Source organism: Rhodococcus sp. NPDC049939 (genome assembly GCF_040656415.1).
In the GTDB taxonomy this organism is placed as follows: domain Bacteria; phylum Actinomycetota; class Actinomycetes; order Mycobacteriales; family Mycobacteriaceae; genus Rhodococcus_F.
On sequence record NZ_JBFAMC010000008.1, the window covers coordinates 1 to 57671 of the forward strand.

Annotated in this window: 24 protein-coding genes and 1 tRNA gene (1 of these 25 running past the window's edge); 13 read left to right on the forward strand and 12 right to left on the reverse strand. The window is 64.5% G+C overall.

Translation table 11 applies throughout. From position 1 onward, the window contains the following. The 6 genes from AB0I57_RS19575 to AB0I57_RS19600 form a co-directional block, all read right to left on the reverse strand. A partial coding sequence (locus tag AB0I57_RS19575) for an amino acid adenylation domain-containing protein (protein WP_358339082.1) occupies positions 1 to 6455 on the reverse strand: 6455 nt, incomplete at its 3' end. Between the two features lie 923 nt (positions 6456 to 7378). Beyond that, complete coding sequence (locus AB0I57_RS19580; protein ID WP_358339277.1) at positions 7379 to 7606, reverse strand: family 16 glycosylhydrolase; 228 nt, start codon at positions 7604 to 7606, stop codon at positions 7379 to 7381. After that, positions 7540 to 7992, reverse strand: a complete 453-nt coding sequence (locus AB0I57_RS19585) for a family 16 glycosylhydrolase (protein WP_358339085.1) — start codon at positions 7990 to 7992, stop codon at positions 7540 to 7542. The genes AB0I57_RS19580 and AB0I57_RS19585 overlap by 67 nt, the downstream gene beginning before the upstream one ends. Positions 7993 to 8003: 11 nt before the next feature. Beyond that, positions 8004 to 32063: a non-ribosomal peptide synthase/polyketide synthase gene (locus tag AB0I57_RS19590; RefSeq protein ID WP_358339088.1), complete on the reverse strand. Its 24060-nt coding sequence runs from the start codon at positions 32061 to 32063 to the stop codon at positions 8004 to 8006. Between the two features lie 1123 nt (positions 32064 to 33186). Beyond that, positions 33187 to 34065 (reverse strand): glycoside hydrolase family 16 protein, encoded by an 879-nt coding sequence (locus AB0I57_RS19595; protein WP_358339091.1) that lies wholly within the window; start codon positions 34063 to 34065, stop codon positions 33187 to 33189. Between the two features lie 692 nt (positions 34066 to 34757). Beyond that, positions 34758 to 35222: a peroxiredoxin gene (locus tag AB0I57_RS19600; RefSeq protein WP_358339094.1), complete on the reverse strand. Its 465-nt coding sequence runs from the start codon at positions 35220 to 35222 to the stop codon at positions 34758 to 34760. A 59-nt stretch (positions 35223 to 35281) separates the two neighbouring features. Here AB0I57_RS19600 and AB0I57_RS19605 point away from each other — a divergent pair, with 59 nt between their 5' ends. The 12 genes from AB0I57_RS19605 to AB0I57_RS19660 all read left to right on the forward strand — a co-directional run bounded on the left by AB0I57_RS19605 (position 35282) and on the right by AB0I57_RS19660 (position 53191). Then, positions 35282 to 36868 carry an anthranilate synthase component I gene (locus AB0I57_RS19605; protein WP_358339280.1) on the forward strand — a complete coding sequence of 529 codons (1587 nt, stop codon included), beginning with the start codon at positions 35282 to 35284 and terminating at the stop codon, positions 36866 to 36868. Beyond that, entirely contained in the window at positions 36865 to 37581 is a 717-nt protein-coding gene (locus AB0I57_RS19610) for a TIGR02234 family membrane protein (protein ID WP_358339096.1), read from the forward strand. The genes AB0I57_RS19605 and AB0I57_RS19610 overlap by 4 nt, the downstream gene beginning before the upstream one ends. Positions 37582 to 37667: 86 nt before the next feature. Continuing rightward, complete coding sequence (gene trpC, locus AB0I57_RS19615) at positions 37668 to 38477, forward strand: indole-3-glycerol phosphate synthase TrpC (RefSeq protein ID WP_358339099.1); 810 nt, start codon at positions 37668 to 37670, stop codon at positions 38475 to 38477. A gap of 58 nt (positions 38478 to 38535) precedes the next feature. Further along, positions 38536 to 39855 (forward strand): tryptophan synthase subunit beta, encoded by a 1320-nt coding sequence (gene trpB / locus AB0I57_RS19620; protein WP_358339102.1) that lies wholly within the window; start codon positions 38536 to 38538, stop codon positions 39853 to 39855. Then, complete coding sequence (trpA, locus tag AB0I57_RS19625; protein ID WP_358339105.1) at positions 39852 to 40655, forward strand: tryptophan synthase subunit alpha; 804 nt, start codon at positions 39852 to 39854, stop codon at positions 40653 to 40655. Before trpB ends, trpA begins: the two co-directional genes overlap by 4 nt. Further along, a complete protein-coding gene (lgt, locus tag AB0I57_RS19630; RefSeq protein WP_358339108.1) occupies positions 40652 to 41704 on the forward strand; it encodes a prolipoprotein diacylglyceryl transferase in 1053 nt (350 codons plus the stop codon). Before trpA ends, lgt begins: the two co-directional genes overlap by 4 nt. After that, positions 41697 to 42578 carry a hypothetical protein gene (locus AB0I57_RS19635; protein ID WP_358339111.1) on the forward strand — a complete coding sequence of 294 codons (882 nt, stop codon included), beginning with the start codon at positions 41697 to 41699 and terminating at the stop codon, positions 42576 to 42578. The genes lgt and AB0I57_RS19635 overlap by 8 nt, the downstream gene beginning before the upstream one ends. Positions 42579 to 42854: 276 nt before the next feature. Next, entirely contained in the window at positions 42855 to 47438 is a 4584-nt protein-coding gene (gltB, locus tag AB0I57_RS19640; protein ID WP_358339114.1) for a glutamate synthase large subunit, read from the forward strand. Then, complete coding sequence (locus AB0I57_RS19645) at positions 47431 to 48933, forward strand: glutamate synthase subunit beta (RefSeq protein WP_358339117.1); 1503 nt, start codon at positions 47431 to 47433, stop codon at positions 48931 to 48933. Before gltB ends, AB0I57_RS19645 begins: the two co-directional genes overlap by 8 nt. Positions 48934 to 48971: 38 nt before the next feature. Continuing rightward, on the forward strand, positions 48972 to 50390 hold the full coding sequence (pyk, locus tag AB0I57_RS19650) for a pyruvate kinase (protein ID WP_358339120.1): 1419 nt from the start codon (positions 48972 to 48974) through the stop codon (positions 50388 to 50390). 1 nt (position 50391) lies between these two features. Beyond that, complete coding sequence (locus AB0I57_RS19655) at positions 50392 to 51312, forward strand: acyl-CoA thioesterase II (RefSeq protein ID WP_358339122.1); 921 nt, start codon at positions 50392 to 50394, stop codon at positions 51310 to 51312. Between the two features lie 91 nt (positions 51313 to 51403). Continuing rightward, positions 51404 to 53191 carry an ABC transporter ATP-binding protein/permease gene (locus AB0I57_RS19660; protein WP_358339124.1) on the forward strand — a complete coding sequence of 596 codons (1788 nt, stop codon included), beginning with the start codon at positions 51404 to 51406 and terminating at the stop codon, positions 53189 to 53191. 20 nt (positions 53192 to 53211) lie between these two features. Here AB0I57_RS19660 and AB0I57_RS19665 read toward each other — a convergent pair whose 3' ends face one another. The 6 genes from AB0I57_RS19665 to AB0I57_RS19690 all read right to left on the reverse strand — a co-directional run bounded on the left by AB0I57_RS19665 (position 53212) and on the right by AB0I57_RS19690 (position 57012). Beyond that, a complete protein-coding gene (locus tag AB0I57_RS19665; protein ID WP_358339127.1) occupies positions 53212 to 53715 on the reverse strand; it encodes an SRPBCC domain-containing protein in 504 nt (167 codons plus the stop codon). 90 nt (positions 53716 to 53805) lie between these two features. Further along, positions 53806 to 54060 (reverse strand): hypothetical protein, encoded by a 255-nt coding sequence (locus AB0I57_RS19670; RefSeq protein WP_358339129.1) that lies wholly within the window; start codon positions 54058 to 54060, stop codon positions 53806 to 53808. Continuing rightward, the gene (locus AB0I57_RS19675) at positions 54057 to 54947 is read right to left on the reverse strand and encodes a metal ABC transporter permease (protein ID WP_358339132.1); all 891 of its coding nucleotides are present in this window, start codon (positions 54945 to 54947) and stop codon (positions 54057 to 54059) included. The genes AB0I57_RS19670 and AB0I57_RS19675 overlap by 4 nt, the downstream gene beginning before the upstream one ends. Continuing rightward, entirely contained in the window at positions 54944 to 55687 is a 744-nt protein-coding gene (locus tag AB0I57_RS19680; protein ID WP_358339134.1) for a metal ABC transporter ATP-binding protein, read from the reverse strand. Before AB0I57_RS19680 ends, AB0I57_RS19675 begins: the two co-directional genes overlap by 4 nt. Next, on the reverse strand, positions 55684 to 56625 hold the full coding sequence (locus AB0I57_RS19685) for a metal ABC transporter substrate-binding protein (RefSeq protein WP_358339137.1): 942 nt from the start codon (positions 56623 to 56625) through the stop codon (positions 55684 to 55686). Before AB0I57_RS19685 ends, AB0I57_RS19680 begins: the two co-directional genes overlap by 4 nt. Before the next feature lie 310 nt (positions 56626 to 56935). After that, a tRNA-Leu gene (locus AB0I57_RS19690) sits at positions 56936 to 57012 on the reverse strand. A 109-nt stretch (positions 57013 to 57121) separates the two neighbouring features. On the opposite strand from AB0I57_RS19690, the gene AB0I57_RS19695 reads away from it, so the two are divergent. Next, positions 57122 to 57671: the 5' portion of a response regulator gene (locus tag AB0I57_RS19695; protein WP_358339140.1), read on the forward strand. It continues 68 nt past the right edge of the window; the window shows 550 of its 618 coding nt (coding positions 1–550); the start codon lies at positions 57122 to 57124; its stop codon lies off the right edge, out of view.

The window sequence follows — 57671 nt, forward strand, 5'->3', positions numbered from 1 at the left end:
CGCAGGTGGACCCGGTCGGTCCAGGGGGCGTGGTGGTTGGTGAGCCGGGTGCGGAGGGTGTCGATGGTGGTGGCGGAAAAGTCGGTGCCCCAGTAGGACTCGCAGTCGGGGGCAAGTTGGGACAGTAGCAGTCCGGTGCCGACACCGATCTCGAGGATGCGGGTGGGGGACAGTTGTCGGATCCGGGCCACCGTGCCCGCACGCCAGTGCCGCATCTGGTCGATCGGGATGGGCTGGCCGGTGTAGCTGCTGGTCCAGCCACGGAAGTCGTCCCCGAACCCGGTCTCGTCGGGGGCGGCATCGTCACCGGTGTAGAGGTCGTCGTAGACGCGTTGCCACCCGGTGACCAGTTCGGTTTCCTGGGCCCGGTCGTGGGTCAGGGAGGTTTCGGGGTCGAGGACGACGTACCCGATCAACTGCTTGTCGCTTTGGCCCGCACGCCCGTCGGACGCAGTGGGGGTGTCGCCGATCGCGTGGGTGAGGCGGGTGATGACGGTGGCGTGGGTGACGGTGGGGTGGGTGGTGAGGGCGGCTTCGATCTCGCCGGGTTCGATCCGGAATCCGCGGATCTTGACCTGCTGATCGGTGCGTCCGAGGTAGTCGAGGACACCGTCCGCGGTCCAGCGCACGAGGTCTCCGGTGCGGTACATGCGTCCACCGACGGCGGTGCCGGTGGCGTAGGGGTTGGGCAGGAACCGCCCAGCGGTGAGGGCGGGGTGTCGGTGGTAGCCGCGGGCGACTTGTTCTCCGGCGATGTACAGCTCGCCGGGTACTCCGGCCGGGACCGGGCGCAGCCCGGTATCGAGGACGTAGGCCTGCACGGTGGCCGCGGGTTCCCCGATCGGCACCCCGGCCGCGGCACCGGGTGCGAGGTCGGCGTCGGCCACTCGGTGCAAGGTCACGTCCACGGCGGTTTCGGTGGGTCCGTACAGGTTGTGCAGTTGCGCCGACGGCAGGGCGGTGCGGCAGTGGCGGGCGAGATCGGCGGAGAGGGCTTCGCCGGAGGCGACGAGGTGTTGCACTGAGGTGCACCGGGCGAAGTCCGGGTGGTCGATCACCGCGGCCAGTGCGGAGGGCACGAAGTGGACCACGGTCACGTTGTGCTGCCGGATTACGCGGAGGATCTGGGTCGGGTCGCGGCCGGCGTCGGGGGGTGCGATCACCAGTCGGGCGCCGACCTGCAGTGGCCAGAACAGTTCCCAGACCGACACGTCGAACGAGATGGAGGTTTTCTGCAGTACGGCGTCGCCGGGGGTCAGGGGGTAGCAGCGTTGCATCCAGTCCAGCCGGTTCGCTATCGCGGTGTGGGGGACGGCGACGCCTTTGGGGGTGCCGGTGGATCCGGAGGTGTAGATCAGGTAGGCCGGGTGGCCGGGGTGTAGGGGGGTGGTGCGGTCGGTGTCCGTGGGGTTGTGGGTGGGCTGCTTCTCAGTGTCGGTGGTGTCGGTGTGGATCTGCCGGATGGGGGTGGTCGGGAGGCCGGTGGCGGTGGTGGTGTCGGTGATCAGCAGGTGCGGGTGGGCGTCGTGGAGGATGTGCCCGGTGCGTGCGCTGGGGTAGTTCGGGTCGAGGGGGAGGTAGGCGGCCCCGGTTTTCAGGATCGCCAGTAGCACGGTGATCAGCTCGGCGGACCTCGGGAGGGCGACGGCGATCACGGTGTCGGGGCCGGCGCCGGTGTGGATGAGGTGGTGGGCCCACCGGTTGGCGTGCTCGTTGAGCCGGGTGTAGGTCAGGTGCTCGCCTGCGCAGGCCACGGCGATTGCGTCCGGGGACAGGCGCACCTGGTGCTCGACCATGTCCGGCAACGTTCCGGCTGGTGTCGGCACCTGAATGTGGGTGTGGTTCCAGTCGTGGAGGATGCGGTGGCGTTCGGCCTGGTCGAGGATCTCGAGGTCGGATAGGTGTTGGTGGGGGTTGGTGGCGATGGTGTCGAGGACGGTCAGGTAGCGGTGGGTGAGGGTATCGATGGTGGTGCGGCCGAACAGGTCGGTGGCGTACTCGATGGTGGCGGGGATGTCCCGGTCGGGGTCACTGGGGTCGAACAGGTGCATCGAGAGGTCGAATTTCGCGGTGCCGGTGGGGGCGGGCAGCACGGTGGCCTGTAGGTCGGGGAAGTCGATGTCGGGCAGGGTGTTGTTCTGCCAGGCCAATTCGACTTGGAACAGGGGGTGGTAGGCGGTGGTGCGGGTGGGGTTGAGTAGTTCGACGAGCAGTTCGAACGGGATGTCTTGGTGGGTGTAGGCGTGCAGGGCTTTGCCGCGGACCTGGTCGAGGATCTGGTCGAAGCGGGGGTGGTGGCTCAGGTCCACGCGTAGTACCCAGGTGTTGACGAAGAAGCCGATCAGGTCGGTCAGGGCGATGTCGGTGCGGCCGGCGATCGGGCCGCCGATGGTCAGGTCGTCGCCGGCGCCGTGTTTGTGGAGTAGGACGGCGAGGGCGGATTGGGTGAGCATCGACATGGTCACCCCGTGGGTGCGGGCGAGTTGGTCGAGGCGGTGGTGCAGGTGTGCGGGGATGGTGAAGATGGTGGTGTCGCCGCGGTAGCTGGCGGTTTTGGGGCGGGGCCGGTCGGTCGGTAGTGGGGTCAGATCCGGTGCCCCGCCGAGTTCGTGGTGCCAGTACCGGTATTGGGTGGCGATCAGGCTGTCGGGGTCGGTGATCTCGCCGAGGAGGTGGTGTTGCCAGAGGGTGTAGTCGGCGTACTGGACCGGCAGCGGCTGCCAGTGTGGTTCCTCACCGTCGCGACGGGCGGTGTAGGCGTGGGTCAGGTCCTCGATCAGGGGGGCCATCGACCAGCCGTCGCCGGCGATGTGGTGGAGCACCAGTACCAGCACGTGCTCGTCGGGCCGGCACCGCAATATGGTTGCCCGCAGCGGGATCTCGGTGGACAGGTCGAAGCAGTGTCGGGCGGCCTCGGCTACCGCCTCGGCTACCTGACTCGGGTCGAGGTCGGTGAGATGTGTTGGGGCGGTGGCCTGATCGGGGGGAAGGATGTGCTGGAAGGGCTCGCCCCTGGTGGTGTCGAAGAGGGTGCGTAGGGGTTCGTGGCGGGCGATGACATCACCGAGGGCGGCGGTCAGCGCATTGGTGTTCAGGGGTCCGGTCAACCGGAGGGCGAGGGGGATGTTGTAGGTGGCCGACGGGCCCTCGAATTGGTGCAGGAACCACAGTCGTTGCTGGGCGTGTGACAACGGGACCCGGGCCGGTCGTGCCGTCGGTTCCAATGGGGGACGCACCGGTTGGTTCCCGCCGAGGTGGGGGGCGAGTGCGGCGATGGTGGGGGCGTCGAACAGGACCCGGATGGGGAGTTCGACGCCGCGCGTGGTGCGGATCCGGCTGATCAGGCGGGTGGCGAGCAGCGAGTGGCCGCCCAAATCGAAGAAGGAGTCGTCGATCCCGACCCGGGGGACACCGAGGATCTCGGCGTACAGGTCGGTGAGGAGTTGTTCGTCGGGGGTGCGGGGGGCCCGGTAGCGGCCGAGGCCGAAGTCGGGGGCGGGCAGGGCTTTACGGTCGAGTTTGCCGTTCGCGGTCACCGGCAGTGAATCCAAGATGACGATCGCGGCGGGGACCATGTATTCGGGCAGCCGGCCGGCCACATATGCCCGTATCTCGGGGACGAGTGCGGATTCCCTGTCCCCGGGTTCGCCCGCGTGGGTGTGCAGGTCGAGGACGATGTAGCCGATCAACTGTTTGTCGGCGGTCTGACCGAGCGCCTCGTCGTCGGTGGCGGGTTCGCCGCTGCCGATCGGACGGGTGGGGCGGGTGATGACCGCGGCCTGGGTGACGGCCGGGTGTGAGGTGAGGGTGGCTTCGATCTCGCCGGGTTCGATCCGGAATCCGCGGATCTTGACCTGATCGTCGGTGCGTCCGAGGTAGTCGAGGATCCCGTCTGCGGTCCAGCGGACCAGGTCCCCGGTGCGGTACATGCGGGTCCCGTCGGTGCCGAAGGGGTTGGGCAGGAACCGCCCCGCGGTCAGGGCCGGGCGGTGGTGGTAGCCGCGGGCGACTTGTTCTCCGGCGATGTACAGCTCGCCGATCACCCCGGTGGGGACCGGGCGCAGTCCGGTATCGAGGACGTAGACCTGGACGGTGGTGAGTGGTGCGCCGATCGGCACCCCGGCCGCAGCACCGGGTGCGACGTCACCGGTTGACACGGTGTGGGCGGTGGCGCAGATCGTGGTCTCGGTAGGGCCGTAGGCGTTGGCCAGTGTGACGTGTGGGTGGTGCGCGTTGAAGTATGCGGCTACGTCGGTTCTGAGGACGTCTCCGGCTGCCACGATGCGGGTGAGGTGGGTGCAGAGTCGTTCGGTGATGCCGTCGGTGTCCTCGGTGAGGAGACCGAGCAGCGCAGGGGTGAGGAAGATGACGTCGACTTGCTCGGTGGAAACCAGGTCGGCGAGTGCGTAGGGGTCGAGCAGGCCGTCTGCGGCGATGACCAGCTCTCCCCCATTGAGCAGTGGGGACCAGATCTCGTTGACGGCGGTGTCGAATCCGATCGACGAGCGCGCCAATAGCCGGGTCCTTGGTCCTTCCGGCCAGCCGTGCACTGCCAGAGTGGTGAGGTTGTGGTGCGTGACGGCGACGCCTTTGGGGGTGCCGGTGGATCCGGAGGTGTAGATCAGGTAGGCCAAGTGTTGCGGGTGCAGGGGTGTGACCCGGTCGGTGTCGCCGGGGTTGTGGGTGGGCTGGTGGTGCAGGTCGGTGGTGTCGGTGTGGATCTGCCGGATCGGGGTGGTCGGGAGGCCGGTGGCGGTGGTGGTGTCGGTGATCAGCAGGTGGGGGTGGGTGTCGTCGAGGATGTGCCCGGTGCGGTCGCTGGGGTAGTTCGGGTCGATGGGCAGGTAGGCGGCCCCGGTTTTGAGGATCGCGAGCAACACGGTGATCAGCTCCGCCGACCTCGGGAGGGCGACGGCGATCACGGTGTCGGGGCCGGCGCCGGTGTGGATGAGGTGGTGGGCCCACCGGTTCGCGTTCTCGTTGAGTTGGGTGTAGGTCAGCTGCTCGTGGTCGAACACCACCGCGACCTGGTCGGGGGTGGTGCGGACTTGGTGTTCGAACATGTCCGGGACGGTGGCGGTGGGGACCGGGGTGTGGGTGTGGTTCCAGGTGCCGAGGATCTGGTGGCGTTCGGTCTCGTCGAGGAGGTCGAGGCCGGACAGGCGGTCATTGCCTGTGGCGGCCACCTCGCCCACCAAGGTTTCGAGGCGCTCGAGCAGTCTGGTGATGTCCGAGTCGGTGTAGCGTTCGGCGTCCGCTTCGATCTCCGCACGGATGGGCTCGCTCCGGTCACCGTATGTGAAGTGGATGGACATGTCGCGCACCGGCCCGCTACGAACCATGTGGTAGGACGCATCGGAGCGGCCGAACTTCACGTCCGAGTTGAACTTCATGACGTTCAGGGAGAAGCCGAACAGCGGAGCGGAGAAGTTCTTGCTAGTGCCGGCACCGCGGGTCATCCACTCCATGCGAAACCTCTGGTGCGGCAGGGCGGACTTCAACGCGGCCGAGACGGCGGCCACGATATCCTCGAAACGGTCGTACTCGTCGGTTTCAACAGAAATCGGAATTATGTTCGATGCCATCGTCGGCACCTGAAGGGCGTCGGGATCGAGCCGCCCGGTCACCGGAAGCCCGAAGGGCAGTGCCGACCTACCCGACATTCGCTGACCGAACAGATAGCCAACCGCAATTAGCGTGGATGCGAGAGAGAAATCCGATCTGTTGCTCACATCGTGAACTGCGCACGTTGCTGAACGGGAGAATTCTGTATTTCCGTATCGCACCGTCTTGGCTATGGTGGGCCATTGTCCCGACAAAGTAACGGGTGCAGGAAGGCTACGTATCCTGTTCTCCCAGAACTCTTTATCGGATTCGAAATCGTCGGATCGCTCGTATTCCGAGTCCAATTCCCTCATCCGCTCGAGTGGTGCGAACCCACTGGGTGGACTGGGTAGGGACTCGGTGAACGAGTTGTACAGCGAGATGATTCTGGAACAGACCAGAGACAGGCTGAATCCATCCAATGCGATGTGGTGAAAGGACACAAAGAGCATTGAGTATTCGGGGCCGATTGTGACGAGGTCGAAGTGTGTGGGGAATTCACTACCCAGAAGGCTGTGTTCGGTCAGCTTGTGCGACATCCAATCCTCGGCGGACTGGACTGGATCCGGGTCCCCGGAAAGGTCGACGGGCTCGATATCCACTTCCCGCGTATCGTGAACTACCTGCTCAATCGAAGTGTGCCCGGCCAGAAAGCTCGACCGCAGTGCCTCACACTCGGCAACGACTTGACGTAGTGCAGCGGCGAGGGCGGCCTGATCCACATACGACCGTATCTCTATGTATTCATAAATGTTGAATGTCGATGACTCGGGATCGAGGAGTTCCGAAAACCACACACCGAGCTGAGCGTTCGTTAGCTGATGGGTGCGGGCATTGACGGTCTCTGACATTTGGTTCTCCTGTTCCGCAATCGGGCCAGAACGAGAAGTCGACTGGTTTGTGGATCACGGCATCACGCAGACTTTGCGGACGCGGTGAGTCCGGTTCTTCTCCCCATACTCGAGACATTCAAGGCACAGAATCCCCCGACCCGCGTGCACTGACGCGAGCCAAAATAAGGAGGAATGGTGCAGTTTAGGAATGCTGTCTTCGATATTTTCCAGAACGCACGGTTTGCGGTTACCACCGCTGGATGGGTTTGATGACGCACCCATCTCCATGGCTGAGAGTCGGCGTCGCTTTCCGAGCCTTGACTGCTCTACTTCGGATCTCGAGGCCCATCAATCTTCCCAGCCAGCTGGTTGGTCAGCTCGAGATGCCACCAATCATGCTGATCAACCGAGAGCTTCCAGAAGTGGTTCCCGCACTCGATATTTCTCGGCAGACGGTCGAAATGTCGCTTGCTCGAACGTGTTCACACCATGGGACACTCGAGCGGACGATTGGCGGGTATGTCGACCGCTGGTTCTCGACATAGGTTTGGGCTTGAACGGTTTGGACTTGGACCTGCCCTTGTGAACCGTCGATGATCGTCTGACCTGAGGGTGACTCGTCGGGTGCGCCGGCGCGCAAGAGTGGAGAAGACGTCCTCGGCCAACGTGACCGTAGGCAATGAAAGTTCGCAGATGAGGCCGGTTATTCCCATCATTGAACACTCCTGCGATCATCGTCGCAGAACCTCGACCTGTCAATCGCAGCAAGGAATTCAGGCACCAGTAGATGACGGGGTCATGAGGTGAAAGTCATCGCAATCCTCGGCTCCAGACACCTATATCGGGGCCGAAGCCGAACTACTTCAATTCGCTTGTGGCGTGCGTAGACCGAATCATCCAGGGTCGTTGCTGGTGATGTGCACGTAGTCCACCAATATTGCCTATTGGAATGACATTGTGGAGTAGGTGGTTTCGGAGAAGTTCTCGCCGACTTCGACATTGAGAATCATGGAGAACGGGTGATCGTAGACCCATTGGTATCCCATGCCGATGTCCAGCGGTGTGTGGGTTGCGTACGTCTGTCCGTCGATCGACCACATGATCAGGTACGGGGACCAGTCGACGGGATAGGTGTGAAAGTCGTCGGAGAGCCTTTGACCGTCGGGAATGGAGAAACAGCTGTTGGGACTTTCGTCCCCTTTGTATCCGGGCCGTGGATTGTCGGGTTCATCCCCCTTCTACTCCGACATGTCGATCTTGCCGCCTTGGCGCCGCCCCACCTCTGGAAATTGCTGCCTATCATCCAGAACGCGTGCCAGATGCCCTGTCCGGTCGGAAGCTTGATCCGCGCCTCGAAATGTCCGTATGTCTGGTTGAACGATCTCGAGGTATTGATCCTCCCCGAGGTGAAATCACCGACCTGGGGATTGTTGAGGTCGGTGATATTTCTCCTTTTGGTTGTGATCTGGAGGTGCCCGTTGCCGTCCAGCAAGGACTGAAGAACCGAAGGCGATCTTCGACAGAGGCGCGCTCGGTACGGGTTCGGTGGTGTCACAGGTCAGGATGTCAACCAGGTTCGGGGCAGTCCCTTTCGAGGATGCTGCAAACCTCTTTCAATGTTTCGGGGGAGTCCATGGTCTCGTGTTGCGCGGGCACTGTTCGTTCGGTGATGGTGCCTTGAATGTATTCGGTCCACTGCGGGCTCAGTGGTGTGCTCGGTTGCTCGAGGTGGGTGGAGTCGGCACGGATGATGAGCAGATCGCCCACGTGGACGGGAGAACAATAGTCCAGCAGCATCTTTTCGTTGTTGACGACAATCTTAAACAGCGTTTCCTCGAGGTCCGGGAATTCAGGGGAATAGATGATGTCTGGGTACCTGAGCTCCACTACTGCACGGAATTCCTTCCGGATTCCGGTCTCGTCTTCCAACACTTGTCTACTCAGTTGGTGGCGTGAAGGATTGATCGGTGCACTGTCCATCATGACAAGCTGACCCACCGAGCGTCCCCGCTGATGAAGCTCGACCGCCATGGCATGGGCGATAACTCCCCCGAATGACCACCCGAGCAATGCGACGGGGCCATGAGGCACCAGGGCAACTACTTCGTCGACGTAGTCGTTGACCATTTCCGGTATCGAGCCTGCGAGCGGTGTAGTCGCGTCGAGGCCTCGGGCTTGGAGACCGTAAATCGGTTGGTCCGGAAGATGCTGTGCGAGAGGCAGATAGCACCAGGAAACCCCGGAACCCGGATGGATACAGAACAGGGGAGGTCTCGAACCCGATGGGTTGATGGTGAGCAGGGGCGCGAGTGGGTTCACCAATTCACAAGTGAAGATTTCGTGCAGCCGGGGGGCGAGTTCGGCGATGGTGGGGGCGTCGAACAAGACCCGGATGGGTAGTTCGGCGCCGAGTTCGGTGCGGATCCGGCTGATCAGCCGGGTGGCGAGCAGGGAGTGGCCGCCCAAATCGAAGAAGGAGTCGTCGATCCCGACCCGGGGGACACCGAGGATGTCGGTGTAGAGCTCGGCCAACATCTGCTCGTCGGGGGTGCGGGGGGCCCGGTAGTGCCCGGTGGTGTAGTCGGGGGCGGGCAGGGCTTTGCGGTCGAGTTTGCCGTTCGCGGTCACCGGGAGTGCATCCAAGATGACGATCGCGGCGGGGACCATGTATTCGGGCAGCCGGTCTGCCACATACGCGCGCATTTGGGGGGCGAAGTCGGGGATCGGCTTGCGGTCTTCGCTTCCGGTCTCGTCCCGGTGGCCCGTGTGGGTGTGCGGGTCGAGGACGATGTAGCCGATCAACTGTTTGTCGTCGGTCTGACTGGCCGGTTCGTCGTCGGTGGTGGGATCGCTGGTGCCGATCGCGCGGGTGGGGCGGGTGATGACGGCTGCGTGGGTGACGGCGGGGTGGGTGGTGAGGGTGTTTTCGATTTCGCCGGGTTCGATCCGGAATCCGCGGATCTTGACTTGGTCGTCGGTGCGTCCGAGGAAGTCGAGGACCCCGTCTGCGGTCCAGCGGACCAGGTCTCCGGTGCGGTACATGCGGGTTCCGTCGGTGGTGTAGGGGTTGGGCAGGAAGCGGTGCGCGGTCAGGGCGGGGCGGTGGTGGTAGCCGCGGGCGACTTGGTCTCCGGCGACATAGAGTTCGCCGGGGACCCCGGGCGGGACCGGGCGCAGCCCGGTGTCGAGGACGTAGGCCCGCACGGTGGTGAGTGGTGCCCCGATCGGTGCCCTCGTTGCGGGTGTGGGGGTGGGGTCGAGGCGGGTGTGGGTGGCGTGGACGGTGGTTTCGGTGATGCCGTACATGTTGACCAGCACCGGTGCGGTGTGGTCGGTGCGGGTGTGCCACCGTTGGAGTGTGGTGGTTTCGAGGGTGTCGCCGCCGAATACGATGTAGCGCAGGGGAAGCGGGGCGGTGTCGTCGCCTGGGGTGGTTTCGGTGAGTTGGGAGAACGCGGCCGGGGTTTGACTGAGCACGGTCACTTGGTGTCTGCGGAGCAGGTCGAGGAACGCGGTCGGGGATCGGCTGGTGTCGGCGTCGACGATGACGAGGGTGGCGCCGTGCAGCAGGGCGCCCCATAGTTCCCAGACCGAGAAGTCGAAGGCTGGGGAGTGGAACATGGTCCACACGTCGGTGGGGTGGAAGTCGAACAGGTTCTCGGTGCCGGTGAACAGGGCCACGATGTTGTGGTGGGGGACGGCAACACCTTTGGGGGTGCCGGTGGATCCGGAGGTGTAGATCAGGTAGGCCAGGTGGCCGGGGTGTAGGGGTGTGGTGCGGTCGGTGTCGCCGGGGTTGTGGGTGGGCTGGTTGGCGAGGTCGGTGAGGTCGGTACAGATCTGTGGTGTTCCGGTGTGCAGCAAAGTGGTTGTGGTGGTGGTGTCGGTGATCAGCAGGTGGGGGTGGGCGTCGTCGAGGATGTGCCCGGTGCGGTCGCTGGGGTAGTTCGGGTCGAGGGGGAGGTAGGCGGCCCCGGTTTTCAGGATGGCCAGCAACACGGTGATCAGCTCGGCGGACCTCGGGAGGGCGACGGCGATCAGGTGTTCGGGGCCGGCGCCGGTGTGGATGAGGTGGTGGGCCCACCGGTTGGCGTTCTCGTTGAGTTGGGTGTAGGTCAGGTGCTCGCCGTCGCACGTTACGGCGATCGTGTCCGGGGACAGGCGCACCTGGTGTTCGAACATGTCCGGGACGGTGGTGGCGGGGACCGGGATCGCGGTGGCGTCTCCGATGCTGTTCCAGGTGTGGAGGATCTGGTGGCGTTCGGTCTCGTCGAGGATCTCGATGCCGGACAGGTGTTGGTGCGAGTCGGCTGCGATGGTGTCGAGGACGGTCAGGTATCGGTGGGCGAGGGTGTCGATGGTGGTGCGGTCGAACAGGTCGGTGGCGTATTCGATCAGCGCGGGGATGTCCCGGTCGGGGTCACTGGGGTCGATCAGGTTGACGAACAGGTCGAACCTGGCGGTGCCGGTGGGGGCGGGCAGCACGGTGGCCTGTAGGTCGGGGAGGTCGAGGTCGGGCAGGGTGTTGTTCTGCCAGGCGAAGGCGACCTGGAACAGCGGGTGGTGGGCGGTGGACCGGGTGGGGTTGAGTAGTTCGACGAGCAGTTCGAAGGGGAGGTCTTGGTGGGTGTAGGCCGCCAGGGCCTTGTTGCGGACCTGCTCGACGACGGCGTCGAGGGTGGGGTTGTGGGACAGGTCGACGCGCAGGACCCAGGTGTTGACGAAGAAGCCGATCAGGTCGGTCAGGGCGGTGTCGGTGCGGCCGGCGATCGGGCCGCCGATGGTGAGGTCGTCGCCGGCGCCGTGTTTGTGCAGGAGTACGGCGAGGGCGGATTGGGTGAGCATCGACATGGTGATGCCGCGGCTTCGGGCGAGGGCGTCGAGTCGGTGGTGCAATCGCGCGGGGATGGTGAAGGCGGCGGTGTCGCCGTGGTAGCTGGCGGTTTTGGGGCGGGGCCGGTCGGTGGGTAGGGGTGTCATATCCGGTGCCCCGCCGAGTTCGTGGTGCCAGTACCGGTATTGGGTGGACAGGGCGCTGTCGGGGTCGGTGGTCTCGCCGAGGAGGTGGTGTTGCCAGAGGGTGTAGTCGGCGTATTGGACCGGCAACGGCTGCCATACCGGGTCCTCACCGTGGTGTCGAGCGGTGTAGGCGTGGGCCAGGTCCCGGATCAGGGGGGTCAGGGACCAGCCGTCGGCGGCGATGTGGTGGAGCACCAGTACCAGCACGTGCTGGTCGGGTCCGAATCGCAGCACGGTGGCCCGGATGGGGATCTCGTGGGCCAGGTCGAACCGGTACCCGGCGGCTTCGGTCACGGCCTCGGCGACCGCACCGTCGAGGTGGTTCCGGTCGGGACCGGTGGCCGGGGTGAGGTCGGTGATGGGGATGTCGATGAGGGCCTGGTCGGCGGGCAGGATGTGCTGGAAGGGTTGGCCGTCGGTTTCCTCGAAGAGGGTGCGCAGGGGTTCGTGGCGGGTGATCACATCACCGATCGCGGCGGTCAGCGCGTCGGTGTTCAGGGGTCCGGTCAGCCGGAGGGGCAGGGGGATGTTGTAGGTCGCCGACGGGCCCTCGTATTGGTGGAGGAACCACAGGCGTTGCTGGGCGTGCGACAACGGAATGTGGTCGGGGCGTTCCTGGGCGACGAGGGCGGGACGCACCGGTCGGTTCCCGCCGAGGTGGGGGGCGAGTTCTGCGATGGTGGGGGCGTCGAACAAGACCCGGATGGGTAGTTCGGCGGCGATTTCGGTGCGGATCCGGCTGATCAGGCGGGTGGCGAGCAGGGAGTGGCCGCCCAAATCGAAGAAGGAGTCGTCGATCCCGACCCGGGGGACGCCGAGGATGTCGGCGAACAGGTCGGTGAGGAGGTGTTCGTCGGGGGTGCGGGGGGCCCGATAGCGTCCGAGGCCGAAGTCGGGGGCGGGCAAAGCTTTGCGGTCGAGTTTGCCGTTCGCGGTCACCGGGAGTGCGTCGAGGATGACGATCGCGGCGGGGACCATGTATTCGGGTAGTTTGCCGGCCACATACGCGCGCAGTTGGGGGGCGAAGTCGGGGATCGGCTCGCGGTCTTCGCTCCCGGTCTCGTCCTGGTGGGTGTGTGGGTCGAGGACGATGTAGCCGATCAACAGCTTGTCGGCGGTCTGTCCGGCCGGTTCGTCGTCGGTGGCGGGTTCGCTTGTGTCGATCGCGCGGGTGGGGCGGGCGATGACCGCGGCCTGGGTGACGGCCGGGTGTGAGGTGAGGGTGGCTTCGATTTCGCCGGGTTCGATCCGGAACCCGCGGATCTTGACCTGCTCGTCGTTGCGTCCGAGGAAGTCGAGGACACCGTCTGCGGTCCAGCGGACCAGGTCACCGGTGCGGTACATGCGGGTCCCGTCAGTGGCGTACGGGTTGGGCAGGAACCGCCCCGCGGTCAGGGCCGGGCGCCGGTGGTAGCCACGGGCGACTTGTGTTCCGGCGATGTACAACTCGCCCGGGACCCCGGCCGGGACCGGACGCAGTCCGGTGTCGAGGACGTAGACCTGGACGGTGATGAGTGGTGTGCCGATCGGTACCCCGGCCGCGACACCGGGTGCGAGGTCGCCGGTTGACACGGTGTGGGCGGTGGCGCAGATCGTGGTCTCGGTAGGGCCGTAGGCGTTGGCCAGCGTGACATGTGGGTGGTGCACGTTGAAATATGCGGCTACGTCGATTCTGAGGACGTCTCCGGCAGTCACGATGCGGGTGAGGCGGGTGCAGAGTCGTTCGGTGATGCCGTCGGTGTCCTCGGTGAGGACACCGAGCAGCGCAGGGGTGAGGAAGATGACGTCGACCTGCTCGGTGGTAACCAGGTCGGCGAGTGTGTAGGGGTCGAGCAGGCCGTCTGCGGCAATGACCAGCTGTCCTCCATTGAGCAGTGGGGACCAGATCTCGTTGACGGAGGTGTCGAATCCAATCGATGAGCGCGCCAGTAGCCGGGTTCCGGGGCCTTCCGGCCAGCCGCGTACTGCCAGGTTGGTGAGGTTGTGGTGTGTGACGGCAACGCCTTTGGGGGTGCCGGTGGATCCGGAGGTGTAGATCAGGTAGGCCAGGTGTTGCGGGTACAGCGGTGTGGTGCGGTCGGTATCGGTGGGGTTGTGGGTGGGCTGGTGGTGCAGGTCGATGGTGTCAGTGTGGAGGTGTGGGATTTCGTTGGGGGGCAGTGTTGGTCCGGTGGTGGTGTCGGTGATCAATAGGTGGGGGTGGGCGTCGGTGAGGATGTGCCCTGTGCGGGCGCTGGGGTAGTTCGGGTCGAGGGGCAGGTAGGCGGCCCCGGTTTTCAGGATCGCGAGCAGGACGGTGATCAGGTCGGCGGACCTCGGGAGGGCGACGGCGATCACGGTGTCCGGGCCTGCCCCGGCGGCGATCAGGTGGTGGGCTAACCGGTTGGCGTTCTCGTTGAGTTGGGTATAGGTCAGGTGCTCGCCGTCGCAGGTCACGGCGACCTGGTCCGGGGCCAGGCGCACCTGGTGTTCGAACATGTCCGGGACGGTGGTGGCGGGGACCGGGATCGCGGTGGCGTCTCCGATGCTGTTCCAGGTGTGGAGGATCTGGTGTAGTTCGCCGGTGTCGAGGATCTCGATGTCGGTCAGCCGGGTGTGCGGGTCGGCCGCGATCGCGTCGAGGACGGTCAGGTATCGGTGGGCGAGGGTGTCGATGGTGGTGCGGTCGAACAGGTCGGTGGCGTATTCGATCAGCGCGGGGATGTCCCGGTCGGGGGTGCCGGGGTCGATCAGGTGCAGCGACAGGTCGAATCGGGAGGTGCCGGTGGGGGCCGGGTAGGGGCCGGCCTGCAGGTCGGGGAAGCGGATGTCGGGCAGGGGGTTGTTCTGCCAGGCGAAGGCGACCTGGAACAGCGGGTGGTGGGCGGCGGACCGGGTGGGGTTGAGCAGTTCGACCAACAACTCGAAGGGCAGGTCCTGGTGGGTGTAGGCGGACAGGGCCTTGCCACGGACCTGGTCAAGGATCTGGTCGAAGCGGGGGTGGTGGCCCAGGTCGACGCGCAGGACCCAGGTGTTGACGAAGAACCCGATCAGGTCGGTCAGGGCGGTGTCGGTGCGGCCGGCGATCGGGCCGCCGATGGTGAGGTCGTCGCCGGCGCCGTGTTTGTGCAGCAGCACGGCGAGGGCGGATTGGGTGAGCATCGACATGGTGATCCCGCGCTGGCGGGCGAGGGCATCGAGGCGGTGGTGCAATCGCGCGGGGATGGTGAAGGCGGCGGTGTCGCCGTGGTAGCTGGCGGTTTTGGGGCGGGGCCGGTCGATCGGTAGTGGTGTCAAATCCGGTGCCCCGCCGAGTTCGTGGTGCCAGTACCGGTATTGGGTGGACAGGGCGCTGTCGGGGTCGGTGGTCTCGCCGAGGAGGTGGTGTTGCCAGAGGGTGTAGTCGGCGTATTGGACCGGCAACGGCTGCCATACCGGTTCCTCACCGTGGTGTCGAGCGGTGTAGGCGTGGGTCAGGTCCCGGATCAGGGGGGCCAGTGACCAGCCGTCGCCGGCGATATGGTGGATCAGCAGTATCAGCACGTGCTGGTCGGGCCCGGATCGGAAAACGGTGGCCCGGATGGGGATCTCGTGGGCCAGGTCGAACCGGTAGCCGGCGGCTTCGGTCACGGCCTCGGCGACCGCACCGTCGAGGTGGTTCCGGTCGGGGCCGGTGGCCGGGGTGAGGTCGATGATGGGGATGTCGATGAGGGCCTGGTCGGCGGGCAGGATGTGCTGGAACGGCTGGCCTTCGGTGGCGTCGAAGAGGGTGCGCAGGCTTTCGTGGCGGGTGATCAGGTCACCGATCGCGGCGGTCAGCGCGTCGGTGTTCAGGGGTCCGGTCAACCGGAGGGTCAGGGGGATGTTGTAGGTCGCCGAGGGGCCCTCGAGTTGGTGGAGGAACCACAGGCGTTGCTGGGCGTGTGACAACGGGATTCGGGCCGGTCGTTGCACGGGCAGCAGTGGGGGGCGTAGCGGGGTGTCGGTGTGGAGGTGGGGGGCGAGTTCGGCAATGGTGGGGGCGTCGAACAAGACTCGGATGGGTAGTTCGGTGCCGAGTTCGGTTCGGATCCGGCTGATCAGGCGGGTGGCGAGCAGGGAGTGGCCGCCCAAATCGAAGAAGGAGTCGTCGATCCCGACCCGGGGGACACCGAGGATGTGACCGAACAGATCGGTGAGGAGGTGTTCGTCGGGGGTGCGGGGGGCCCGGTAGTGCCCGGTGGTGTAGTCGGGGGCGGGCAGGGCTTTGCGGTCGAGTTTGCCGTTCGCGGTCACCGGCAGGGTGTCGAGGATGACGATCGCGGCGGGCACCATGTACTCGGGCAGCCGGTCGGCCACATACGCGCGCAGTTGGGGGATGCGGCGGGTGGCGGCAGGGTCGTTGACGTACCGGGAGAGGGGTCCGACCTCGCTGGCCGGCTGGTACACGTCGGTCAGCGGTATCCGGTATTCGGTAGCGAGCAGGAACACCGCATCGAAGTGTCCGGGTGCGCTCGAATAGGTCAGTTCGGTGAGGTAGCCGGTCTCGTCGCCGAGTCGGTGCAGATCCTCGGGGATCATTGCGCTGCCGGAACGGCTGTCGGGGTCGTCCCCGACATCGTCGAGGAGTTCGGTGAGCGGGGTGTCGGGGTGGGCGTAGACGGCCGCCTGGTGGGCGGCGATCTCGTCGATCAGCCCGGCGTGGGGTATCCCGGTGACCCGCAGGGTGTCCGGCCGCTCATGTTCGAGCAGGGCTCGCAGTGCGGTCGGGTCGGGCAGTTCCTGCCAGGCGTGGGTGGGGACGGTGCGTATCGATTGTGTCCGGGTGGGGGCTTTGTGCACGATCACGTCGTAGCGGTGCCGGGCCATTTCGGTGTCGGGGTGCCCGCGTTGCAGTTGGATGTCCACCGCAGCGATCTCAGGGTGGTTGTCGGCGAGTGCGAGGAAGAATTCGGGGGCCAGTAGTAGTTCCTGTTCGGTGGCGATGTCGCGGTGGACCTGATCCAAGAGCATTCCGACGGTGGCGGTCGCGTCTCGGGCCACGTGGATGCCGGTGACGAACGCCGGCAGTGTGGTCAGGTTGCGGATGTCGCCGATAAACAGGGCGCCCCCGGAGGCCAGTAAACGCATCGCCTTTGTGATGACGTCGATCAGGTAGGCGGCGTTCGGGAAGTATTGGATCACCGAGTTGATGACGATGGTGTCGAAGTGTGCGGTCGGTAGGCCGTCGGTGTCATCGGCGGGTTGGGTGCGTAGGTGTACCCGGTCGGTCCAGGGGGCGTCGTGGTCGTTGAGCCGGGTTTGTAGCGTGGTGACGGTGGTGACGGAAAAGTCTGTGGCCCAGTAGGAGTCGCAGTCGGGGGCGAGTTGGGACAAGAGTAGTCCGGTGCCGACACCGATCTCGAGGATGTGGGTGGGGGATAGTTCCCGGATTCGGGCCACCGTCGCCGAGCGCCATTGCCGCATCTGTCTGAGAGGGATGGGCCTTCCGGTGTAGCTGCTGTTCCAGCCGCGGAAGTCGTCGGCGAGCAGGGGGTCACCGGGTGCGTCGTGACCGGGATCGTTCAAGTAGAGGTCTTCGTATACTCGCTGCCACTCGGTGACGAGTTCGGATTCGTGGTTCGGGTCGTGGTCGAGGAAGCCCTCCGAGTCGAGGACGATGTAGCCGATCAACTGTTTATCGGCGGTCTGACTGGCCGGTTCGTCGTCGGTGGCGGGTTCGCCGGTGCCGATCGCGCGGGTAGGACGGGCGATGACAGCGGCTTGGGTGACGGCCGGGTGTGAGCTGAGGGCGGCTTCGATCTCGCCGGGTTCGATGCGGAATCCGCGGATCTTGACCTGATCGTCGGTGCGTCCGAGGAAGTCGATCACCCCGTCGCCGGTCCAGCGGACCAGGTCCCCCGTGCGGTACATCCGGGCACCGTCGGTGCCGAACGGGTTGGGCAGGAAGCGTTGCGCGGTCAGGGCCGGGCGCCGGTGGTAGCCGCGCGCCACTTGTTCTCCGGCGACATACAATTCGCCGGTCACCCCGGCCGGGACCGGGCGGAGTCCGGCATCGAGGACGTAGACCCGCACATTGGTGAGCGGTGTGCCGATCGGCACACTCGTCGTTTCTAGTGTGGGGGTGGGGTCGAGGAGGACCTGAGTGGCGCAGACTGTGGTTTCGGTGGGCCCGTAGGCGTTAGTCAGCGCAACGTGGGGGTGCTGCTGGGTGAAGTGTTCGGCGGTGTCGGTTCGGAGTGTGTCTCCGCCAGTGGCGATGCGGGTGACATAGTTGCAGATTCGGTCAGTGATGCCGTCGGTGTCCTCGGCGAGGACACCGAACAGGGCGGTGGTGACGAACAGGGTGTCGACTTGCTCGGTGGTTACCAGGTCGGCAAGGGCGTAGGGGTCGAGCAGGCCGTCTGTGGCGGTGACCAGCTCTCCTCCGTTGAGCAGTGGGGCCCAGATCTCGAGTACGGAGGCGTCGAATCCGATCGGCGAGTGCAGCAGTAGCCGGGGTCTGGGTCCTTCCGGCCAGCCGTGCACTGCCAGGTTGGTGAGGTTGTGGTGTGTGACGGCAACGCCTTTGGGGGTTCCGGTGGATCCGGAGGTGTAGATCAGGTAGGCCAGGTTTTGCGGGTGCAGTGGTGTGGTGCGGTCGGTGTCGCCGGGGTTGTGGGTGGGCTGGTCGGCGAGGTCGGTGGTGTCGGTGTGGATCTGCCGGGTGGGGGTGGTCGGGAGGCCGGTGGCGGTGGTGGTGTCGGTGATGAGCAGGTGGGGGTGGGCGTCGTCGAGGATGTGCCCGGTGCGGGTGCTGGGGTAGTTCGGGTCGATGGGTAGGTAGGCGGCCCCGGTTTTGAGGATGGCGAGCAGGATGGTGATCAGCTCGGGGGTGCGGGGCAGGGCGACGGCGATCACGGTGTCCGGGCCGGCGTCGGTGTGGATGAGGTGGTGGGCCCACCGGTTGGCGTTCTCGTTGAGTTGGGTGTAGGTCAGGTGCTCGCCGTCGCAGGTCACCGCGATTGCCTGGGGGGTGGAGCGGACCTGGTGTTCGAACATGTCCGGGACGGTGGTGGCGGGGACCGGGGTGTGGGTGTGGGTGTGGTTCCAGGTGTCGAGAATCTGGTGGCGTTCGGTCTCGTCAAGGATGTCGATGTCGGACAGTCGGGTGTGCGGGTCGGCGGTGATGGTGTCGAGAATCCGAAGGTATCGGTGGGTGAGGGTGTCGATGGTGGTGCGGTCGAACAGGTCGGTGGCGTATTCGATCAGCGCGGGGATGTCCCGGTCGGGGTCACCGGGGTCGATCAGGTGGACGGACAGGTCGAATTTCGCGGTGCCGGTGGGGGCGGGCAGCACGGTGGCCTGTAGGTCGGGAAGGTCGAGGTCGGGCAGGGGGTTGTTCTGCCAGGCGAAGGCGACCTGGAACAGCGGGTGGTGGGCGGTGGACCGGGTGGGGTTGAGTAGTTCGACGAGGAGTTCGAAGGGGAGGTCTTGGTGGGTGTAGGCGTGCAGGGCTTTGCCGCGGACCTGGTCGAGGATCTGGTCGAAGCTCGGGTTGTGGTCGGTGTGTACCCGCAGGACCCAGGTGTTGACGAAGAACCCGATCAGGTCGGTCAGGGCGGTGTCGGTGCGGCCGGCGATGGGGCCGCCGATGGTCAGGTCGTCGCCGGCGCCGTGTTTGTGCAGCAGCACGGCGAGGGCGGATTGGGTGAGCATCGACATGGTGATCCCGTGGGTGCGGGCGAGGGTGTAGAGGCGGTGGTGCAGGGTCGTGGGGATGGTGAAGTCGATCGTGTCGCCGTGGTAGCTGGCGGTTTTGGGGCGGGGCCGGTCGGTCGGTAGGGGTGTCAAATCCGGTGCCCCGCCGAGTTCGTCGTGCCAGTACCGGTATTGGGTGGACAGCAGGCTGTACGGGTCGGTGATCTCGCCGAGGAGGTGGTGTTGCCAGAGGGTGTAGTCGGCGTATTGGACCGGCAACGGTTCCCATGTGGGTGTGTGGCCGTGGTGTCGGGCGGTGTAGGCGTGGGTCAGGTCCCGGATCAGGGGGGCCAGTGACCAGCCGTCGCCGGCGATGTGGTGGAGCACCAGTACCAGCACGTGCTCGTCGGTCCCGCACCGCAATATTGTTGCCCGCAGCGGGATCTCGGTGGCCAGGTCGAACCGGTACCCGGCGGCTTCGATCACGGCCTTGGCGACCGCACCGTCGAGGTGGCTGTCGTCGGGATCGCTGAGCTGTGTGAGGTCGGTCAGATGTATCGGGTTGGGGGCCTGGTCGGCGGGCAGGATGTGCTGGAACGGCTCACCGCCGGTGGCGTCGAAGATGGTGCGCAGGCTTTCGTGGCGGGCGATCACATCACCGATCGCGGCGGTCAGCGCATCGGTGTTCAGTGGGCCGGTCAATCGGAGGGCGAGGGGGATGTTGTAGGTCGCCGACGGGCCCTCGTATTGGTGTATGAACCACAGTCGTTGCTGGGCGTGCGACAACGGAATCCGGTCGGGGCGTTCGTGGGCGACCAGGGCCGGGCGCACTGCCGCGCCTGTGTGCAGCAGGGGGGCCAGTGCGCTGATGGTGGGGGCGTCGAACAAGACCCGGATGGGTAGTTCGGCGCCGAGTTCGGTGCGGATGCGGCTGATCAGGCGGGTTGCGAGCAGGGAGTGGCCGCCCAAATCGAAGAAGGAGTCGTCGATCCCGACCCGGGGGACACCGAGGATGTCGGCGTACAGGTCGGTGAGGAGGTGTTCGTCGGGGGTGCGGGGTGCCCGGTAGTGCCCGGTGGTGTAGTCGGGGGCGGGCAGGGCTTTGCGGTCGAGTTTGCCGCTCGCGGTCACCGGGAGTGAATCCAAGATGACGATCGCGGCGGGGACCATGTACTCGGGCAGCCGGGCGGCGACATGGGCGCGCAGTTGGGGGACGCGGCGGGAGGCAGCGGGGTCGTTGACGTACCGGGAGAGGGGTCCGACCTCGCCGGCGGGCCGGTACACGCCGGTCAGCGGGGTGTGCTGCGCGGTGGGGGTGTAGAAGATCGCGTCGAGGTGTCCGGGTGCGGCCGAGTAGGTCACCGCGGTGAGGTAGCCGGTGTCGTCTCCGAGCCGGTGCAGATCCTCGGTGCTCGGTGCGGCCGAGCCGACCCCTTCCCCGACAGCTGTGAGGAGGTTGGTGAGCTGGGTGTCGGGGTGGGCCTGGGTGACGGCCTGGTGGGCGGTGGTCTCGTCGATCACCCCGGCGTGGGGTATTCCGGTGACCCGAAGGGCTTCCGGCCGCTCATGCTCGAGCAGGGCTCGCAGTGCGGTCGGGTCGGGCAGGTCCTGCCAGGTTCGGGTGGGGGCGGTGCGCATCGATTGTGTCCGAGTGGGGGCCTTGTGCACGATCACGTCGTAGCGGTGCCGGGCCATTTCGGTGTCGGGGTGCCCGCGTTCGAGTCGGATATCGACGGCGCCGATGTCGGTGTTGTCCTTGCCGAGCGCGAGGAAGAATTCCGGTGCCACAAGGAGTTCTGGTTCAGTCGCGATCTCGCGGTGTACCTGATCCATCAGCATTCCGACGGTGCCGGTCGTGTCGTGGGTCAGGTGGATGCCGGTGACGAACGCCGGCAGTGTGGTCAGATTGCGGATGTCGCCGACGAACAATGCGCCCCCGGGGGTGAGTAATCGCATCGCCTTCGTGATCACGTCGATCAGGTAGGCGGCGTTCGGGAAGTATTGGATCACCGAGTTGATGACGATGGTGTCGAAGTGTGCGGTCGGTAGGCCGTCGGTGTCGTCGGCGGGCTGGGTGCGTAGGTGTACCCGGTTGGTCCAGGGGGCGTCGTGTTTGTTCAGCCGGGTTCGGAGCGTGGTGATGGTGGTGTCGGAAAAGTCTGTGGCCCAGTAGGAGTCGCAGTCGGGGGCGAGTTCGGATAGCAGCAGGCCGGATCCCACTCCGATCTCGAGGATGTGGGTGGGGGACAGTTGTCGGATGCGGGTCACCGTCGCCGAGCGCCATTGCCGCATCTGTTCGAGGGGGATGGGCTGGCCGGTGTAGCTGCTGTTCCAGCCGCGGAAGTCGTCCCCGATTCCGGTCTCATCGGGGGGTGCGGCATCGTCACCGGTGTAGAGGTCGTCGTAGACGTGCTGCCACTCGGTGACGAGTTCGGATTCCTGGTTCGGATCGTGGTCGAGGAAGCCTTCCGAGTCGAGGACGACGTACCCGATCAACTGTTTTCCGTTGTCGCCCAAACGTGTACCGACACTTTCACTGGCTGACTCGTCGTCGGTGGTGGGTTCGCTTGTGTCGATCGCGCGGGTGGGGCGGGCGATGACGGCTGCCTGGGTGACGGCCGGGTGCGAGGTGAGGGCGGCTTCGATCTCGGCGGGTTCGATCCGGAATCCGCGGATCTTGACCTGATCGTCGGCCCGACCGACGAAGTCGATCATCCCGTCGCCGATCCAACGCACCAGGTCCCCGGTGCGGTACATGCGCCCACCGTCGGCGCCGAACGGGTTGGGCAGGAAGCGTTGCGCGGTCAGCCCGGGCCGCCGGTGGTAGCCGCGCGCGACTTGTTCTCCGGCGACATACAACTCGCCGGTCACCCCGGCCGGGACCGGGCGGAGTCCGGCATCGAGGACGTAGACCCGCACATTGGTGAGCGGTGTGCCGATCGGCACACTCGTTCCCGGTGTGAGGTCACCACTGGGCACGGTGTAGGTGGTTGCAAAGACCGTGGTTTCGGTGGGCCCGTAGGCGTTGATCACCCGGGCTTCGGGAATCAGGGCGTGGATCTTCGCGGCCAGCCACCCGGGCAGCGCCTCACCCGCGCAGACGACGATGTCAGGTGTGGGGGGTGTGGGGGCTTGCTCGAGGATTTCGGCGAGGGCCGAGGGAACGGCACTGATTACTCCACAATCCACGCGGATGTCGCCTTCGGTGAGGAGGAGTACGTCCCGGACCAGTTCGATACCAACCCCGGCGCACAAGGGGGCAAAGATCTCGAATACCGACACGTCGAACCCCATGGAGGTGCTGGCCAGAACCCGAACAGAGTCCGTCGCATCGAGATGTGTGGGTTCGTGAGTCAGGAAATGGGTGAGGTTGCGGTGTGTGACGGCAACACCTTTGGGGGTGCCGGTGGATCCCGAGGTGTAGATCAGGTAGGCCAAGTGGCCCGGGTGCAGCGGTGTGGTGCGGTCGGTGTCGGTGGGGTTGTGGGCGGGCTGGTTCTCGAGGTCGGTGAGGTCGGTGCAGAGCTGTGGTGTCCCGTTGTGCGGCAGGGTTGTTGTGGTGGTGGTGTCGGTGACGAGCAGTGTCGGGTGGGCGTTGGTGAGGATGTAGGCGGTGCGGTCGCTGGGGTAGCGGGGGTCGATGGGCAGGTAGGCGGCACCGGTTTTCAGGATCGCGAGCAGGATGGTGATCAGGTCGGGGGTGCGGGGCAGGGCGACGGCGATCACGGTGTCGGGGCCGGCCCCGGCGTCGATGAGGTGGTGGGCCCATCGGTTGGCGTCCTCGTTGAGTTGGGTGTAGGTCAGGTGCCGGCCGGAGTGGATCACCGCCGCCGCATCCGGGGTGCGGTGTACTTGTTGTTGAAACATCTCGGGCATCACCACAGCGGGGACTTCGGTGGCAGGCGCTTCGGCGGTGTGATTCCAGGTTTCGAGGATCTGGTGGCGTTCGTGCTCGTCGAGCAGGTCGAGGCCGGTCAGCCGGGTCTGAGGGTCGGTGGTGATGGTGCCGAGGACGGTCAGGTATCGGTGGGCAAGGGTGTCGATGGTGGTTCGGTCGAACAGGTCGGTGGCGTATTCGATGGTTCCGGGGATGTCCCGGTCGGGGTCACCGGGGTCGACCAGGTTGACGAACAGATCGAATTTCGCGGTGCCGGTGGGGGCCGGTAGCACGGTGGTGTGCAGGTCGGGCAGGTCGAGGTCGGGCAGGGTGTTGTTCTGCCATGCGAAGGCGACCTGGAACAGCGGGTGGTGGGCGGTGGTGCGGGTGGGGTTGAGTAGTTCGACGAGCAGTTCGAAGGGCAGGTCCTGGTGGGTGTAGGCGTGCAGGGCTTTGTCGCGGACCTGGTCGAGGATCTGGTCGAAGCGGGGGTGGTGGCTCAGGTCGACGCGCAGGACCCAGGTGTTGACGAAGAAGCCGATCAGGTCGGTCAGGGCGGTGTCGGTGCGGCCGGCGATCGGGCCGCCGATGCAGATATCGGTGCCGGCGCCGTGTTTGTGTAGGAGCACGGCGAGGGCGGATTGGGTGAGCATCGACATGGTGATCCCGCGACTTCGGGCGAGTTGGTCGAGGCGGTGGTGCAGGTGTGCGGGGATGGTGATGTCGATGGTGTCGCCGCGGTAGCTGGCCACCTTGGGGCGGGGTCGGTCGGTCGGTAGTGGCATCAGTTCCGGTGCCCCGGCCAGTTCGTGTTGCCAGTACCGGTATTGGGCGGACAGGGCGCTGTCGGGGTCGGTGATCTCGCCGAGGAGTTGTCGTTGCCACAGGGTGTAGTCGGCGTATTGGACCGGCAGCGGTTCCCATATGGGTGTGTGGCCGTGGTGCCGGGCGGTGTAGGCGTGGGTCAGGTCCCGGATCAGGGGGGCCAGTGACCAGCCGTCGGCAGCGATGTGGTGGATCAGCAGCATCAGCACATGCTGGTCGGGCCCGGATCGGAAAACTGTGGCCCGGATGGGGATCTCGCGGGCGAGGTCGAACTGGTAGCGAGCCGCGTCGGTGACCGCGGCGTCGAGGTGGCTGTCGTCGAGGTCGGTGACCGTGATCTCGGGGGTGGCCTGTTCGGCGGGCAGGATGTGCTGGAACGGCTGGCCTTCGGTGGCGTCGAAGATGGTGCGCAGGCTTTCGTGGCGGGTGATCAGGTCGCCGATCGCGGCGGTCAGCGCAGGGGTGTTCAGAGAGCCGGTCAACCGCAGGGCGAGGGGGATGTTGTAGGTCGCCGACGGGCCCTCGAGTTGGTGCAGGAACCACAGTCGTTGCTGGGCGTGCGACAACGGAATCCGGTCGGGGCGTTCGTGGGTGGTCAGGGCGATCAGGGCGGGACGGACCGGGGTGTCGGTGTGGAGGTAAGGGATGATCTCGGCGATGCTGGGGGCGTCGAACAAGACCCGGATGGGTAGTTCGGTGCCGAGTTCGGTGCGGATCCGGCTGATCAGGCGGGTGGCGAGCAGGGAGTGGCCGCCCAAATCGAAGAAGGAGTCGTCGATCCCGACCCGGGGGACACCGAGGATGTCGGCGAACAGGTCGGTGAGGAGGTGTTCCTCATGGGTGCGGGGGGCCCGGTAGTGCCCGGTCGGGTAGTCGGGGGCGGGCAGGGCTTTGCGGTCGAGTTTGCCGTTCGCGGTCACCGGCAGGGCGTCGAGGATGACGATCGCGGCGGGGACCATGTACTCGGGCAGTTTGCCGGCCACATACGCGCGCAGTTGGGGGATGCGGCGGGTGGCGGCGGGGTCGTTGACGTACCGGGAGAGGGGTCCGACCTCGCCGACAGGCCGGTACACGTCGGTCAGCGGTCTCCGGTATTCGGTAGCGAGCAGGAACACCGCGTCGAAGTGTCCGGGTGCGCTCGAGTAGGTGACGGCGGTGAGGTAGCCGGTCTCGTCGCCGAGCCGGTGTAGGTCCTCGGTGCTCGGTGCGGCCGAGCCGGCGTGGTCCCCGACATTGTCGAGGAGTTCGGTGAGCGGGGTGTCGGGGTGGGCGTGGACGGCCGCCTGGTGGGCAGAGGTCTCGTCGATCAGCCCGGCATGGGGGATCCCGGTGACCCGCAGGGTGTCCGGCCGCTCATGTTCGAGCAGGGCTCGCAGTGCGGTCGGGTCGGGCAGATCCTGCCAGGCGCGGGTGGGGACGGTGCGCATCGATTGTGTCCGGGTGGGGGCTTTGTGCACGATCACGTCGTAGCGGTGCCGGGCCATTTCGGTGTCGGGGTGCCCGCGTTGCAGTTGGATGTCCACCGCAGCGATCTCAGGGTGGTGGTCGGCGAGTGCGAGGAAGAATTCCGGGGCGAGCAGCAGTTCTTGTTCGGTGGCGATGTCGCGTCGGATCCGGTCGAGCAGTCCTGCGGCGGTGTCGGTGGGGTGTTGGGTCAGGTGGATGCCGGTGACGAATGCTTCGAGGGTGGTCAGGTTGCGGATGTCGCCGAGGAACAGGGCGCCCCCGGGGGCCATCAAATCCAGTGTGGCGGAGATCACGTCGAGCAGGTAGGCGGCGTTCGGGAAGTACTGCACGACCGAGTTGATGACGATGGTGTCGAAGTATGCGGTCGGTAGTCCGTCGGTGTCATCGGCGGGTTGGGTGCGCAGCTGAACCTCATGTGTCCAGGGGGCGCCGTATTCGTTCAGCCGGGTTCGGAGCGTGGTGATGGTGGTGTCGGAAAAGTCTGTGGCCCAGTAGGAGTCGCAGTCGGGGGCGAGTTCGGACAGCAGCAGGCCGGTGCCGACACCGATCTCGAGGATGTGGGTGGGGGACAGTTGTCGGATCCGGGTCACCGTCGCCGTGCGCCATTGCCGCATCTGCTCGAGGGGGATCGGTGTGCCGGTGTAGCTGCTGTTCCAGCCGCGGAAGTCGTCGGCGAGCAGGGGGTCACCGGGTGCGTCGTGACCGGGGTCGTTCGAGTAGAGGTCTTCGTATACTCGCTGCCACTCGGTGACGAGTTCGGATTCGTGGTTGGGGTCGTGGTCGAGGAAGCCCGCCGAGTCGAGGACGACGTAGCCGACGAGCTGTTTTTGGCCTCCGATCTCATGCTCATCGATGATCCTATCGGCAGTGGCGGGGTCGCGGTCGGGTACCGGTCGGGAGGGGCGGGCGATGACCGCTGCCTGGGTGACGGCCGGGTGCGAGGTGAGGACGGCTTCGATCTCGCCGGGTTCGATCCGGAATCCGCGGATCTTGACCTGATCGTCGGCCCGACCGACGAAGTCGATCACCCCGTCGCCGATCCAGCGCACCAGGTCCCCGGTGCGGTACATGCGCCCACCGTCGGCGCCGAACGGGTTGGGCAGGAAGCGTTGCGCGGTCAGCCCGGGCCGCCGGTGGTAGCCGCGCGCCACTTGTTTTCCGGCGACATACAATTCGCCCGGGACCCCGGCCGGGACCGGGCGGAGTCCGGCATCGAGGACGTACACCTGCACGGTGCCGAGCGGTGTGCCGATCGGCACACTTGTTCCCGGTGTGAGGTCACCGCTGGGCACGGTGTAGGTGGTGGCAAAGACCGTGGTTTCGGTGGGCCCGTAGATGTTGACCACTCGGGCGCCAGGGATCAGGGCGTGCATCTTGCGGGCCAACCGTGCCGGCAGCATCTCACCCGCGCAGACGACGGTGTCAGGTGTCGGGGGTTTAGGGGACAGATCAAGGACTTCGGCGAGGACCGAGGGAACGGCACTGATCACCCCACCGTGGACGGTGACGCCGTCCTCGGTGAAGACGAGCACGTCCCGAACGACTTCGATCCTGCCGCCGGTGCACAAAGGTGTGAAGATCTCCAAGACCGACAGATCGAAGTTCACGGATGCCCCGGCCAGGACCCGTACGGGGTCTTGTCCCCCGAGGTGTGCGGGTGCTTGTGTCAGGAAATAGGTGAGGTTGCGGTGGCTGACTGCGACGCCTTTGGGGGTGCCGGTGGATCCGGAGGTGTAGATCAGGTAGACCAGGTGGTCCGGGTGCAGGGGGGTGGTGCGGTCGGTGTCGGTGGGGTTGTGGGTGGGCTGGTCGTCGGGGTCGATGGTGTCGGTGTAGAGGTGTCGGATGGCGGTGGGGGGTAGTGCGGTGGTGGTGTCGGTGATGATCAGTGTCGGTTGGGCATTGGCGAGGATGTATGCGGTGCGGGCGCTGGGGTAGCGGGGGTCGATGGGCAGGTAGGCGGCACCGGTTTTCAGGATGGCGAGCAGGATGGTGATCAGCTCGGCGGACCGGGGGAGGGCGACAGCGATGACGGTGTCGGGGCCGGCGCCGGCAGCGATGAGGTGCCAGGCCCACCGGTTGGCGTCCTCGTTGAGTTGTGTGTAGGTCAGGTGCCGGCCGGAGTGGATCACCGCCACCGCATCCGGTGTGCGGTGTACCTGTTGTTGAAACATCTCGGGCACCACCACAGCGGGGACTTCGGGCACTTCGTCGGCGGTGTGGTTCCAGGTTTCGAGGATCTGGTGGCGTTCGTGCTCGTCGAGGATCTCGAGGTTATCGATCCGTAGGTGAGGGTTCTCGGTGACGGCGTCGAGGACGGCCAGGTATCGGTGGGCGAGGGTGTCGATGGTGGTTCGGTCGAACAGGTCGGTGGCGTATTCGATGGTTCCGGGGATGTCGCGGTCGGGGTCACCGGGGTCGACCAGGTTGACGAACAGATCGAATTTCGCGGTGCCGGTGGGGTCGGCCAGCTCGGTGGTGTGCAGGTCGGGCAGGTCGAGTTCGGGCAGGGTGTTGTTCTGCCAGGCGAAGGCGATCTGGAACAGCGGGTGGTGGGCGGTGGACCGGGTGGGGTTGAGCAGTTCGACGAGCAGTTCGAACGGGATGTCCTGGTGGGTGTAGGCGGCCAGGGCTTTGCCGCGGACCTGGTCGAGGATCTGGTCGAAGCGGGGGTGGTGGCCCAGGTCGACGCGCAGGACCCAGGTGTTGACGAAGAACCCGATCAGGTCGGTCAACGCGGTGTCGGTGCGGCCGGCGATCGGGCCGCCGATGCAGATATCGGTGCCGGCGCCGTGTTTGTGTAGCAGCACCGCGAGGGCGGATTGGGTGAGCATCGACATGGTGATCCCGCGACTTCGGGCGAGTTGGTCGAGGCGGTGGTGCATGGCGGCGGGGATGGTGAAGGTGGCGGTGGCGCCGCGGTAGCTGGCCGTTTTGGGGCGGGGCCGGTCGGTGGGCAGGGCCATCAGCTCCGGCGCCTCGGCCAGTTCGTGTTGCCAGTACCGGTACTGGGTGGTCAGCAGGCTGTGGGGGTCGGTGATCTCGCCGAGCAGGCGGTGTTGCCATAGGGCGTAGTCGGCGTACTGGACCGGCAACAGTTGCCAGACCGGGTCCTCACCGGTCCGGCGCGCGGTGTAGGCGTGGGTCAGATCCCGGATCAGGGGTGTCATCGACCAGCCGTCGGCGGCGATGTGGTGGATAAGCAGCACCAGAACATGCTGGTCGGGTCCGGATCGGAAAACTGTTGCCCGGATGGGGATCTCGCGGGCCAGGTCGAACCGGTAGCGGGCCGCGTCGGTGACCGCGGCATCGAGGTGGCTGTCGTCGAGGTCGGTGATGGGGATGTCGGGGGTGGCCTGGTCGGCGGGCAGGATGTGTTGGAACGGTTGGCCTTCGGTGGCGTCGAAGATGGTGCGCAGGCTTTCGTGGCGGGCGATGACGTCGTCGAGGGCGGAGGTCAGCGCGTCGGTGTTCAGTCGGCCGGTCAACCGAAGGGCGAGGGGGATGTTGTAGGTGGGTGACGGGCCCTCGAATTGGTGGAGGAACCACAGGCGTTGCTGGGCGTGCGACAACGGGATCCGGGCCGGTCGGTCGGCTTGTTCCAGTGGGGGCCGCACCGGTGAGCCTTGGTGCAGTTGGGGGGCGAGTTCTGCGATGGTGGGGGAGTCGAAGACGGTGTGGATGGGTAGTTCGGTGCCGAGTTCGGTGCGGATCCGGCTGATCAGCCGGGTGGCGAGCAGGGAGTGGCCGCCGAGGTCGAAGAAGGAGTCGTCGATCCCGACCCGGGGGACACCGAGGATCTCGGCGAACAGATCGGTGAGGAGTTGTTCCTCGGGGGTGCGGGGGGCCCGGTAGTGCCCGGTGGTGTACTCGGGGGCGGGCAGAGCTTTGCGGTCGAGTTTGCCGTTCGCGGTCACCGGGAGTGCCTCGAGGATGATGATCGCGGCGGGGACCATGTACTCGGGCAGGTCGCCGGCCACATACGCGCGTAGTTGGGAGGCGAGGTCGGAGATCGCCTTGCGGTCTTCGCCTCCGGTCTCGTCCGGGTCGAGGACGACGTACCCGATCAATTGGTGTGCGGCCGGGGTGGTGTGGGCGATGACCGCGGCTTGGGTGACGGCCGGGTGGGTGGTGAGGGTGGCTTCGATTTCGCCGGGTTCGATCCGGAATCCGCGGATCTTGACCTGATCGTCGGTGCGTCCGAGGAAGTCGAGGACACCGTCTGCGGTCCAGCGGACCAGGTCACCGGTGCGGTACATGCGCCCGCCCATGGCGGCGCCGGTGGCGAAGGGGTTGGGCAGGAAGCGCCCCGCGGTCAGGGCGGGGCGCCGGTGGTAGCCGCGGGCGACTTGGTCTCCGGCCAGATACAGTTCGCCGGTCACCCCGGCGGGGACCGGGCGTAGCCCGGTGTCGAGGACGTACACCTGGACGTTGGTTGCGGGTTCCCCGATCGGTACCCCGGCCGCGGCACCGGGTGTGAGGTCGGCGGGCGACACCGGGTGCAAGGTCACATCCACCGCGGTTTCGGTGGGCCCGTACAGGTTGTGCAGTTGCGCCGACGGCAGCGCGGTGCGGCAGCGTCGGGCAAGTTCGGTGGAGAGGGCTTCGCCGGAGGCGATGATGTGCCGCAGGCCGGTGCACTGGGCGAAGTCGGGGTGTTCGACGGCGGCGGCGAGGGCGGAGGGCACGAAGTGGACCACGGTCGCGTGGTGTTGCCGGATCACGCGGAGGATTTGGGCTGGGTCGCGGCCGGCGTCGGGGGGTGCGATCACCAGTCGGGCGCCGACCTGCAGGGGCCAGAACAGTTCCCAGACCGACACGTCGAAGGAGATGGAGGTTTTCTGCAGCACGGCGTCGCCGGTGGTCAGGGGGTAGCAGCGTTGCATCCAGTCCAGCCGGTTCGCTATTGCGGTGTGGGGGACGGCGACGCCTTTGGGGGTTCCGGTGGATCCGGAGGTGTAGATCAGGTAGGCCGGGTGGCCGGGGTGCAGGGGGGTGACCCGGTCGGTGTCGCAGGGGTTGTGGGTGGGTTGTTTCTCGAGGTCGACGGTGTCGGTGTGGATCTGCCGGATGGGGGTGGTCGGAAGGTCGGTGGTGGTGTCGGTGATGAGCAGGTGGGGGTGGGCGTCGGTGAGGATGTGCCCGGTGCGGGTGCTGGGGTAGTTCGGGTCGAGGGGCAGGTAGGCGGCCCCGGTTTTGAGGATGGCCAGCAGGACGGTGATCAGGTCGGCGGACCTTGGGAGGGCGACGGCGATCAGGTGTTCGGGGCCGGCCCCGGCGTGGATCAGGTGGTGGGCTAACCGGTTGGCGTTCTCGTTGAGTTGGGTGTAGGTCAGGTCCTCGCCTGCGCACACCACGGCGACCTGGTCCGGGGACAGGCGCACCTGGTGTTCGAACAGCTCGGGCACCGTTGCGGCTGGTGTCGGCACCTGAATGTGGGTGTGGTTCCAGGTGTCGAGGATCTGGTGGCGTTCGGTCTGGTCGAGGATCTCGATGCCGGTCAGGCGATCATTGCCTGCGGCGGTCACCTCGCCCACCAGGGTTTCGAGGCGGCCGAGCAGTCTGGTGATGTCCGAGTCGGTGTAGCGTTCGGCGTCCGCTTCGATCTCCGCACCGATGGGCTCGCCCGGGTCGCCGTAGGTGAAGTGGATGGACATGTCGCGCACCGGTCCACTACGCACCATGTGATAGGACGCATCGGAGCGGCCGAACTTCACGTCCGCGTTGAACTTCATGAGGTTCAGGGAGAAGCCGAACAGCGGAGCGGAGAAGTTCTTGCTAGTGCCGGCACCACGGGTCATCCACTCCATACGAAACCTCTGGTGCGGCAGGGCGGACTTCAACGCGGCCGAGACGGCGGCCACCACATCCTCGAAACGGTCGTACTCGTCGGTTTCAACAGAAATCGGGATGATGTTCGATGCCATCGTCGGCACCTGAAGGGCGTCGGGATCGAGCCGACCGGTCACCGGAAGCCCGAAGGGCAGTGCCGACCTACCCGACATTCGCTGACCGAACAGATACCCGAGCGCAATCAGCGTGGAGGCGAGAGAAAAGTCCGATCTGTCGCTCACATCGTGTACTGCCCGGGATACTGAACTGGAGAATTCTGTATGTCCGTATCGCACCGTCTTGGCTATGGTGGGCCATTGTCCCGACAAAGTAGCGGGTGCGGGAAGGCGACGTATCCTGTTCTCCCAGAATTCTTTATCGGATTCGAAATCGTCGGATCGTTGGTATTCCGAGTCCAATTCGCTCATCCGGTCGAGTGGTGCGAACCCACTGGGTGGACTGGGTAGGGACTCGGTGAACGAGTTGTACAGCGAGATGATTCTGGAACAGATTAGCGACAGGCTGAATCCATCCAATGCGATGTGGTGAAAGGACACGAAGAGTAGTGAGCATTCGGGGCCGATTGTGATCAGGTCGAAGTGTGTGGGGAATTCATCGGCCAGAAGGCTGTGTTCGGTCAGCTTGTGCGACATCCAATCCTCGGCGGATTGGACTGGGTCCGGGTCCCCGGACAGGTCGACGGGCTCGATGTCCACTTCCCGCGTATCGTGAACTACCTGCTCGATCGAGGTGTGCCCGGTTGCCCGAAAGCTCGACTGCAGTGCCTCGCACTCGGTGACGACTTGACGTAGTGCAGCGGAGAGGGCGGCCCGATCGACACACGACCGTATCTCTATGTATTCATATATGTTGAATGTCGATGACTCGGGATCGAGGAGTTCCGAAAACCACACACCGAGCTGAGCGTTCGTTAGCTGATGGGTGTGGAAATTGACGGTCTCTGACATTTGGTTATCCTGTTCCGCAATCTGCCCAGAACCAGAACGAGAAGTCGACTGGTTTTGTGGATCACGGCATCACGCAAACTTTGCGGACGTAGTAGGTCCGGTTCTTCTCCCCATACTCGAGACATTCAAGGCGCGACGTTTCCCGACGACGAGTCCCTGCCGAAACGGCGCTATTTCGAACCAAAATTAGGGAAAATTATGCTCTTTATGAATGCTGTCTTCGATACTTACGAAAACGCTAGATTTGCGGCTGACGCTGCTGAATGGGTTCCTTCGAATGTGCACCCCATCTCTATAGCTGAGTGCTGACGTCCACCGTGTTCGACGAGGCTCAAATCGACCTACTCTCGAGTTCGTGGCTGATCGATCTTCCCAGCCAGCTCGTTGGTCAGCTCGAGATGCCGCCAACCACGTTGACCAACTCAGAGCTTCCAGAAGTGGTTCCCGACCTCGACGCTACTCAGCACGAAGGGGTTCGAAATGCCTCTTGCTCCAACGTGTTCACCACTATGTGACACTCGAGTGGGCGATCAACCAGTTTGTTTACCGGTGGTTCTCGATATAGGTTTGGGCTTGAACGGTTTGGACTTGGACCGGCCCTTGCGGACCGTTGACGGTTGTCTGCCTACAGGTTGTCCGATCTGAAGGTGACCTGTCCGGTGTGCCTCGCCGCAGGAGAGGGGTAGGCGTCCCCGGTCAACTTGACCGCGGGCAATGAAGGTCCGTAGACGAAACCGACCATTCGCGCGGCGAAACATCTCGCGATCATCGTCGCCGAACCTCGACTTGTCAATCGCAGCAAGGGATTCAGGTGCGTTGGGTGCCAGATTGACTATAGCGATACTTGCGCGTGACAATCCTGTGACAGATGTCGTCATTGGATTCGGGAATTGAAGCGAGCTGCCGCGTGTCATGACGTTGTGGACGCGGACGTAGCATTCGAAGCGAACATGACCTTCTGGGACCTGAAACTTCCTCGAGTCCGGCAGCACATGGTGTGCGTCGGGAGCGTCATGATGATCTGGATCTGACCGGTATGAGAAACCGCTCGATTCTGCGAGGTGAAACTTCATCGCGGTCCTTGGCCCCGATACCTTTGTATCGGGGCCGAAATCGTACTGTTCTACCCCCCTTGTGGCGTGAGTGCCCCGAACCATCCAGGGTCGTTGCTGGTGACGCGCACGTAGTCCACCAACATAGTTTGTGGGAATGACGTTGTGGGATCTGGGTTTCCGGAGAAATTCCCGCCGACCGCGACATTGAGGATCATGAAGAACGGGTGGTCGAAGACCCATTCGTTCCCCATGCCGATGTCCAGCGGTGTGCGGGTTGCGTAGGTCTGGCCGTCGATCGACCAGCTGATCAGGTAGGGGGACCAGTCGACGGCATAGGTGTGAAAGTCGTCGGAGAGCCTCTGACCGTTGGGAAGCGTATAGCTGCTGGTGGGCCCCTCGTCACCTTCGTATCCGGGGCCGTGGATCGTGCCGTGGACGGTGCCGGGTTCACTGCCCTTGTACTCCATGGCGTCGATCTCACCGCTCTGCGGCCACCCGACTTCTGGGAAATTGCTGCCTATCATCCAGAACGCGGGCCAGATGCCTTGTCCGATCGGAAGCTTGATCCGCGCCTCGAAATGGCCGTATGTCTGGTTGAACGATCTCGAGGTATTGATCCTCCCCGAGGTGAAATCACCGACCTGGGGATCGTTGAGGTCGGTGCCATTTCTCATTTTCGCTGTGATCTGGAGGTGCCCGTTGCCATCGAGCGTGATGTTGTCCGTACCGGAGGTGTATTCCTGTAGCTCGTTGTTTTCACCGAATCCGGGGTCGTAGTGCCACTTGGATGTATCGACCGGAGAGCCGGCAGGACCATCGAAAGTGTCTTCGAAGATCACCGTCCCTGGTGGGACCTGATCGGCGAGTGCCGCCGGCACACCAGTGAAGCCTGCAGCGCTCAGTGTCGTCAGGCCGACAATGGCGGCGGAGCCGAGAGCCGATTTCAAAACTGAAGGCGATTTTCGACCACGACAATGTTCGCGCAGGGTGGAGTTTCGTAGCGATCTGGACATGCCTAACTCCTTTTTGTCCGAATGAAGCTGTCTCCAGGTGTCCGCCGGATGTTCCCCCTCACCGGAGGGCCTCGCATGTAGGTCTACTCGGCACGGACAGGGTTGTCTATACCGAAGCCTTGCGAATGGCCCTGGGTGGGGATTGCGAAGTCTCGTGGGCCGGAGTTCATCTCGAACGAAACGGGCAATCATTGGGCGAAGCCCTGACCCTCGCTTTGTAGAATATGGCCCTGGCTACCGGCGATTGCGTGTCCGACTACGTAGCGCCGCAAGTAGTTCCGAAACCGACCGGTCCGCGGATGGCTGTGGCGGTTTCGCGGAAACGGCCTGGCGCGATTTGTCTTCCCGAGCGCGGTGTCGATCTATTGTGTATCGGTTCAATCACATTGACGGATGTATCTTTTCGTAGCTTGCAATGATCTCGGTTGCGTAGTCCGAGCACCCGCCGAATCGCCCGTCGGAATCGAGTCAGGATGATTCCGACGGGTCAATTGGCCGCTACCGATGTGATTTCTTTCTCTGTCAATCCTTCTCGGTGGCCGGTGCGACGCTCTTGTCGATTTCGGCGAGCATGAGTCCGGACAGTTCGGACAGTTCGGACAATTGATTCACTTGGTGAGCTCGACTCAGGTGGCTTTGCGGGCCTTTAGAAATTCGAGCGCTTGGTCGCCGTGCGTGTTGGCACGAAACTCGCTGGAGATCACTTCGAGCACAGTGCGATCAGTATCGATGACGAACGTGGATCGCTTCACCGGCGCGAGTTTGCCCAATAGTCCACGACGGACTCCGAACTTCTGCGCCACAACACCGTCGGCATCCGAGAGTAGTGGGTAGTCGACGGACTGCTCCTGCGCGAAGGATGCTTGCTTGTCGACGGCGTCGATGCTGATGCCGGCGCGGGAAGCACCGACAGCGGAGAACTCTGCACCGAGATCGCGGAAGTGGCAGGCCTCGGCGGTGCAGACCGGCGTCGAGGCCGCGGGGTAGAAGAACAGCACCAGTGGGCCGTCCTCGAGCAGACCCGACAGTGTGCGCTCGACTCCGTCCTGGTCTCGCAGGGTGAATTCCGGGGCGATCTGGCCTGGTTTCATAGATGCCGAGATTACCCGCGCACGCATACGCGACGAATGCACCTGGGATGATGGAGTGCATGCACGGCGAGCCGACCACAATCCCCGCACCCGTTTCCGCCGCCACCGAGCACGGAGGTAGGTGCGATTCGACCACTACGCGAGAGCAGTTCCACGCTCTCGCGGCGGAGCACCGGGTGGTCCCGGTAACACGCAAGGTGCTGGCCGACGGGGAGACTCCGCTATCGGCATATTCCAAGCTTGCGGCGAGCAGGCCGGGTACGTTCCTGCTCGAGTCTGCGGAAAACGGCCGATCGTGGTCACGATGGTCGTTCATCGGTGTGGACAGTCCCGCCGCGCTCACTGTGGTCGACGGAGAAGGAGCCTGGTACGGGAACGTTCCCGCAGGTGCACCGTCCGGTGGTGACCCGATAGCAGCGCTCGGCGCGACACTGGAATTGCTCAGGACCGAACGGCTGCCCGATCTACCACCCCTGACCGGCGGCATGGTCGGATTCCTCGGATATGACGCTGTGCGGCGCATCGAGCGCATCGGTGACCATGCGGTCGACGATCTGCACATTCCCGAGATGCTGATGTTGTTGGCTACCGATCTCGCGGCCGTCGACCATCACGAGGGTGCCATCACACTGATCGCCAACGCGGTCAACTGGAACGGCACGGACGAAAACGTCGACGAGGCTTACGATGACGCGGTCGAGCGGTTGGAGCGTATGACGGCGGCTTTGTCTGCCCCGGCGGCCTCGACTGTGTCGACATTCGCGAAGCCCACCCCCCACTACCGCCGTCAGCGCACTACTGAGGGTTTCGGTGCCGATGTGTCGAAACTGGTGGGGGACATCGAGGCGGGCGAGGCCTTTCAGGTGGTGTTGTCGCAGCGCTTCGAGATCGACTGCACCGCCGACCCCATCGACGTCTACCGGATGCTGCGCGCATCGAATCCGAGCCCGTACATGTATCTCGTCAACGTGCCGAACGGTGACGGTGACACGGCATTCTCGATCGTCGGGTCGAGCCCGGAGGCGCTGGTGACGGTGTCGGAGGGTGTCGCAACCACACACCCGATCGCCGGAACCAGATGGCGCGGAGCCACCGAGGAGGACGATCTCCTGCTAGAGAAAGATCTTCTTGCCGATGAAAAGGAGAACGCCGAGCACCTGATGCTCGTCGACCTGGGTCGCAACGATCTGGGCCGGGTGTGCGAGCCCGGAACGGTGAAGGTTCACGACTACCGCCACATCGAGAGATACAGCCACGTGATGCACCTGGTTTCCACCGTCACCGGTCATCTCGCGGCGGGGAAGCATGCCCTCGATGCCGTTACCGCCTGCTTTCCGGCGGGTACCTTGTCCGGTGCGCCGAAGGTCAGGGCGATGCAGTTGATCGAAGAACTCGAACCGACGCGGCGGGGCATCTACGGCGGCATCGTGGGTTACCTCGACTTCGCCGGTGATGCCGATACCGCGATCGCGATCCGGACGGCGCTGATCAAGGATGGCATCGGCTATGTCCAGGCGGGCGCGGGTGTGGTCGCCGACTCGAACCCCGAATACGAGGACACCGAGGCGCGGAACAAGGCGATGGCGGTGCTCAGCGCGATCGCGGCTGCGCACACGGTGCGGACGCTACGAGGCGGCATCAGGTGAGCGAGACGACCGGGACTGTGAACGAATCCTCTCGGGCGGGACGACGCAGATCAGTGCTCTCGGTGCTGCTACTCGGCGTTGCCGCCGTGTGCCTGTGGGGTGCCTCCCGGATGGCATGGGTGGAGGTGACTTCATCCGACGGGCTGGGGGAGCAACGTACGGTCGCTCTCCTCGGCGGCACGTGGGCCGCCGCGCTTACGCCGCTCGCACTGACCCTGGTTGCCGCGATCGCAGCCTCGTTCGCGGTCAAGGGGTGGGCGTTACGCGTCCTCGGTGTCCTCGTTGCGACGGTCGCCGTTGGTGCCGCGTTCCCCGCGGTGGAGGTGATGGTGTCTGGCGCCTCCGACGACGCCGCCGGACGGCTGGCCGAGCTTCCAGGTAGGGCAGTGGTCGACGCGGTTTCCGTGCATGTCGGGCCTGCGGTTCTGGTGTTGGTGGGGGCTTTGGCAGCGCTCGCCGCGGCGGTTGAGCTTGTGTGGCGGCCCAGGGCAGGGGCCGGGCTCTCGTCGAAGTACGAGAGCCCGGGTGCGCGCCGGGACGCGGCGAAGAAGGCAGGGTCTGACTCGACCGACCGTCCAGTCACCCAGCGCATGCTCTGGGATGCATTGGATGCCGGGGAGGATCCGACAGTCGATCGACCGGAGCCCGACACGAACGGGGGTGGTGTCGATCAAGTTGACGAGCCGGATCGAGGCCCGGGTACCCGAATGTAAACAGCGTCACAGTGCCATCTAGGCTGGCCTCACCCTTGACATTCTTCCTCACATCGGGTTTCCGCCCAGAAAGGACTCGGGCCACGATGACCGTTCTCGACTCGATTCTCGACGGGGTGCGTGCCGATGTCGCCGCCCGCGAAGCCGTTCTCGACTTTGCTGCAGTCAAGGCGGCCGCTGCCGAAGCGCGTCCTGCGCTCGATGCCGCCGCCGCCTTGCTCGAGCCTGGCATCGGAGTCATCGCGGAGGTTAAGAGAGCGAGTCCGTCCAGGGGTCCGCTCGCCGAGATAAACGATCCGGCCGAACTCGCCGCCACCTACGAAGCGGGTGGTGCGCGCGTGATCAGCGTGCTCACCGAGGAGCGGCGATTTCACGGTTCTCTAGCGGATCTCGACGCTGTGCGCAGTGCGGTGAACATCCCGATCCTGCGCAAGGATTTCATCATCGGCCCGTACCAGATACACGAAGCTCGTGCGCATGGTGCTGATCTCGTGCTTCTCATAGTCGCGGCTCTCGAACAGGACGCGCTGGTGTCGTTGATAGATCGCACGGAGTCGCTGGGGATGACGGCACTGGTCGAGGTTCATACCGAGGACGAAGCCAACCGGGCGTTGGAGGCGGGTGCCAAGGTTATCGGCGTCAACGCTCGCAACTTGAAGAATCTGGAGGTCGACAAGAACGTCTTCGGCGAGATCGCGCCGGGACTGCCCACCGACATCATCAAGATCGCGGAGTCGGGCGTGCGCGGTCCGGCAGACCTGCTGGCGTACGCGGGCGCGGGAGCGGATGCGGTACTGGTTGGGGAAGGTCTTGTCACCAGCGGGGATCCGCGAAAGGCTGTGGCCGATCTGGTCAACGCCGGTGCGCACCCGTCCTGTCCCAAGCCCTCGCGCTGAGTAGATACCAGGTGACCCGGGCGTGGCGACGGGTGTGAGGTTGGGGCAGACTGGACCGGTGACCTCAAGTGATCAGGAAATCGTCTCCAGGAGTGGTGTCCTGCCGACTGCCGGCGACGGAGTCGCGGCACGCACCTCACACGACCCCGATGCCGGAGGGCATTTCGGTGTCTACGGCGGAAGGCATGTGCCCGAAGCCCTGATGGCGGTGATCGAGGAAGTCACCAGTGAGTACGAGAAGGCGCGCGCAGACGATGCGTTCCTGACGGAACTAGATCGCCTGCAGCGCGACTACACAGGGCGTCCGTCGCCACTGTTCGAAGCGATGCGGATGAGCGAGTTCGCTGGTGGTGCCCGGCTCATCCTCAAGCGCGAGGACCTCAATCACACCGGTTCGCACAAGATAAACAACGTGCTCGGCCAGGTGTTGCTGGCCAAGCGGATGGGCAAGACGCGGATCATCGCGGAGACCGGAGCAGGCCAGCACGGTGTGGCCACCGCTACCGCATGCGCCCTTCTCGGCCTCGAGTGCGTCATCTTCATGGGCGCCGTCGATACCGAGCGGCAGGCACTCAACGTCGCGCGGATGCGGTTGCTCGGAGCTTCGGTCGTGTCTGTCGAGTCAGGATCGAAGACTCTCAAGGACGCTATAAACGAGGGTCTACGCGACTGGGTTACCAACGCGCACAACACTTATTACTGTTTCGGCACCGCAGCGGGGCCGCATCCCTTCCCGACGATGGTCCGTGACTTCCAACGCGTCATCGGACTAGAGGCGCGTGCCCAGGTGCAGGCAATGACCGGTCGGTTGCCCGATGCGGTCACGGCTTGCGTCGGCGGCGGTTCCAATGCCATCGGACTCTTCCACGCCTTCCTCGACGACCCGGGGGTGCGTCTGGTGGGGTACGAGGCGGCTGGCGACGGAATCGAAACCGGTCGCCACGCGGCCACGTTCACGGCAGGCACGCCCGGCGCGTTCCAGGGCGGGTACTCGTACCTGCTTCAGGACGAGGACGGGCAGACCATCGAGTCGCACTCGATCTCGGCGGGTCTGGACTACCCTGGTGTCGGTCCCGAACACGCCTTTCTCAAGGACACCGGCCGTGCCACGTACGAACCGGTGACGGACACCGAGGCGATGGATGCGCTGCGACTGCTGTCCGAGCGAGAGGGAATCATTCCGGCCATCGAGTCGGCCCACGCCGTCGCCGGATCACTGCGGTTGGGTCGAGAGTTGGGGGAGGGCGCGATCATCGTCATCAATCTTTCCGGTCGCGGCGACAAGGACATGGACACCGCCGCGCGGTGGTTCGGTCTGATCGATTCCGGGAATGCAGCTGGAACCATCGAGACCGACAAGGACGGTTCAGCCAAATGAGCGAACAACTTTCGCGCCTCGCCCCGACTTTCGCCCAGTGCCGTGAGGAGAAGCGAGCAGCCCTCGTCGGATATCTCCCCGCCGGGTATCCCACCCTTCCGGGGTCCATCGACGTGGTCAAGGCAATGGTCGAATCCGGTTGCGACATAGTCGAGGTCGGTATCGCTTACTCCGATCCAGTGATGGATGGCCCGACTATTCAAGCGGCGGCGGAAACTGCCCTGAGAGGCGGTGTGCGCGTGCGTGATGTGTTCACGGTCGTAGAGCAGATTGCTTCCATCGGCGGCAAGGCCGTCGTGATGACTTATTGGAACCCGGTTCTGAAGTACGGTGTGGACGCTTTCGCTCGCGATCTCGCAGGTGCCGGCGGACTCGGTCTCATCACACCCAACCTCATTCCCGAAGAAGCAGGCGAGTGGTTCGCCGCATCGAAGCAACACGATCTCGACCGGATCTTCCTTGTCGCCCCGTCCTCGACCGAGGAACGCCTGGCGATGACCGTCGATGCGAGCACCGGTTTCGTGTACGCGGCATCGACGATGGGCGTCACAGGGGCGCGCAACGCCGTGTCGTCGATGGCGCCGGAGTTGACCGCCCGCGTTCGCGCACACTCGGACATTCCGGTGGGCGTGGGACTGGGTGTGCGCTCGGGGGCACAGGCCGCCGAAATCGCCGCATACGCGGATGCCGTCATCGTCGGTTCGGCTCTGGTCACAGCCGTCGAAGATGGCCTGGATTCGGTGCGTTCACTGACCAGGGAACTCGCTGAGGGAGTCCGCTCCGCTACCGTGGCGTCGTGACTTCCACACAGGACCTATTAGCCTACATTCCAAGCCCACCCCAAGGCGTCTGGTATGTCGGACCGTTGGCGCTGCGCGCATATGCGCTCTGCATCATCGTCGGCATCGTTGTCGCGATCGTATGGGGTGACCGTCGTTGGGTTGCTCGCGGCGGGGAGAAGGGAACCGTTCTCGACATTGCCGTCTGGGCAGTGCCATTCGGGCTGATCGGTGGCCGCCTTTACCACGTGATGACCGACTGGCCGACGTACTTCGGCGAAGGCGGCCAACCCGCGGATGCATTGAAGATCTGGCAGGGCGGCCTGGGGATCTGGGGGGCCGTGGCGCTCGGCGCCGTCGGCGCGTGGATCGGCTGTCGTCGTCGCGGAATCCCACTGCCCGCGTTCGGCGATGCGATCGCGCCCCCGATCCTGTTGGCTCAGGCGATCGGCAGATTCGGAAACTATTTCAACCAGGAACTCTACGGTCGCGAGACCACCGTGCCGTGGGGCCTCGAGATCTACTATCGGAGCAACGACGCCGGTCAGGTATCACCCAGCTTGATCGACGGCGTCTCCACCGGTCAGGTTGCGTTCGTCGTGCATCCGACGTTCCTTTACGAAGTCGTATGGAACGTACTGATCGTCATCGCGCTGGTGTGGGTGGATCGTCGCTTCCGTATCGGCCACGGACGACTCTTCGCTCTGTATGTAGCAGGCTACTGCGCAGGCCGCTTCTGGATCGAATTGATGCGTACCGATCACGCCAGCCTGATTGCGGGCATTCGTGTGAACTCCTACACCTCGGCCATCGTCTTCGTGGCGGCTCTGGTGTACTTCTTCCTGGCCACGAAGGGTAGGGAGGATCCGGCCGAACTGCGGTCGGCGAGCACAGAGTCTGTGGAGGGCGAGACCTCCGAGAGTCGGTCCGACGAAAAGGCCGAAGACAAGAGCGAGGCCGTACCCGGCGACCAGTCCGCGAGCGATGCGAGTGCCTCCTCCGAGGTGGGTGCGAAGCCGAGCGAGACCGGTGGCGAGGAGCTGAACAAGAAGGATGATGCGAATGACTGAACCGGGGTCAGCATCCGACGATTCCGACAAACGCGCACCCGAGAAGCCGCAAGAGGGAAACCTCGACCGCCAGATCGACAGCGAGTCAAGCCTTCCGCCCGAGTTCGGCTCGCCCTTCGATTACGACGCCACCGCCGAGGCTTCACTATCTCAGCCGCCCGCTACATCGGAGGCGACCCCGTCGCCGGCATCCTCCGGGACAGGGCCGGGCTGGGACACCTACTCAGGAATCGGCAACGGTCCGGGCTGGGGGTCAACACCCAGCTACCCGCCGCCGAGCGGAACCGCGTCGACCGCATCGTTTCCGAATGTGGACGAGACAACTCGACCGACGGCGTCCTCGACCGGCTACGAGCAGCCTCCGATACGGCCTGGCGGCCCAACCTATGGCGTACCAGACCCGAACTACGGCATGCACTCTGGCTACCAACAACCCGGATACGGCCAACCGGGCTTCCCGCCGGGCGGATACCCACAGCCCGGATTCGCGCAGCAATTCGGCTACCCGGCGGGCGGTTATGGACTCTACGTTGATCCGACGGCACCGTACGGGCGTGATCCGCTGTCAGGTGAGCCGTATTCGGAAAAGTCGAAGGGTATTGCGGGGCTCCTTCAGATCGTTTTCGGGTTCTTCGCGATCTGCGGCGTCGGCAGGCTCTACGTGGGGAGCACGACAATCGGTCTCATCCAGTTGTTCGGATTCTTTCTCAGCATCCCGTTGATGCTTCTCGTCGGGATGGGTACGCAATTCGTGGTGTTCATCGCGATCGGGGTCATCCTCATGGGGGCTGTGTGGGTGTGGTCGCAGATCGACGGCATCATGATGCTGTCGGGAAGCGTCAAGGACGGACAGGGCAGGCCGCTGCGAAACTGACCTGATGTCCGACCTCATATCGTGTGGCCCGTGTTGCTGATGCGACACGGGCCACTTGCGATTCCAGGGTGAGATTGGCATGTCTTGCCGGTATAAGTCCTGGTAAACTAAGCGCGCCGGGTGTACGCCCGGCAGCAACCTTCACGGGCCGATGCTGTCCCGGAGGATCCCCGAACCGCAGCTGGCGCCCGTCGTGGCGACCCCACCAGGGGAGGTCGCCGACAGCACGCATGGCGCGCGCACTGGTGGTCTCGCCTGCCGATGTGGAGGAATTCGGTGCTGTTTTCTCAGTCGCCCGGTCCACAGGGTCTGTACGACCCGGATCAGGAAGCCGATTCGTGCGGTGTCGCCATGGTGGCGGACGTACACGGTCGTCGCTCGCATTCCATTGTCTCCGACGCGCTCCTCGCGCTGGAGAATCTCGATCACCGTGGTGCGGCGGGCTCGGAGCCGAACAGCGGAGATGGTGCCGGTATCCTGCTCCAACTCCCCACCGAGTTCTTCGGTGATGTCGTCGAGTTCGGGTTACCCGATCCAGCCGAGGACGGAACCAGCACTTATGCGGCAGGAATTTGCTTCCTGCCGCGAGGATCACGGGGGCGCGCGATTGCCCAGCGGCGCGTGTCCGATCTCGCCGCCGACGAGGGCTTGGAGGTTCTCGGATGGCGCGAGGTTCCCGTCGACCCGGATGGTGCGAATCTCGGGGCTGCGGCGCGTGATTGCGCGCCGCATATGAGTCTGGTGTTCGTGGCTGCGCCGGCGGTTCGAGGAGTCCGCCCGAGTGGGCTCGCGCTCGACCGCCTGGTTTATCCGCTTCGCAAGCGCGCAGAGCGGGCAACCCCCGAGGTCGAGGCCGACGGAACCGGTATGTACTTCGCGTCGCTGTCGAGCAGGACGATGGTCTATAAAGGGATGCTGACCACATCCCAGCTCTCGCAATACTTTCCGGATCTACGCGATCCACGGACCGTGAGCGCGATCGCGGTAGTGCACAGCAGGTTCTCGACCAATACCTTTCCCTCCTGGCCGCTGGCGCATCCGTTTCGCTACGTCGCGCACAACGGAGAAATCAACACCGTGCAGGGCAATCGGAATCGCATGCGGGCGCGGGAGGCCCTGTTGTCGAGTTCGGTGATTCCGGGTGACCTCGAGCGCCTGTATCCCATCTGCACTTCGGGAGCCTCGGATTCGGCGTCGTTCGATGAGGTCCTCGAGTTGCTGCACCTCGCAGGGCGCAGCGTGCCGCACGTCTTGATGATGATGATTCCTGAGGCGTGGGAGAACGACCGGCAGATGTGCCCCCATTTGCGGTCGTTCTACCGATTCCACGCCTCGCTCATGGAGCCGTGGGACGGGCCGGCGTGTGTCACCTTCACCGATGGCACCGTCGTAGGCGCCGTGCTGGACCGCAACGGTCTGCGTCCTGGCCGTTGGTGTCAGACCGTAGACGGTCGGGTGATACTCGCCAGCGAAAGCGGAGTGCTCGACGTGCCGCAGGCCGAGATCGTGGCGAAAGGACGACTGGAGCCCGGGCGAATGTTTCTGGTCGACACGTCAGAGGGGCGGGTCGTACCCGACGACGAAGTCAAGGCCCGGTTGGCTTCGGAGCAACCGTACGAGGAATGGCTGTATGCGGGTCTGCTCGAACTCAAGGCATTGCCCGCGCGCCCACACGTCCAGCACAATCACGAGTCCGTGGTGCGACGCCAGGTGGCGTTCGGATACACCGAGGAGGAACTGCGCGTCCTGCTCGGGCCGATGGCGACATCCGGCGGCGAACCTCTCGGCTCGATGGGAACGGATACGCCGATCGCTGTCATGTCGCAGCGCTCACGGCTGCTGTACGACTACTTCATCGAACTTTTCGCGCAAGTCACCAACCCTCCACTGGACGCTATCCGTGAGGACATCGTGACATCGATGTCCCGGGTCATGGGCCCGGAGCAGAATCTGCTGGAGCCGACAGCGGCGTCTTGTCGGCAGATCGTGCTCCCGTGGCCGGTACTCGACAACGAAGAACTCAACAAGATCATCAACGTCAACGAGGACGGCAACCATCCAGGCCTCGCGGCGACGGTTTTGCGCGCACTGTACGACGTCGGACGTGGGGGTGCGGGGCTCGCCGAGGCGATCGAGGAGTTGCGTGCGACGGCGAGCGCCGCGATCGCGGACGGATATCGGACTTTGGTGATCTCGGATCGGGACTCGGACCACACCAGAGCCCCCATCCCGTCGTTGCTGGCGGTCGCAGCGGTGCATCACCATCTCGTGCGCACCAAGGAGCGCACCAAGGTCGCTTTGGTGGTCGAGTCCGGCGACGCACGGGAGGTACACCACATCGCACTGCTGATCGGGTACGGCGCCGCAGCCGTCAACCCATACCTCGCAATGGAGTCCATAGACGATCTCGTGTCCGAGGGCGAGCTTTCCGGTGTCGCGCACGCTATCGCTGTGAGGAACTACCTCACCGCGCTGGGTAAGGGTGTTCTCAAGGTGATGTCGAAGATGGGCATCTCTACAGTCGGCTCGTACACCGCAGCGCAGGTGTTCGAGGCGATCGGGTTGGACCGTGACCTCGTTGGCGAGTACTTCACAGGAACGGTCAGCAAACTCGGCGGCGCCGGTCTGGATGAGATCGCACATGAGGTGATGCTCCGGCACCGGCAGGCGTATCCGGACAACCGCGCAGGGATCGCTCACCGGCGACTCGAGGATGGTGGCGAATACCAGTACCGCCGGGACGGCGAATTGCACCTGTTCACCCCGGAGACGGTATTCCTGCTGCAGCACGCCACCCGGACCGGTCGGCGCGAGGTGTTCGCCAAGTACAGCGACGAGGTGAATCGGCTTGCGGAGGCCGGTGGTGTGCTGCGCGGTCTGTTCACGTTCCGCGAGGGAGTTCGCCCCCCTGTTCCGCTCGACGAGGTCGAGTCGGCCGAGAAAATCGTCACCCGGTTCAACACCGGCGCGATGAGTTATGGATCCATCTCAGCCGAGACACACGAGACGTTGGCGATCGCGATGAACAATCTCGGTGGTCGCTCCAATTCGGGAGAGGGCGGTGAGAACGTCGACCGCCTCTACGATCGGTCTCGGCGCAGCGAAGTCAAGCAAGTAGCGAGCGGGCGGTTCGGCGTCACCAGTGCTTATTTGGTCAATGCAAGCGACATCCAGATCAAGATTGCGCAGGGGGCCAAGCCGGGTGAAGGCGGCCAGTTGCCGGCATTCAAGGTTTACCCGTGGATTGCGGAGACTCGGCATTCGACGCCTGGAGTCGGGCTGATCTCGCCTCCGCCGCACCACGACATCTACTCGATCGAAGATCTCGCGCAGCTGATCCACGACCTCAAGAACGCCAATGATCAGGCACGCGTCCATGTGAAGTTGGTGAGTTCGGTAGGTGTGGGCACCGTCGCCGCCGGCGTCAGCAAGGCGCACGCCGACGTGGTTCTCATCTCCGGCAACGACGGCGGCACCGGCGCCACTCCGCTCACGTCGATGAAGCACGCCGGAGCGCCGTGGGAAATCGGCTTGGCTGACGCGCAGCAGACGCTCGTACTCAACGGCCTCCGCGACCGGATCACCGTTCAGTGTGACGGCGGTATGCGTACCGCGCGTGACGTCATCGTCGCGACGTTGCTGGGGGCTGAGGAGTTCGGGTTTTCCACCGCGCCGCTGATTGTGGCCGGGTGCGTCATGATGCGCGTCTGCCATCTCGACACCTGCCCTGTGGGTGTGGCAACGCAGAACCCGGAACTACGCAAGCGGTATACCGGCAAACCGGAGTTCGTGGAGGAATTCTTCCGTTTCATCGCCGAGGGCGTGCGGGAGTATCTCGCAGACCTGGGGTTCCGTAGCGTCGACGAGGCAGTCGGACACGCCGAAGTGCTGGAGACCGCGCAAGGGATCGCGCACTGGAAGAACCGAGGCCTCGACCTGACACCGATCTTCGCCGTCGCCAGTGGGCCGGACGGAACAACTCTCCCGCAGCGCCGCAGGATTGTCGACCAGGACCACGGCCTCGACCGTGCTTTGGATCGCACGCTCATCCAACTCGCGGAGGGCGCTCTCGAGGACGCACACGCGGTGGAGATCGAGATGCCTGTGCGCAACGTCAACCGGACAGTCGGCACCCTGCTCGGAGCGGAAGTCACCCGCCGGTACGGCATCGCAGGCCTGCCCGACGACACGATCCGGCTGAGGTTCACGGGGTCGGCAGGGCAGTCGCTGGGGTCGTTCCTGCCGCCGGGTGTCACCATCGACCTCGTAGGCGACGCGAATGACTATGTCGGCAAGGGTCTTTCGGGTGGACGCATCGCCGTCCGGCCCGCCGATGATGTTCTGTTCGTGGCCGAGACCCAGGTGATCGCCGGCAACACGCTGTTGTATGGGGCGACTTCGGGGGAGTTGTATCTCCGAGGACGCGTGGGTGAACGCTTCGCGGTACGTAACTCCGGCGCGTCAGCGGTGGTGGAAGGCGTCGGAGACCACGCGTGCGAGTACATGACGGGTGGGCGTGTGGTGGTCCTGGGACCGACTGGGCGGAACTTGGCGGCGGGAATGTCCGGCGGGATTGCTTACGTCTTGGAACTCGATCCGGCGAACGTGAACCAGGCCATGGTGAAGCTGCTTCAGCTCGACTCCGAGGACCTCGGCTGGCTACGCGATGCAGTTACCCGACACCACCGCTGGACTGGCTCTACGGTGGCAGCGTCGATACTCGCGGACTGGCCCCGGCGCTCCGCCCTGTTCACGAAGGTGATGCCCGTCGACTACGAGCGGGTACTCGAAGCGACCCGGATCGCCAAGGCCGCAGGGCTCGACGTAGACACCGCGATCATGGAGGCGACAGGTGGCTGATCCACGGGGTTTTCTGCGCATCGTCAAGAAGGAGGCGCCCAAGCGTCCCGTCGCCGAACGGGTGAACGACTGGCGCGAGGTGGGCGTGCCCCAGAGTCAAGCGGAGCGTGATGCCGAGGTATCCGAGCAGGCGACGCGATGCATGGATTGCGGAATTCCGTTCTGCCTCTCGGGGAGTGCGGGCTGTCCGTTGGGGAACCTGATTCCGGAGTGGAACGATCTGGTTCGGCGTGGTCGATGGGAGGCAGCGAGCGAGCGACTCCATGCCACCAACAACTTCCCCGAATTCACGGGACGGCTCTGCCCGGCCCCATGTGAGTCGGCATGCGTGCTTGCACTCGCCGACACCCACACCACCGGTAGCGTCACGATCAAGCGGATCGAGCAGACCATTGCGGATGTCGCGTGGGAATCAGGTGCGGTCGAGCCCAAGCCGCCGATGATCGCCACGGGCTACTCGGTGGCGGTGGTCGGGTCCGGTCCCGCGGGCCTCGCCGCAGCACAGCAACTGACTCGCGCGGGGCATGATGTCACCGTCTACGAGCGTGACGACAGGCTCGGGGGACTGCTGCGTTACGGCATCCCGGAATTCAAGATGGACAAGTCGATTCTCGATCAGCGTCTCATGCAGATGCGAGCGGAGGGAACGCACTTCGTCACCGACTGCGAGGTGGGGGTCGATCTCACGGTCGAGCAGCTACGGACGACGTTCGATGCGGTGGTCCTCGCGATCGGCGCCCTGCGGTCGCGGGACATCCCGGCAGTCGAGGGTCGCAAGCTGGATGGGATCCACCTCGCGATGGAACACCTCGTCACCTCGAACAGGGAGTGCGAGGGCGACGGTCCCGCGAAGATCACCGCGAAGGGAAAGCACGTTGTCATCATCGGCGGCGGCGACACAGGCGCCGACTGCCTCGGAACTGCACACCGACAGGGCGCGCTGTCGGTGACGCAGTTGGACTACAACCCTGAGTTGCCGGTTGGCCGGAACGAGTCCGAAACTCCGTGGCCGATGTGGCCGATGGTGCTGCGGACGTCTCCCGCCCACGCCGAGGGTGGTGTACGCCGATATCAGGTTGCTGTTCAACGTTTCCTCGGCGACGAGTACGGCAATGTGCGGTCCATGGTCCTCGCCGAGGTCCGGGTTACCCGTGAGGACGGCAAACGTACGATTACGCCGGTGGGCGAGGAGATCGAGTTGCCTTGCGAACTTGCACTGCTCGCGATCGGGTTCGAAGGTGTCGACCTGGGGCCGCTGCTCGACGACTACGGACTGTCTCCGACCCCGCGGGGAGTCCTCTCGTGTGGACCGGACTGGCAGACCGACGCGCCCGGCGTCTTCGTCTGCGGCGACGCGCATCGGGGTGCATCGCTTGTGGTATGGGCGATCGCCGAGGGCCGGTCCGCGGCACACGCGGTCGATGTGTACCTCACCGGCGCTTCGAACCTGCCTTCACCAGTGCATCCGATGGCGATCCCGCTTGCAGTTCTCTGAAATAGAGAAGGTCGTGTGGGGCGACTAGGCTCGGGGCCGTGAACCGACGCACGAAGATCGTATGCACCCTTGGGCCTGCTACCGCAACCAGTGACCGTATTCGCGAACTGGTCGTAAGCGGCATGGACGTGGCCCGGCTGAACTTCAGCCACGGCGATCACTCCGACCATGAGGAGAACTACAAGCGCGTCCGCGCGGCCTCGGATGAGACGGGGAAGGCGGTAGGTATCCTCGCGGACCTACAGGGTCCGAAGATTCGCCTGGGTCGGTTCGCCGAAGGTCGCACCGTCTGGGCGACGGGCGAACTCGTGCGCATCACGGTCGAAGACTGCGAGGGGACTCACGACCGGGTGTCGACCACCTACAAGCAGCTCGCCGGGGACGCCAGGGCGGGTGATCGGCTTCTGATCGACGACGGCAAGGTGGGTCTCGTCGTCACCGAAGTGGAGGGGAACGACGTCATCTGCCGGGTCACCGAGGGTGGTCCGGTCAGCAACAACAAGGGTTTGTCTCTGCCGGGGATGAACGTATCGGTCCCGGCACTGTCTGAAAAGGACGTCGCCGACCTCGAATTCGCGCTGGAACTCGGTGTCGACTTCATCGCCTTGTCGTTCGTGCGTTCACCGGCCGACATAGAGCTGGTTCACGCTGTCATGGATCGGGTCGGTCGCCGCATCCCGGTCATCGCCAAGCTGGAAAAGCCCGAGGCGATCGACAACCTGGAGGCCATCGTCCTGGCGTTCGATGCGGTGATGGTCGCCCGTGGCGACCTGGGCGTCGAACTGCCACTCGAGCAGGTGCCGTTGGTGCAGAAGCGGGCCATCCAGATCGCCCGCGAGAATGCGAAGCCGGTGATCGTCGCGACACAGATGCTCGAGTCGATGATCGAGAACTCCAGGCCCACCAGGGCAGAGGCGTCAGACGTCGCGAATGCCGTTCTCGACGGTGCCGATGCCGTGATGTTGTCCGGTGAGACTTCGGTCGGCAAGTACGTGATGGAGACCGTGCGGACGATGGCCCGGATCGTCGAGGCTGTGGAGGGGGAGTCGACTCGCGTACCGCCGTTGACGCACGTACCGCGAACAAAGCGTGGCGTGATCTCCTACGCGGCCAGGGACATCGGCGAGCGCCTGGACGCGAAGGCGTTGGTCGCATTCACACAGTCGGGGGACACGGTGCGGCGTCTTGCGCGATTGCACACCCCGCTGCCGTTGCTCGCATTCACCCCGCTGGCAGAGGTGCGGAGTCAGTTGTCACTGACATGGGGAACGGAGACTTTCCTCGTGGATCCGGTCGAAGACACGGACGCAATGGTGCGCCAGGTCGACACCGCGCTTCTCGGACTCGGGCGGTATCAAAAGGGTGAGTTGGTGATAATCGTCGCCGGATCGCCGCCCGGAACCGTAGGCTCAACCAACCTGATCCATGTCCACAGAATCGGCGAAGAGGACCACTAGGTTGAGCGAAGTCGCGGCGAAGACAGATCTGCAGATCCTTCTCGAGCTTCTCGATCTCGACAAGATCGGGGAGGACACCTACAGAGGTCGGCATCCCGCGCAGGTGGGTAACAGGACGTTCGGAGGTCAATTGATCTCCCAGGCGCTCGTCGCCGCCGGGAACACCGTGATCGGTGAGCGCGCTGTGCACGCCGTCAACGCCCACTTCATCCGTGGCGGCGACGTCAAGGAAGACATCGAGTACCGCGTGGAGCGGCACCGTGACGGCCGCGCATTCGCAAACCGGCAGGTCACCGCACTGCAGAACGGTCAGGAACTGTTCGTCATGCTCGCGGCGTTCCAGGACTGGGGGAACGGTCTCGAGCACGCGGTCACGGTGCCGGACGTCCCCTTTCCGGACGCACTACCGCCGCTGGGCGATCACCTGAGGGGCTATGAGGACAGATTGAAGATGTTTGTCGATGCCCTCAAGCCGATCGACATTCGCTACGCGAACGATCCGTCCTGGATCATGAAGGGTACTGGTGAGAAGCTCAGGCACAACCGGGTCTGGATGAAGGCGGATGGCGATCTTCCCGAGGATCCATTGGTGCACGTCGCCGTCATGGGCTACTCCTCGGACACGACGGTTCTCGATTCCATCATCACCACCCACGGATTGTCGTGGGGACTGGACCGGATCGTCGCTGCCACCGTCAACCACTCCATATGGTTCCACCGTCCGTTCCGGTTCGACGAGTGGATGCTCTACGCCACCGAGTCGCCCGTCGCCGCGGGTTCACGTGGGCTGGCCACGGGACGATTTTTCTCCCTCGAAGGCCAGTTGCTCGCTACCGTCGTTCAGGAAGGCCTGATACGCCATTTCCCTCGCAGGAATGGTGCTCAAGCGATTTCCGTGGCGGCCAACTGTGTTGAACGCTAGTTGGCGCCGGCAGTGGAGACTTCGAAGGATCTAGGCTTCGACTTCGCTATTTGTTGTTGTGAGTTTCACCTCGCCAAGGGGGACGTAGGTAATGGACTGGAATAACGTTGTCTGGGACAGCTTGATGTGGCTGTTGCAGGCATACATCATGACCGTCGCGGCGTTCGCCGTGGTGGTCGTCCTTCTTGCCAGGTTCACGAATTGGGGCAGGCAGTTCTGGCGCTTCGCCGCGCCGTACTTCAACCCCCGGCGCAGCCTCAAGCCGCTGTCGATCCTCGCGGTGTTGATGCTGTCAACCGTGTTCGCCGTGCGGGTAACCGTGCTGTTCTCGTACTGGTACAACGACTTCTACGATTCGATCCAGAATCTGGACGAGTCGGCGTTCTGGCGCTTCCTGGGCGTCTTCGCGATCTTGGCGACGGTTCACGTCTCGCGCGCGTTGATCGAATTCCTGATCGGGCAAACGCTCGACGTCAACTGGCGGACCTGGCTCAATCACCACCTCGTCGATGGCTGGCTCGATGGTCGCGCGTACTACCGCGACCGGTTCTTGGACGACGCGATCGATAATCCCGACCAGCGCATTCAGGCCGACATCACCAACTTCGTCACGACGTCGCGAACGTTGTCGATGGGCGCTGTCACAGCGGTGCTGTCGATCGTCTCCTTCACAGGAATCCTGTGGGACCTGTCCGGCCCGATGACGGTGTTCGGTGTCGAGATTTCACGGGCAATGATCTTCCTGGTCTACATCTACGTGCTGGTGACCACAGCAGTGGCGTTCTGGATCGGCCGGCCCCTCATCAAGCTGAACTTCCTCAACGAGAAGCTTGGTGCAAACTTTCGCTACGCACTGATTCGGGTGAAGGAGTACGGCGAGAGCATCGCCTTCTATCGCGGCGAGAACGTCGAGCGCCGCACCTTGGCGGTCCGGTTCGCCGCAGTCATCCGCAACTGGTGGCAAATCGTCTTCCGAACGCTGAAGTTCAGTGGTTGGAACCTCAGCGTCAACCAGACGGCGGTCATCTTCCCGTTTCTCGTGCAGGGTCCGCGCCTGTTTGCAGGTCAGGTATCGCTCGGTGACGTCATGCAGACCTCGCAGGCCTTCGGGCAGGTCCACGACTCTCTGTCGTTCTTCCGTGAGTCGTATGACGATTTCGCGAGTTTCCGCGCCACTCTCATCCGGCTCAACGGACTCGCCAACGACAACCTGCATGCTGCCGAACTTCCTGTTCTGAGGACCGCAAAAGGGGGTGACGACCTCGAGATCGCAGCGCTGGACGTCCGCGTCCCGTCGGGTGAAACGCTTATCGAAGGACTCGACCTCGTCGTGAAACCTGGCGAGTCGCTACTTGTAAGCGGGCCTTCAGGGTCGGGCAAGACCACGTTGCTACGAACTCTTGCGGACTTGTGGCCCTACTCCGACGGCACGGTGTCGCGGCCCGCGGGGGAGGCGATCTTCCTCTCCCAACGCGCATACCTGCCTCTCGGTACGCTACGGACCGCACTGGCGTACCCGAAAGAACCGAAGGCGGAGGACTCCGCTGTCAGAGACGCGCTGGTGAAAGTGTCCCTTGGCAATCTGGCCGACCGACTCGACGAAGTTGCGGACTGGAGCAGAATCCTGTCACCGGGTGAGCAGCAGCGTTTGGCGTTCGCCCGCGTATTGATCGCCCGTCCCGCAGTGATCTTCCTGGATGAGGCCACATCAGCGATCGATGAGGGACTCGAACACACGCTCTACACACTGCTCGGGACTGAACTTCCGGGCAGTATCGTGCTGAGCGTCGGTCATCGCAGCACGCTGAATCAATTCCACACGCGAAGGGTCGAACTCGAGGGGGAGGGGCGGTGGACCGAGTCGGAACTCGTGGGATGACGGTGAACCGGCTTCCGACGTTACGGCGACTTGCGATATGACTTGGCGAGTTCGTCGGTCCGATCCCACAGTGACCAATCAACTGTACGGCCGTCGAGCCGGGCTTCGATGACTTCGAGTCCGGCGTGCCACCCCGCGGCGTGTGCGTATGCGGACTCTTCCTCTTCTACGGTGTGGGTGAGGGTCAGCCAGCAACCGCCGGTTCCGTCCGGAACGAGTTCCCAGTGCAGTGTCTCGGCATCCCAGAGGTATTCGAGTATGTGGGCAGGGTGAACTGAGATGACCGTGCCGGTTGTGCTGTGGTCTGCGGGTAGGCCGAATCTGCGGACCTGCTCCGGGGTTACCCGGAAGACCAGTTCGGCGCCCGGAGTGAGGTCGAACTCGACGTCGGCGGGGAACCATGCCTTCAGGAAGTCCGGATCAGTGAGAACGCCCCACACCTTCTCCGGCGAGTGCGCCAACGATTGCTCGAATCGGAGTGCTACACGGCCGTCGTAGGTGAAACTGACGGTGCCCGGATTCATTTGTGACCTCCATACCTGAGGGCATGCCTGTGTGATCATCCTACTGGCAGGACCACACAGAACCCCAGACGCGAGCACAAAGAACCGCCGCTAGCTGCGGCTCTTCACTTGTGGTCGGCGACGTTGACGCCGAGCTACGAACACCGTCGTGACCGAACCGCCGATCGCCACGAGCAGGGCGGCGACCGCGACGCCGAGGTAGCGCCACTCGGACGCCTCGCTGTACATGAAAGTGTCCGCCCAGTCCAAACCGAGGCGAACGACGACCGCACCGAGCGCCCAGCTCAGTAGGCAACCGACGACGACCTGGACGCGATGCACACCCGGCGAAAGACGCAACGTCAAGCGTCCGGTGAGAGAATTGCTCGCCTTCGCGCGAGACGACGGCGGCGAGCGATCAGACGGGTGCCGACGAGCCCGTGCCGCGGGCTGAAGAGGTAGACCACCGCGAAGGCGATTCCTTGGGCCAGAACGACCATGCCGCCTGATGCGGTGTCGAGGTGGTAACTCGCGTACAAACCCACCACCGAACACACGGCCGCCAGGAGGGGCGCTATGACGAGCATGCGCCCGAACCGATCGGTAAGCAGGTAGGCGGTGGCGCCGGGGATGATCAGCATCGCGACGATCAACACGACACCGACCGCCTGCAGTGCGACGACTGCGGTCAGCGCGAGCAGGCCGAGCAGCGTCGCCCCGAGCAGGCGTGGACTCAGGCCGATCGCGTGGGCGTGTGTCGGATCGAATGCGTACAGCGTGAAGTCCCGCCGTTTGAGTGTCAACGCTGCGAAGACGATGGCGGCGAGAATCGCCACCTGGATCAGGTCCGAGCGGGAAACACCGAGCAGGTTTCCGAAGATGATGTGGTTCAGGTCGGTCTGGCTGGGGGTGACCGAGATCAATACGAGGCCGAGTGCGAACAGGGTCGTGAACACGATGCCGATCGCCGCGTCCTCTTTCACACGACTGGTGCTGTGGACGGCGCCGATCAGCGCGACTGCCAGTAATCCGAAGATCACCGCCCCGAGCGCGAACGGTGCGCCCGCGATGTAGGCGAGCACCACCCCGGGCAGTACGGCGTGCGAGACGGCGTCGCCCATCAGGGACCACCCGATTAGCACCAGCCAGCAGGAAAGCATTGCGCACACGACCGCCGCGATCACAGTGGTGGCGAGCGCTCGGACCATGAACTCGTAACGTAGAGGATCGAGAAAGAAGTCGACGACACTCATCGGTGGCTCCGATCGGGTTCCATGACGTCCAGTCCGAAGGCGCGTGCGAGATTCTCCGGCAACAGGACCTCGTCGCAGCTGCCGTGCATCAGCACCGTACGCATCAGCAGGACCGCCTCGTCGGCGAGCTGCGGCAGGGCATGCAGGTCGTGGGTGGACACCAGGACGGTGGCGCCGCCGGCCGCCATTTCGCGCAGCAAGCGGGTGATCGTTGCCTCGCTGCGTTTGTCGACCCCGGCGAACGGTTCGTCCAGCAACAATATGGTGGCGCCCTGCGCGATGCCACGAGCGACGAACGCGCGCTTCTTCTGTCCGCCCGAAAGTTGCCCGATCTGGCGGTCCGCCAGATCGGTCAATGCCACGCGTTCGAGCGCGCGCTCGACGGCGTCGCGATCCGCCCGGCGCGGCCGGCGCGTGAACCCCATCCGCCCGTACCTGCCCATCATCACCACATCCCGCACCGTCAGTGGGAAGGACCAGTCCACGTCCTCACTCTGGGGGACGTAGCCGATCGCACCGGATCCGCGTGCCCACGAGGGGGATCGACCGTCGATGGACACGCTTCCGGTATCTGGCTCGACCAGTCCCATGATGGTCTTGAACAGCGTCGACTTGCCGGAACCGTTCATGCCGATCAGGCCGCACACGCGGCCGTGCGCGACCGTCAGGGAGACATCCTTTAATGCGAGGACCTCGCCGTAGTGGACGGTGACATCCTGTACGTGGATCGCATCTGTCACTGCCGTCGCCCTCCGTTCAGCCCCGTGATGATGGTCTCTGCGTCGTGACGGATCAGATCCAGGTACGTCGGGACGGGCCCACCCGGCTCCGAGAGCGAGTCGACGTAGAGAGTGCCGCCGAACTCTGCTTCAGTGGCCGAAACGACCTGCTGCATCGGCGCATCCGACACTGTCGACTCGCAGAAGACGGCCGGAACCTGTTGCGTCCGAACGAACTCGATCGCTGACGCGATCTGCCTCGGTGTGGCCTGCTGCTCGGCATTGACCGCCCAGATGTACTTCTCGGTCAGCCCGGCGTCGCGAGCCAGGTATGAGAATGCGCCCTCGCAGGTCACCAGTGCGCGCTCGTTGGGCGGCAATGCACTGAGTTCGGTGACGAGGTCGTCTTGCACCTGCTGCAACTGCATCTTGTACGCGTCGCCGTTCGCCTTGTAGGCCGACGCATTCTCCGGGTCGAGGTCGCTGAATGCGGTCACCATGTTGTCGACATAGGTCTGCACGTTGATCGGGGACATCCACGCGTGTGGATTGGGCAGCCCCGCGTAGGCATCCTCGGTGATGCCAACCGGCTCGATGCCGTCGCTCACGACGATGTGTGGAACGTCGAGGCCTTCGACGAATCGCGCGAACCATGCCTCCAGGTTCAGCCCGTTGTCGAGGATCAGATCGGCCCGAGACGCCTTCTTGATGTCACCGGGTGTGGGCTCGTAGCCGTGAATCTCGGCCCCCACCTTAGTGATCGACTCGACTTGCAGATGCTCTCCGGCTACGTTGCCTGCGATGTCGGCCAAGACCGTGAACGTGGTGAGCACGACCGGCTTGTCTGCCTCACCGCCGTCGTCCGCGATCGAACAAGCAGAAATCGACAGTCCCACGGCGGCGAGCAGCGCGACTATCGACACCCGAGGCTTACGTCCCCGCACGGCAAAGTTGGGCATCCCGAAATTGTATTGTCCGGAAAGGCGAACTATCAAATGGGGTACTTCGGTCAGCGTTGCGCGCGACGCCGTCGTTGAGACATTCTCACGGATGACGGGCAGCAGCCCTTTCGAGAGACGGTCGGATCAGTCGGTGTAGCACGTGGCCAGGTGTCACCGATCTCGGGATTCGAGAACCGGGCGGACAGCGATTCGATCGACTCGTCAGCGGTGACCGGCGTGACCGGCCGACCATCGAGTGGGGAGGGGGTGGCGCAGCGGCGGTTGTGCACCGCCGGATAGATAGACGAACCCCTGAACAGGGAGACGATGGTGCCCTCGGTGAGACTCGAACTCACACTGTACGGGTTTTGAATCCGTTTCCTCTGCCAATTGGGATACGAGGGCCTGTTCGCGCTGTACCACTGTAGAAGATCGTCACGGAGAGTCAACCACCGGTACCCTCCTCACGGTCGCTCCCCGCGTCAAGGTCGTTTCAGCAGAGGAGAATAGTGCCATGAATGCTCCCCAGCAGTCTCAGGTGTCGTCGAGGACGAGACGGGTCGTGGTGGCTGAAGACGAGGCGCTGATCCGGCTCGATCTGGTGGAGATGCTGCAGGAAGAGGGCTACGAGGTCGTCGGTGAGGCGGGGGATGGGCAGGTCGCCGTCGATTTGGCCGTCGAACTGAGGCCCGACTTGGTGATCATGGACGTGAAGATGCCTCGTCGCGACGGAATTGACGCCGCCTCGGAGATCGCCGCGAAACGCATTGCGCCCGTGGTTATTCTCACAGCGTTCAGCCAACGCGAACTCGTGGAGCGGGCTAGAGACGCAGGTGCGATGGCCTATCTCGTCAAACCGTTCTCTGCCACCGACCTGATCCCAGCGGTCGAGTTGGCCGCCAGTCGGTTCAAAGAAGTCGCCGCGCTCGAGCGTGAGATCTCGGATCTGACCGAGCGATTGGAGACCCGCAAGGTCATCGACCGCGCCAAGGGCGTGCTGATGGAGAAGCAATCACTGACCGAACCTGAGGCGTTCCGCTGGATCCAGCGGGCGGCGATGGACC

Bases quoted from the DNA above. Each gene is read 5' to 3' on its own strand.
- trpC (WP_358339099.1), top strand. From the start codon at position 37,668: ATGACCGTTCTCGACTCGATTCTCGACGGGGTGCGTGCCGATGTCGCC.
- AB0I57_RS19665 (WP_358339127.1), bottom strand. From the start codon at position 53,715: ATGAATCCGGGCACCGTCAGTTTCACCTACGACGGCCGTGTAGCACTC.
- trpA (WP_358339105.1), top strand. From the start codon at position 39,852: ATGAGCGAACAACTTTCGCGCCTCGCCCCGACTTTCGCCCAGTGCCGT.
- AB0I57_RS19685 (WP_358339137.1), bottom strand. From the start codon at position 56,625: ATGCCCAACTTTGCCGTGCGGGGACGTAAGCCTCGGGTGTCGATAGTC.
- AB0I57_RS19635 (WP_358339111.1), top strand. From the start codon at position 41,697: ATGACTGAACCGGGGTCAGCATCCGACGATTCCGACAAACGCGCACCC.
- AB0I57_RS19660 (WP_358339124.1), top strand. From the start codon at position 51,404: ATGGACTGGAATAACGTTGTCTGGGACAGCTTGATGTGGCTGTTGCAG.
- AB0I57_RS19605 (WP_358339280.1), top strand. From the start codon at position 35,282: ATGCACGGCGAGCCGACCACAATCCCCGCACCCGTTTCCGCCGCCACC.
- AB0I57_RS19600 (WP_358339094.1), bottom strand. From the start codon at position 35,222: ATGAAACCAGGCCAGATCGCCCCGGAATTCACCCTGCGAGACCAGGAC.
- AB0I57_RS19675 (WP_358339132.1), bottom strand. From the start codon at position 54,947: ATGAGTGTCGTCGACTTCTTTCTCGATCCTCTACGTTACGAGTTCATG.
- AB0I57_RS19590 (WP_358339088.1), bottom strand. From the start codon at position 32,063: ATGTCAGAGACCGTCAATTTCCACACCCATCAGCTAACGAACGCTCAG.